The 47,011-nt window shown below is 64.5% G+C and carries 48 protein-coding genes and 4 pseudogenes (1 of these 52 cut by a window edge); 32 read left to right on the top strand and 20 right to left on the bottom strand.

What is annotated here, in order from left to right:
- A partial coding sequence (locus LC039_RS25080) for an IS5 family transposase (protein WP_226629292.1) occupies nt 1–428 on the top strand: 428 nt, incomplete at its 5' end.
- A gap of 564 nt (nt 429–992) precedes the next feature.
- Here the strand turns inward: LC039_RS25080 and LC039_RS25075 are convergent.
- Nucleotides 993–2,012: an IS110 family transposase gene (locus LC039_RS25075; protein ID WP_226629291.1), complete on the bottom strand. Its 1,020-nt coding sequence runs from the start codon at nt 2,010–2,012 to the stop codon at nt 993–995.
- Nucleotides 2,013–2,248: 236 nt separating this feature from the next.
- On the opposite strand from LC039_RS25075, the gene LC039_RS25070 reads away from it, so the two are divergent.
- A complete protein-coding gene (locus tag LC039_RS25070) occupies nt 2,249–3,199 on the top strand; it encodes an NAD(P)-dependent oxidoreductase (RefSeq protein ID WP_226629289.1) in 951 nt (316 codons plus the stop codon).
- A 46-nt stretch (nt 3,200–3,245) separates the two neighbouring features.
- Here the strand turns inward: LC039_RS25070 and LC039_RS25065 are convergent, their stop codons facing one another.
- Nucleotides 3,246–4,316: a nucleoside hydrolase gene (locus LC039_RS25065; RefSeq protein ID WP_226629288.1), complete on the bottom strand. Its 1,071-nt coding sequence runs from the start codon at nt 4,314–4,316 to the stop codon at nt 3,246–3,248.
- Between the two features lie 37 nt (nt 4,317–4,353).
- Here LC039_RS25065 and LC039_RS25060 point away from each other — a divergent pair, with 37 nt between their 5' ends.
- From LC039_RS25060 to LC039_RS25035, 6 genes are all read left to right on the top strand, one after another.
- The gene (locus tag LC039_RS25060; protein WP_226629286.1) at nt 4,354–5,328 is read left to right on the top strand and encodes an isopenicillin N synthase family dioxygenase; all 975 of its coding nucleotides are present in this window, start codon (nt 4,354–4,356) and stop codon (nt 5,326–5,328) included.
- Nucleotides 5,329–5,372: 44 nt separating this feature from the next.
- Nucleotides 5,373–6,419, top strand: a complete 1,047-nt coding sequence (locus tag LC039_RS25055) for an ABC transporter substrate-binding protein (protein ID WP_226629285.1) — start codon at nt 5,373–5,375, stop codon at nt 6,417–6,419.
- 70 nt (nt 6,420–6,489) lie between these two features.
- Nucleotides 6,490–7,572: an ABC transporter ATP-binding protein gene (locus LC039_RS25050; RefSeq protein ID WP_226629283.1), complete on the top strand. Its 1,083-nt coding sequence runs from the start codon at nt 6,490–6,492 to the stop codon at nt 7,570–7,572.
- Nucleotides 7,569–8,411: an ABC transporter permease gene (locus LC039_RS25045; RefSeq protein WP_226629282.1), complete on the top strand. Its 843-nt coding sequence runs from the start codon at nt 7,569–7,571 to the stop codon at nt 8,409–8,411. The genes LC039_RS25050 and LC039_RS25045 overlap by 4 nt, the downstream gene beginning before the upstream one ends.
- A gap of 1 nt (nt 8,412) precedes the next feature.
- A complete protein-coding gene (locus LC039_RS25040; RefSeq protein WP_226629280.1) occupies nt 8,413–9,189 on the top strand; it encodes an ABC transporter permease in 777 nt (258 codons plus the stop codon).
- Nucleotides 9,190–9,212: 23 nt separating this feature from the next.
- A complete protein-coding gene (locus LC039_RS25035) occupies nt 9,213–9,866 on the top strand; it encodes a GntR family transcriptional regulator (protein ID WP_226629278.1) in 654 nt (217 codons plus the stop codon).
- Between the two features lie 227 nt (nt 9,867–10,093).
- Here the strand turns inward: LC039_RS25035 and LC039_RS25030 are convergent, their stop codons facing one another.
- Entirely contained in the window at nt 10,094–11,086 is a 993-nt protein-coding gene (locus LC039_RS25030; protein ID WP_226629276.1) for an IS30 family transposase, read from the bottom strand.
- A gap of 115 nt (nt 11,087–11,201) precedes the next feature.
- On the opposite strand from LC039_RS25030, the pseudogene LC039_RS25025 reads away from it, so the two are divergent.
- A pseudogene (locus LC039_RS25025) lies at nt 11,202–11,351 on the top strand (integrase core domain-containing protein); the annotation flags it as partial.
- 127 nt (nt 11,352–11,478) lie between these two features.
- On the opposite strand, the gene LC039_RS25020 reads toward LC039_RS25025, so the two are convergent.
- From LC039_RS25020 to LC039_RS24980, 9 genes are all read right to left on the bottom strand, one after another.
- The gene (locus LC039_RS25020; protein WP_226629275.1) at nt 11,479–12,642 is read right to left on the bottom strand and encodes a fumarylacetoacetate hydrolase family protein; all 1,164 of its coding nucleotides are present in this window, start codon (nt 12,640–12,642) and stop codon (nt 11,479–11,481) included.
- Nucleotide 12,643: 1 nt separating this feature from the next.
- The gene (locus LC039_RS25015; RefSeq protein WP_226629269.1) at nt 12,644–14,191 is read right to left on the bottom strand and encodes a sugar ABC transporter ATP-binding protein; all 1,548 of its coding nucleotides are present in this window, start codon (nt 14,189–14,191) and stop codon (nt 12,644–12,646) included.
- Entirely contained in the window at nt 14,188–15,153 is a 966-nt protein-coding gene (locus tag LC039_RS25010; protein ID WP_226629268.1) for a sugar ABC transporter substrate-binding protein, read from the bottom strand. Before LC039_RS25010 ends, LC039_RS25015 begins: the two co-directional genes overlap by 4 nt.
- 90 nt (nt 15,154–15,243) lie before the next feature.
- Nucleotides 15,244–16,191 (bottom strand): ABC transporter permease, encoded by a 948-nt coding sequence (locus LC039_RS25005; RefSeq protein ID WP_226629266.1) that lies wholly within the window; start codon nt 16,189–16,191, stop codon nt 15,244–15,246.
- A gap of 8 nt (nt 16,192–16,199) precedes the next feature.
- Nucleotides 16,200–16,967 carry an enoyl-CoA hydratase/isomerase family protein gene (locus LC039_RS25000; RefSeq protein ID WP_226629264.1) on the bottom strand — a complete coding sequence of 256 codons (768 nt, stop codon included), beginning with the start codon at nt 16,965–16,967 and terminating at the stop codon, nt 16,200–16,202.
- Nucleotides 16,964–18,097, bottom strand: a complete 1,134-nt coding sequence (locus tag LC039_RS24995; protein WP_226629262.1) for an extracellular solute-binding protein — start codon at nt 18,095–18,097, stop codon at nt 16,964–16,966. Before LC039_RS24995 ends, LC039_RS25000 begins: the two co-directional genes overlap by 4 nt.
- Nucleotides 18,094–19,287 (bottom strand): CaiB/BaiF CoA transferase family protein, encoded by a 1,194-nt coding sequence (locus LC039_RS24990; protein WP_226629260.1) that lies wholly within the window; start codon nt 19,285–19,287, stop codon nt 18,094–18,096. The genes LC039_RS24995 and LC039_RS24990 overlap by 4 nt, the downstream gene beginning before the upstream one ends.
- Before the next feature lie 5 nt (nt 19,288–19,292).
- The gene (locus tag LC039_RS24985; protein WP_226629258.1) at nt 19,293–20,051 is read right to left on the bottom strand and encodes an SDR family NAD(P)-dependent oxidoreductase; all 759 of its coding nucleotides are present in this window, start codon (nt 20,049–20,051) and stop codon (nt 19,293–19,295) included.
- Nucleotides 20,048–21,202: an aldose 1-epimerase family protein gene (locus LC039_RS24980; RefSeq protein WP_226629256.1), complete on the bottom strand. Its 1,155-nt coding sequence runs from the start codon at nt 21,200–21,202 to the stop codon at nt 20,048–20,050. The genes LC039_RS24985 and LC039_RS24980 overlap by 4 nt, the downstream gene beginning before the upstream one ends.
- A gap of 260 nt (nt 21,203–21,462) precedes the next feature.
- Here LC039_RS24980 and LC039_RS24975 point away from each other — a divergent pair, with 260 nt between their 5' ends.
- Nucleotides 21,463–22,470 (top strand): LacI family DNA-binding transcriptional regulator, encoded by a 1,008-nt coding sequence (locus LC039_RS24975; RefSeq protein WP_226629254.1) that lies wholly within the window; start codon nt 21,463–21,465, stop codon nt 22,468–22,470.
- 464 nt (nt 22,471–22,934) lie between these two features.
- Nucleotides 22,935–23,063, top strand: a pseudogene (locus LC039_RS24970) (IS110 family transposase); the annotation flags it as partial.
- Nucleotides 23,064–23,163: 100 nt separating this feature from the next.
- Here LC039_RS24970 and LC039_RS24965 read toward each other — a convergent pair.
- A complete protein-coding gene (locus LC039_RS24965; RefSeq protein WP_226629252.1) occupies nt 23,164–23,751 on the bottom strand; it encodes a PfkB family carbohydrate kinase in 588 nt (195 codons plus the stop codon).
- Between LC039_RS24965 and LC039_RS24960 the strand changes: the two are divergent.
- Nucleotides 23,751–23,900, top strand: a pseudogene (locus LC039_RS24960) (5-aminolevulinate synthase); the annotation flags it as partial. The gene LC039_RS24965 and the pseudogene LC039_RS24960 sit on opposite strands and share 1 nt — an antisense overlap.
- Before the next feature lie 42 nt (nt 23,901–23,942).
- Nucleotides 23,943–24,086, top strand: a complete 144-nt coding sequence (locus tag LC039_RS24955; RefSeq protein WP_413463860.1) for a DUF983 domain-containing protein — start codon at nt 23,943–23,945, stop codon at nt 24,084–24,086.
- Nucleotides 24,087–24,096: 10 nt separating this feature from the next.
- Here the strand turns inward: LC039_RS24955 and LC039_RS24950 are convergent, their stop codons facing one another.
- A complete protein-coding gene (locus tag LC039_RS24950; RefSeq protein ID WP_226629251.1) occupies nt 24,097–25,464 on the bottom strand; it encodes a PLP-dependent aminotransferase family protein in 1,368 nt (455 codons plus the stop codon).
- 268 nt (nt 25,465–25,732) lie between these two features.
- Between LC039_RS24950 and LC039_RS24945 the strand changes: the two genes are divergently transcribed.
- The 10 genes and pseudogenes from LC039_RS24945 (at nt 25,733) to LC039_RS24905 (ending at nt 33,225) form a co-directional block, all read left to right on the top strand.
- On the top strand, nt 25,733–26,215 hold the full coding sequence (locus LC039_RS24945) for an MSMEG_0572/Sll0783 family nitrogen starvation response protein (RefSeq protein ID WP_066108978.1): 483 nt from the start codon (nt 25,733–25,735) through the stop codon (nt 26,213–26,215).
- Between the two features lie 94 nt (nt 26,216–26,309).
- On the top strand, nt 26,310–27,308 hold the full coding sequence (locus LC039_RS24940) for a Nit6803 family nitrilase (protein WP_226629249.1): 999 nt from the start codon (nt 26,310–26,312) through the stop codon (nt 27,306–27,308).
- Nucleotides 27,301–28,446 carry an MSMEG_0568 family radical SAM protein gene (locus LC039_RS24935; protein WP_226629247.1) on the top strand — a complete coding sequence of 382 codons (1,146 nt, stop codon included), beginning with the start codon at nt 27,301–27,303 and terminating at the stop codon, nt 28,444–28,446. Before LC039_RS24940 ends, LC039_RS24935 begins: the two co-directional genes overlap by 8 nt.
- Nucleotides 28,443–28,994 (top strand): MSMEG_0567/Sll0786 family nitrogen starvation N-acetyltransferase, encoded by a 552-nt coding sequence (locus LC039_RS24930; RefSeq protein ID WP_226629245.1) that lies wholly within the window; start codon nt 28,443–28,445, stop codon nt 28,992–28,994. The genes LC039_RS24935 and LC039_RS24930 overlap by 4 nt, the downstream gene beginning before the upstream one ends.
- Nucleotides 28,991–29,959 carry a sll0787 family AIR synthase-like protein gene (locus tag LC039_RS24925; protein ID WP_226629239.1) on the top strand — a complete coding sequence of 323 codons (969 nt, stop codon included), beginning with the start codon at nt 28,991–28,993 and terminating at the stop codon, nt 29,957–29,959. Before LC039_RS24930 ends, LC039_RS24925 begins: the two co-directional genes overlap by 4 nt.
- Nucleotides 29,952–30,239: an MSMEG_0570 family nitrogen starvation response protein gene (locus LC039_RS24920; protein WP_066108963.1), complete on the top strand. Its 288-nt coding sequence runs from the start codon at nt 29,952–29,954 to the stop codon at nt 30,237–30,239. Before LC039_RS24925 ends, LC039_RS24920 begins: the two co-directional genes overlap by 8 nt.
- A gap of 11 nt (nt 30,240–30,250) precedes the next feature.
- Nucleotides 30,251–31,531, top strand: a complete 1,281-nt coding sequence (locus LC039_RS24915) for an MSMEG_0569 family flavin-dependent oxidoreductase (protein WP_226629237.1) — start codon at nt 30,251–30,253, stop codon at nt 31,529–31,531.
- A complete protein-coding gene (locus LC039_RS24910; RefSeq protein WP_226629235.1) occupies nt 31,531–32,289 on the top strand; it encodes a Pnap_2097 family protein in 759 nt (252 codons plus the stop codon). The genes LC039_RS24915 and LC039_RS24910 overlap by 1 nt, the downstream gene beginning before the upstream one ends.
- A gap of 43 nt (nt 32,290–32,332) precedes the next feature.
- Nucleotides 32,333–32,524: pseudogene (locus tag LC039_RS27110) on the top strand (hypothetical protein); the annotation flags it as partial.
- 26 nt (nt 32,525–32,550) lie between these two features.
- Nucleotides 32,551–33,225 carry a nitrilase-related carbon-nitrogen hydrolase gene (locus LC039_RS24905; RefSeq protein WP_264179673.1) on the top strand — a complete coding sequence of 225 codons (675 nt, stop codon included), beginning with the start codon at nt 32,551–32,553 and terminating at the stop codon, nt 33,223–33,225.
- A gap of 1,212 nt (nt 33,226–34,437) precedes the next feature.
- On the opposite strand, the gene LC039_RS24900 is transcribed toward LC039_RS24905, so the two are convergent.
- Nucleotides 34,438–35,652, bottom strand: a complete 1,215-nt coding sequence (locus tag LC039_RS24900; protein ID WP_226629233.1) for a metallochaperone AztD — start codon at nt 35,650–35,652, stop codon at nt 34,438–34,440.
- Nucleotides 35,653–35,798: 146 nt separating this feature from the next.
- On the opposite strand from LC039_RS24900, the gene zigA reads away from it, so the two are divergent.
- Together zigA and LC039_RS24890 are read left to right on the top strand one after the other, a co-directional pair.
- Nucleotides 35,799–37,019 (top strand): zinc metallochaperone GTPase ZigA, encoded by a 1,221-nt coding sequence (gene zigA, locus LC039_RS24895; protein WP_066108948.1) that lies wholly within the window; start codon nt 35,799–35,801, stop codon nt 37,017–37,019.
- Complete coding sequence (locus tag LC039_RS24890; RefSeq protein WP_226629231.1) at nt 37,019–37,642, top strand: DUF1826 domain-containing protein; 624 nt, start codon at nt 37,019–37,021, stop codon at nt 37,640–37,642. Before zigA ends, LC039_RS24890 begins: the two co-directional genes overlap by 1 nt.
- A 66-nt stretch (nt 37,643–37,708) precedes the next feature.
- Here LC039_RS24890 and LC039_RS24885 read toward each other — a convergent pair whose 3' ends face one another.
- On the bottom strand, nt 37,709–38,182 hold the full coding sequence (locus LC039_RS24885; protein ID WP_226629229.1) for an RrF2 family transcriptional regulator: 474 nt from the start codon (nt 38,180–38,182) through the stop codon (nt 37,709–37,711).
- A 135-nt stretch (nt 38,183–38,317) separates the two neighbouring features.
- Here LC039_RS24885 and LC039_RS24880 point away from each other — a divergent pair, with 135 nt between their 5' ends.
- Nucleotides 38,318–39,235: an NAD(P)/FAD-dependent oxidoreductase gene (locus LC039_RS24880; RefSeq protein ID WP_226629228.1), complete on the top strand. Its 918-nt coding sequence runs from the start codon at nt 38,318–38,320 to the stop codon at nt 39,233–39,235.
- 50 nt (nt 39,236–39,285) lie between these two features.
- Here the strand turns inward: LC039_RS24880 and LC039_RS24875 are convergent, their stop codons facing one another.
- Genes LC039_RS24875 through LC039_RS24865 form a run of 3 tightly spaced genes read right to left on the bottom strand, consistent with a single transcriptional unit; the run spans nt 39,286 to nt 41,311 of the window.
- Nucleotides 39,286–40,098, bottom strand: coding sequence for a metal ABC transporter permease (locus LC039_RS24875; RefSeq protein WP_413463859.1), 813 nt, complete (start codon nt 40,096–40,098; stop codon nt 39,286–39,288).
- On the bottom strand, nt 40,095–40,829 hold the full coding sequence (locus tag LC039_RS24870; protein ID WP_226629226.1) for a metal ABC transporter ATP-binding protein: 735 nt from the start codon (nt 40,827–40,829) through the stop codon (nt 40,095–40,097). The genes LC039_RS24875 and LC039_RS24870 overlap by 4 nt, the downstream gene beginning before the upstream one ends.
- On the bottom strand, nt 40,826–41,311 hold the full coding sequence (locus tag LC039_RS24865) for a Fur family transcriptional regulator (protein WP_226629224.1): 486 nt from the start codon (nt 41,309–41,311) through the stop codon (nt 40,826–40,828). Before LC039_RS24865 ends, LC039_RS24870 begins: the two co-directional genes overlap by 4 nt.
- A gap of 86 nt (nt 41,312–41,397) precedes the next feature.
- Between LC039_RS24865 and LC039_RS24860 the strand changes: the two genes are divergently transcribed.
- The 6 genes from LC039_RS24860 to LC039_RS24835 all read left to right on the top strand — a co-directional run bounded on the left by LC039_RS24860 (nt 41,398) and on the right by LC039_RS24835 (nt 46,636).
- Nucleotides 41,398–42,441, top strand: coding sequence for a zinc ABC transporter substrate-binding protein (locus LC039_RS24860; protein ID WP_226629222.1), 1,044 nt, complete (start codon nt 41,398–41,400; stop codon nt 42,439–42,441).
- A 67-nt stretch (nt 42,442–42,508) separates the two neighbouring features.
- On the top strand, nt 42,509–42,973 hold the full coding sequence (gene hisI / locus LC039_RS24855; RefSeq protein WP_226629220.1) for a phosphoribosyl-AMP cyclohydrolase: 465 nt from the start codon (nt 42,509–42,511) through the stop codon (nt 42,971–42,973).
- A 16-nt stretch (nt 42,974–42,989) separates the two neighbouring features.
- Nucleotides 42,990–43,451 carry a bifunctional diaminohydroxyphosphoribosylaminopyrimidine deaminase/5-amino-6-(5-phosphoribosylamino)uracil reductase RibD gene (ribD, locus tag LC039_RS24850; RefSeq protein WP_264179672.1) on the top strand — a complete coding sequence of 154 codons (462 nt, stop codon included), beginning with the start codon at nt 42,990–42,992 and terminating at the stop codon, nt 43,449–43,451.
- Nucleotides 43,452–44,250: 799 nt separating this feature from the next.
- Complete coding sequence (locus LC039_RS24845; RefSeq protein WP_226629214.1) at nt 44,251–44,952, top strand: IclR family transcriptional regulator; 702 nt, start codon at nt 44,251–44,253, stop codon at nt 44,950–44,952.
- Nucleotides 44,949–45,755 carry an IclR family transcriptional regulator gene (locus LC039_RS24840; protein ID WP_066109125.1) on the top strand — a complete coding sequence of 269 codons (807 nt, stop codon included), beginning with the start codon at nt 44,949–44,951 and terminating at the stop codon, nt 45,753–45,755. The genes LC039_RS24845 and LC039_RS24840 overlap by 4 nt, the downstream gene beginning before the upstream one ends.
- A 170-nt stretch (nt 45,756–45,925) precedes the next feature.
- Nucleotides 45,926–46,636, top strand: a complete 711-nt coding sequence (locus tag LC039_RS24835) for a cysteine hydrolase family protein (RefSeq protein WP_066109123.1) — start codon at nt 45,926–45,928, stop codon at nt 46,634–46,636.
- 102 nt (nt 46,637–46,738) lie between these two features.
- On the opposite strand, the gene LC039_RS24830 is transcribed toward LC039_RS24835, so the two are convergent.
- Nucleotides 46,739–47,011: the 3' portion of an ABC transporter ATP-binding protein gene (locus LC039_RS24830; RefSeq protein ID WP_066109120.1), read on the bottom strand. The gene runs 435 nt beyond the window's last position; only the last 273 of its 708 coding nucleotides appear in the window; its start codon lies beyond the right edge, outside the window; its stop codon occupies nt 46,739–46,741.

Below are 47,011 nucleotides of genomic sequence, written 5' to 3'. Positions count from 1 at the left end.
GGGGGGGCGGTCGCCTGATCGGACGGACCAAGGGTGGTATGAACACCAAGCTGCACGCCATCGCCGATGCCGAGGGACGGCCGCTGCGGCTTTTCATGACCGCGGGCCAGGTCAGTGACTACACCGGCGCAAGGGCCCTGCTGAGCAGCCTGCCAAAAGCACAATGGCTCCTTGGCGACCGTGGCAATTATGCAGACTGGTTCAGAGAAGGGCTGAAAGACAAGGGATTGAGGGTTTGCATCCCGGGCCGGAAAGGTCGAAAGACCACGGTTCGATATGATCGCCGCCGCTACAAGCGGCGCAACCGCATCGAGATCATGTTCGGCAGGCTCAAGGACTGGCGCCGCGTCGCAACCCGCTACGACCGATGCCCGAAGGTTTTCCTCTCAGCCATTGCCCTAGCCGCAACCGTCATCTTCTGGCTCTGAAAATAAATGAGTCTGGAGCCTAACGCGGCAAGGCACTCGGTATCATGATTTGTGTGATGCAGGCGGCTTCCCGGCCAACTCAATGGCGCTTATGCGAATCTGAATTCGGAGCAGGATCAGGGGGCGTCTCATTGCCACGTACCAAGGGCCAATACCCAGCGCAGAAGTTGAGTGACTTCGATTTCGCCTTACGCCGCATGACGTTACTGCTCGTCGTGAAGCTTGCGCAGGGAGGCGCTGTGCAGGTCTCCGCAGCGATGCCGCTGAGTGCTTTCATGCGTGACGACGTGTAGGCTACCAACGTGTATGGACGCTCCTAGCTGAGCAAGAGTCTTCTGAAACTAGGTCTGGACGGAGCGGTCGAGTTCCTACATGTATCCGGCCTCAAGTTGCGGCTTTCTACGCCGCGGGCCCTCATGGCAATTTCGTGGGCAGGTCCAAATCGGCGGATCGCGCTCGATGGCGCTCCGTTGACAACTGGTTTTCCCGCCCCGTTACTGTTCCGCTTTCCCATGATCTCCTGTCAGAACTTCCGCTCGGCCAGAACCGGCGAGGTCTACGACCTCATGCCGGAACTCTGTAGGATCCGCCCCGCGAAATAAGCGCCCATGCGACCCGGGCCATCTTATTTGCCAATGCGACGGCCACGAGCATCCTCGGCTTGCGGCTCAGCATCTGAGCCAGCCAGGAACCGGGTTTCGGGCCCCCAGTTCGGCCGGCCGCCTGAATGACGGCCATCGCCCCAATGATCAGTAGGCGTCGAATGTCCTTCTGTCCCATCTTCGAGGTCTTGCCCAATCGCGTTTTCCCACCTGTCGAATGCTGTCGCGGGGTCAGCCCTACCCATGCCGCAAAATCCCTACCCTTGCGGAACATGTCAGTGGGTGGTGCCAGAGTGGCTAAGGTCATGGCGGTGATCGGACCAATTCCCGGGACCGCGCTCAGACGCTGCGCCGTCTCATTGGCCTGAACCTCTCGGCGGATTCGGAGTGTCAGGTCATCGATGTGGGCTGTCAGTTTCTGGAACTCATCAGTCAGGAGCTTGCAGAGCGACACGACGACAGCAGGCAAGTGCGCCTCCTGCTCGGCGACGGCATCTTGTAGCCGCCGCAGGTTCTGCGTCCCTTGCGGCACGACGAGGCCGTGTTCCGCCGGATGACCGCGCAAGGCGTTAATGGTTTGCGTCCGTTGCCCCGTGAGCAGTTCCCGGGTCTTCAGCAACATTGCCTGAGCCTGCTGGTCCGCGCTCTTCACGGCCACGAAACGCATTGAAGGGCGAGACGCTGCCTCGGCGATCGCTTCGGCATCGGCAGCATCGTTTTTCTGTCGTTTCACATACGGCTTGACGTATCTCGGAGCGATCAGCCGAACCTCGTGGCCGAGTGCGGAGATTGCCCGCTCCCAATAATGCGCGCCCGAGCAGGCCTCCATCGCGATAACACAAGACGGCAGACGTGACAGGAACTCGAGAACTCGAGCTCGGGGTAGGGCTTTCCTGAATATTGCGGCCCCGTCGAATCCGGCCTCATGCAACTGAAACGTATTCTTGGCAATGTCGATGCCGATGATGCTAACCTCTTCCACGGACGTCTCCTCCTTTTGGTTTGATGACACTCACCACTTTGGCACATCGTGATGCCGTGAGGGGGCGTCCAAGCCATCAGCGGAGCAAAAACCATCCACGCGGCGGCGCGCGTCGCGGTTTTCGACGGGTGCGGGGCTTGGCATTTGCCGGATGGCCGAGCATCAAGGCGCTCAAGGCGCTCAAGGCGCTCAAGGCGCTCAAGGCAAGAGAAGGCAAGAGAAGGCAAGGATAGGCCATGACGACGCCAATCAAGGGCGTGTTCCTGAGTGAGACACTGGACCTTAACGCCATGTATGGCCGGCACATTTTGGCGCAGGCGCAGGATGTGGTCTGCCAGGGGCCCGAGATGGTCACCGATCCGCTGGAGGTGCGCTATGCGCTCTGCTGGAAGCCAGCGCCTGGGGCATTCGATGCCTATCCGAACCTCGAGCTTGCCATGTCGATCGGTGCCGGGGTGGATGCACTGCTCGCGCATCCAGGCCTGCGCCCGGAGATCAGTGTCGCCCGAGTCCGTGACCCGGAACAGGCCGAGCTCATGGCCGGCTTCGCGGCGCATGAGGTGCTGCATCACGAACGGGCGTTTGGCGTCATGGAAGACGCGGCGGCCCGGTGCGACTGGATCCCGGTCGAGGTTCGGCGCCCAAGCTCTGCGAGCGTCGCGATCCTTGGTTACGGCACGATGGGGCAGGCGATCGCGCGGGTGCAGTCGACCCTGGGCTACCGGGTCCGGGTCGCCTCGCGCGCGCCGCAGCGAGCGCCGCTCGAGCGGGTGACCTACTACTCGGGACCGGAGGCGGTGAACGATGCGGCGGAAGGAGCGAAGTACCTGATCAACGTGCTGCCGCTGACCGAGGCGACGGAGAATGTCCTCTGTTCGGGGCTCTTCGAAAGGTTGAGCCTGGGGGGCTATCTCGTGCAGATCGGCCGCGGCGAGCACCTCGTGGACGCGGACCTGCTCGACGCACTCGACGGTGGGCATCTTGCCGGGGCTTCCCTGGACGTCTTCCGGCAGGAACCCCTGCCGCGGGACCATGCGTACTGGCGGCATCCTAAGATCAGGGTCAGCCCGCATGTGGCGAGCTACTCGTCGCCCGAGGTCGTCGCGGCCCAGCTGATCGAGGCCGCCCGCGCCCTGGCGCGCGGCCAGCGGTCGGAGTTCGTGGTCGACCGGGCCCGCGGCTACTGAGCAGCGGGGGGCAGGGAGGGCCACGAGGCCCTTCCGCAGGCAGCTGCTACGCGGCGAGGGTGGCGAGCGCCGCTTCCATCCGGCGATAGACCTCCGCGGGGTCCGTGCAGCTGTTCAGCCACAGGCAATTGTCCGGGCGGCCGGTCTGGCGCAGCCAGTCGACCACCGTCATACCGGTGGTCAGCTCTCCCGCGCACTCGACATTGACGGGGCAGAGCTTGCCCTCGAAGAGCTCCGGCCAAAGCAGCGCGGCCACGGCAACCGCGTCGTGCAGCGGCCGCGAAGCGGTGCCATACTTCTTGTTTCCATAAATCTCGAAGAACTCCATCATCCCCGCGCAGGCCTTCATGACTTGGCTGTCATGAGCGGCGAGCTGGTGCGACCATTGCACCGGCGAGGGCGTGGCATGGGTGCAGTCGAGTGGCACGGCGGTTACCGGGACGCCCGAATTGAGCACGATTCGCGCTGCCTCGGGGTCGACGAGGATATTGTATTCGGCAGCGGGGGTCATGTTCCCGCCTTCGAAGAAGCCACCGCCCATGAAGATGATGCGCGCGATGTTACGCTTGATGTCGGGCGCGACGGTGAGCGCGAGCGCGATGTTGGTCTGCGGGCCAAGCACGATCAGCGTCACGGGTGTGGGGTGGGCCCGCAGCGTCCGCACGAGGAAGTCGATTGCGCCTTCCGCCTCCGGACCGCGCCGGGCGTCCGCCCAATCCCAGCCGTCGATACCGGTGTCGCCGTGGATCTCGGGGACCGGGCGCGGCTGGCGCATCAGCGGGCGGTCGGCGCCGGCATGCACGGGCAGGTCAGCGTGCCCGGCAAGCTCGACGATGCGGCGGGCGTTGTCGGTGGTCTGCGCGAGCCCCATGTTCCCGGCGACCGTGGTCAGGCCGAGCACCTGAAGCGCGGGCGAGGCGAGGGCGAGGAGAATCGCGAAGGCGTCGTCCTGGCCTGGGTCGGTATCGATGATTACGGGCGTCGCCTTCACTTGGGTTACCTCTTCGTCTTCCGCCTCAGCACGGACGGGTGAAATTTGCCTAATTTTGTGGCCATCCGATAGTTGCGCGCGAAAGTCATCATTAAAAGCTCGCGCTGCCTCGACCGTCTCGAACACAGTATTCTGTATACAATAGACACGAAGGAATACGGCTATGAAAGGTGATTTCGACAACATTCCCGTTGTTGACCTCGGTGGTCTCGCAGAAGGGGCGTCGGAAGCGGCACGCGCCGAAACCGTCGCGGCGCTGAAGGACGCGCTCGAGACCTCGGGCTTCGCCTATCTGGCGGGCCACGGCGTCTCGGAGGATCTGGTGGAGCGCATGCGCGGGATGAATGCCGCCTTCCACGATCTTCCGCTCGAAGAGAAGATGGCGCTCAAGATCAACGGCTTCCATCGCGGTTACATGCCGATGTCGACCTCCACCATCGTGACCTCCTCGGTGGCGAAGGTGACGAAGCCGAACCGCTCGGAAAGCCTGATGATCATGCATGAGGTTCCCGCGGATGCCGCCTATGTGGGCGAGCCGCTGCAGGGGCCGAACCAGTTCCCGTCGCAGCTTTCGGGTGTCGAGGAGACCGCACTCGAGTACATGGCCGAGATGACCAAGCTCGGGGAGCGGATCGCCGGCGCCCTAGCCGAGGCGCTGGGTCTCGAGCGCGACTGGTTCGCGAAGCACTTCATCGACCCCACCCTGTTCCTGCGCCTGCTGCACTACCCCGAGCAGCCCGACGAGGAAGAGCTCTTCGGCTCTGCGCCGCACACCGACTACGGCTTCGTCACCCTGCTCAAGCAGGACGACGTCGGCGGCCTCGAGGTGCGCAACAAGCGCGGCGACTGGATCCCCGCGCCGCCGATCGAGGGCACCTTCGTGATGAACGTCGGCGACATCCTCGCCAAGTGGTCGAACGGCCGTTTCGTCTCGACGCCGCACCGCGTGCGCAATCTGACCGGTCGCGAGCGCTACTCTCAGCCGTTCTTCTACGATCCCTCGATGAGCGCGCTGGTCGAATGCCCGGCGGAGATGCTTGAAAAGGGCGAGACGGCGCAGATGGAGCCGGTGCTCTACGGAGATTATCTGCTCGAGCGGCTCAACAAGAACTACGACTACCGCAAGAAAGCCTCCTGACCCATCCAGGCATCGAAGAGACCCAGACAACAGGGAGTTCAAAAATGACAGACATCAACAGGCGCCGCATGCTGCAGGCGCTGGTCGCCATCGGTGGCGCGTCCGTTCTCAATGTCCCGGGCGTGTACGCCCAGGCCGAGAAGCTCGTCATCACCACCTACGGCGGCTCGTGGGAGAAGTTCTGGAAGGAAATTTTCCTGCCCGCCTTCACCGACGAGACCGGGATCGACCCGCAGCTCGATATCGGACTCGGCAGCGTCTACACGACGAACATGCGCGCCTCCGGGGTCGAGAACCCGCCCTACGGCTGTCTCATGACCAATGAGATCTATGCGACGGTGCTGCGCGAAGAGGGCTATTTCGAGAAGCTCGATCTCGAGCAGTTGCCGAACTACGCCGATCTCTACCCGGTCGCGACCGAGGCCTCCGAGGGCTATGCAGCCGTCGGTCTGATCTCGCCGATCGGCATCGGCTACCGCACCGACATGATCCAGACCCCGCCCAAGTCCTGGAAGGATCTCTGGGAGATGCCTGAGCTGCAGGGACGGCTGGGCCTTTACAACATCAAGAACAGCGCCGGGAAGATGTTCCTGATGCTGGCGTCGAAGCTCTACGGCTCGGGCATCACCGACCTCGAGACCGGCTTTGCCAAGCTCGCGGAACTGGGGCCGGTCTACCAAACCGACTTCAACATGAGCACCGGCCTCGCCACCGGCGAGATCGCCGTCGCGCCCTTCGACTTCGGCGAGATCGCGCGACTGCGCAACCAGGGCCTGCCGGTCGATTGCATCATTCCCGAAGAGGGGCTGATGATGTGGGACCAGACCTTCAATATCTGCACCAATACCCCGGCGCGCGAGCAGGCCTACCAGTACCTGAACTTCGTCTTGAGCCCGGCCGGGCAGGAACTGCTGATGCGGGAGTTCTTCGTCTCCCCGGTCAACAGGAATGTGGAGGTTCCCGCCGAGCTGCAGAAGGATGTTCCCGTCTCCGGCGAGGCCATGGAGCAGTTCATCAAATGGGACTGGGAACTGATGAATTCCAACGCCGAGGAGATCTCGCGTCGCTGGAACGAAATCTTCGGGGCCTGAGCCCCCAGTCACAGCCAAGGGTCGCCCCGGTTTTCCGGGGCGGCCTCTCAGTCAAGGAACGACCGATACGATGACCGAAGTCTCCATCCTCTCTCTGGTGAAGTCCTACGGTAAGGCGGAAGCCCTGAAGGGCATCTCTCTCAATATCGACCACGGCGAGTTCGTGTCGCTGCTCGGCCCGTCGGGCTGCGGCAAGTCGACGACGCTCAAGTGCATTGCCGGGTTCGAGGAGATCACCGACGGCAAGATCCTGTTCGACAACAAGGACATCTCGCGAAAATTGCCGGAGGATCGCGACATCGGCATGGTGTTCCAGTCCTACGCCCTTTTCCCACACATGACGGTGGCGCAGAATCTGGCCTTCGGCCTCGAGATGCGCCGCGTGCCGCGCGCGGAGATCAAGCAGAGGGTCGCGCGGGCGATGGACATGGTGCAGCTCACGAAATACGCCGACCGCTACCCCAAAATGCTTTCGGGCGGCCAGCAGCAGCGCGTCGCGCTTGGCCGCGCGCTGGTGATCGAGCCCGCGATCCTGCTGCTCGACGAACCGCTCGCCAACCTAGATGCCAAACTGCGAGATGAGATGCGCGGCTTCATCCGCGACCTGCAGAAGCGGGTTGGCATCACCACCATCTACGTCACCCATGATCAGGACGAGGCGATGACCATGTCCGACCGCGTCGTGGTGATGTTCAACGGCGCCATCGCGCAGGCGGCGCGGCCCGAGGACGTCTACAACCACCCGGCCACCGAGGAGGTGGCGAAATTCGTCGGCAATGCGAACATCCTCGAGCTGCCGGTCGCCGCGCAGGGGGCAGAGGGCACCTTGCTGACCCTTCCTGGTGGCGGCACGCTCAACCTGCCGGGCACTGCCTCGGGGCAGGCGGGAAGCTTGATGCGGCTGATGGCCCGCCCCGAGCAGATCGCGCTCGTGGATCCCTCCGGGGCACAGCTCGGAGGGCGCATCGCCAAGCGCTACTTCAGCGGTGGCCATATCGAGTATCACGTCGACACCGACTGCGGTCCGCTGCTGGTGCTGGGCCCGACGAGCCAGACCGTGGCCGAAGGGCAGGCGGTCGGGCTGAGTTTCGACGCGCAGCGACTCTGGCCGATGCAGGGTGGGGTGGGTACCGCCTCTGGGGTGGCGGCATGAGGAAGCTGCGCAGCGCGGTTCTGATCCTGCCGGCGGCGGCGATCATCTTTCTCTTCGTGGTCCTGCCCTATGTCATCGTTCTGGTGATGAGCTTCCGTACGCCCGGTGCCGGGGGCGCGCCCTACGGTGAAGGCTTCGGCCTGAAGGGTTACACTCAGTTCTTCTCGGAGGGCTACTATGCTATGTCGCTGCCGCAAACGATGCTGCTCGGTATGGTGACGACGCTGGCTTGCCTTGCGTTGGCCTATCCCGTCGCGTTGCACATCGCCACCGCGTCACGGCGCTGGCGCGCCATCCTCTACGGCATCGTGCTGTCGCCGCTGCTCGTCGGGATCGTCGTGCGCAGCTACGGCTGGACGATCCTTCTGGGCAATTCGGGCGTCATTAACGCGACGCTGATCCAGATGGGGCTCATCCAACGGCCGCTGCCACTGATGTACAACAATTTCGGCGTGGTGCTGGCGCTGGCGCACGTGTTCCTCCCCTTCATGGTGCTGCCACTCTTGTCGGCGCTGCAAGCCATGGACCCGGCGGTGGCGCAGGCCGCCCGTTCGCTTGGGGCACGCCGCTTCACCATCTTCCGGCGGGTGACCTTCCCGGTCTCGATGCCCGGTGTGCAGGCGGGCTGCATTTTGGTCTTCGTGCTGGCGATCTCGTCCTACGTTACGCCGGCGCTGGTCGGCGGCATGCGGGTGAAGACCACGACCCTGCTGGTGGTGGATGCGCTGATCGACCAGTTCCAATGGCCCTTCGGTTCGGCCATGGCGCTGACCCTGGCCGCGGCGGCGGGGCTGGTGGTTTTCGTCTTCGCGCGGCTCACCCGGATGGAGTGGAAGTAACATGCAGATTGTCACCCCTTTGCTTACCCTGGTACGGGTCAGCGTCTATATCTTCCTGATCGCGCCGATCGCTGTGGTGGTACTGGCTTCGTTCAACGCCGGCAACTTCCTGACATTCCCGCCGCAGGGCCTAAGCCTGCGCTGGTTCTGGACCTTCCTGCAGAACGACGTCTTCATCGACGCCATCCTCTACTCGGCGGTTCTCGCTGCCTGTGCCACGGCGGTCTCGCTGGTGGTGGGCACGATGGCGGCGCTCTACTTCGTGCGCCACGCGCGGCGCGAGGCGGAACTGGTGCGCATCGGCGTGCTGCTGCCACTGATCCTGCCCGAGATCCTGACCGCCATCGCGCTGCTCTTCTTTTTCTACGAGATCGGCATCGGCACCGAGCACAAGATCGCGCTGTTCACCGGACACGTGCTGATGACGCTGCCCTTCGTGTTCCTCAATGCGGTGACCTCGCTGCAGTCGCGTGACGATGCTGCGGAGCTTGCGGCGCGCACGCTGGGGGCCAGCCGATACACCGCCTTCCGCCGCATCACCCTGCCGCTGATCGCGCCCGGCGTGGCCACGGGCTCAGTTTTTGCCTTCATCATCAGCTTCGACACCTTCGGTATCTCCTTCATTCTGAAAGGCTCGGGCTCCGCGCCCTTGCCGATCCAGCTCTATGACTACCTGCGGTTCAACTTCACGCCGGAAGCTGCTGCCGTCTCGACTGTTTCGATCATCATGACCGTGTTACTGCTCGGGCTGGCAGATCTCGTGTTTGGTAAGAAATGACGGCGATGCAGAGGGGGGAGCAGATGCTGGTTATGCGGCCGATCGGGCTCGAATTGGCGGATCGCCTTGAGGATGCGATCATCCGCGAGGCTTATGCCCCCGGCGAGAAGCTTCGCGAGCTCGAGCTTTGCGCGGTGTTCGGCGTGTCCCGCTCGCCGCTCAGGGAGGCGCTCCAGATCCTCGAGAACCGTGGCCTCGTCGAGCGTCGCCCGCGTTTCGGCGCGCGGGTGACGGACATGTCGGTCGAAGTGCTGGACGAGATCTCGGCCTGCCGCATCCCGCTCGAAGGCACCTGCAGCCGGCTGCTTGCCAGCAGGCCGGACCACGTCGGGATCGCCGATGCGCTCGATGCCGAGTTGAGCGCGATGCAGCAGGCACATGTCAGCGGCGATCGCGAGGCTGCTTTCGACGCCAACGTTCGGATGACCGCGCTGCTGCACGAGAACTGCGGCAACAGCGTGCTCGCGAAATTGCTGGCTCAGCTCGACAAGCCGGCGCTGCGCTACCGCCACCGGGCCTACCGCATCGCGACGGGCCTCGTCGGTGACATGATCGAGAGCAACCGGGCGATGATTAGCGAGATCCGCAAAGGGCAGGCAGAAGGCGCCGAGAGGGTTACCAAGGCTCTGGTCGAAAGCGCTTGGCAGACGACCAGGGAATTGTTTCTCGCTGGCTAGCTGGTGGGGTGTCCGTCATCAAATAGTTTGGGAATCGGAACGCGATAATGGCCTGCAAACCGCGCCCTTGGCGGCTTTATTCGTTAGATAAAAGTTTGTTTTATAACGATATTTGCGGATTATGGCAGCGCGCACCAGGTCGTGATCCTGATGCAGGCGCGGAAACACTAAGGACCTCCGAGGGCACGTCGGGTATGAGAGCTCAAGGGTCGTTGCGACAGGCTCCGCTATCTCAGTTTCGCCATTTCCTCTCTGAAGGCTTCTGCCGGGGTTCTCCAGCCGAGGCATTTTCGCGGTGTCGCATTCAATCTCTCACTGATCTGCTTCATCTGGGGTCTCGAAAGCGAAGCGATTGGGGTGTCGCGGGGTAGCACCCGGCGGGCGCGTCCGTTTAGGTTCTCCACCGAGCCTTTTTGCCAAGGCGCCTGCGGATCGCAAAACCAAGCGGTTGTCCCAATGCCGGCATCGAGCTTTCTCCAGTCGCGAAACTCGAAGCCGCGGTCGAAGGTGATCGACTTGCGCGCAGCCTGGGGCAGCGGGGTCATCACACTAATCAAGCTGTTCATGAAGTGCTTGGAACTGCGATTGTTGTTGCGGAACAAGACCGCGAAGCGGGTCTTTCTCTCGACCAGCGTTGCGACGTTCATCGAGCCTTGTGCGCGCTCGAAGATCATCAGATCACCTTCCCATTCACCAAATGTTTCCCGTGCTTTAACGTATTCTGGTCGCTGATGGATCGAGCGTTCGGGAGGAAAGACCTGGTTGCGGGATCGCCGTGCATACCGGGGCCTGCGTTTCTGGCGCCGCCTCGGCAAATGTCGCGCCAACTCTTCGGAACGACCCTCGGGGCCGTAGACCCAGGCATAGATGGTTTCATGGCTGACGTGGGTCTCGTGACCCTCAAAGGCAAGACGCCCCGCAACTTGCTCCGGAGACCAACCTTCCTTCAACCGGTCGATCACGGCCTCGCGCAAGGCAGGAAGCCTGATGAGCTTGCGTCGCCTTGCGCGACGCGCGGTCGCTGATTTTTGCGCCACGACATCATAGTAGCCGTTCAGCTCCGGAAGCTCGTTAGCGACAAAACCATTGCGCTTGATCTCTCGGTAGACGCTGGATCTGTGACGGCCGAGTTCATCGGCAATCCTACTGACTGGCAGCTTTGCGTTCAGCATGTCTTCGATACTGCGCCGTTCACGAAGGTCGAACTCTGTGTGCGCCATCATCCGTTCTCCTTACTTTCCGGCAAGATAGGGGAATTGTCGCAAGGAGTTTAGAATGTGCCTCACCATTTGCTCTATCGCGTGTAAGGATAATTATGTAAATTGGCGTTGTGTCGAGGTCTTCTACTCGTTGAGGGAGGCGCAAATCCTCATCGAAAGATGGCGAAAACACTACAACATGGACCGGCCGCATAGTGCCCTAGGATATCGGGCGCCGGCGCCCGAGGTCTTCATTCCAGTAGATCGAAGGCCGCCGATGCATTAGCATTTAACCCGGACCACCCGATGGGGTCAGCTCACATGTGCCGTACCATGCGCGGGATCCGAGTGGAACCACTCGGCGGTAGCGACCCATTCACCGGCGATCAGATGCTGGCCATGTGGCGTGAAAGTCATTGGTTCCCCTCCTTTTGGAAAAGCCCGCGAGCCGCGAGATTCCGCATCAGCGCCCCGGCGCCGAATGTCCACTCCGGACAGCGGCTGGCATAGTTCACTCGGTTCACCAGCGCCCCGAGCCGGCCGTTGGTGATCGTCACCCTGTCCCCGATCTTGTGGGTGAACCCCTCGCCCGGCGAGTCGCGATCCTCCGTCGGCGCAAAGAGCGTGCCCAGGAACAGCACGAAACCGTCGGGATACTGGTGATGTGCCCCGCAGGCCTGACGCACCAGATCCTCCGGATCCCGGCTGATCTCGGACATGGAGGAATGCCCCTCGAGCACGAAACCGTCCTGCCCGGCCACATGCAGGTCGACCTTCATCTCACGCACGTCATCGAGGCCAAAGCCCGCATCGAACAGCCGGAACATCGGCCCGATCGCGCAGGAGGCATTGTTGTCCTTCGCCTTGCCGAGCAGAAGTGCCGAGCGCCCTTCCACGTCGCGCAGGTTCACATCATTGCCCAGCGTCGCGCCCAGGATCCGCCCGGCGCTGCTCACCAGCAGCACGACCTCGGGCTCGGGGTTGTTCCACTGCGATATCTCGAGAATCCCGACCTCCGCCCCGGTGCCCACGGCCGACATCGGCTGCCCCTTGGTAAAGACCTCGGCATCCGGCCCGATCCCCACCTCGAGGTACTGGCTCCACAGCCCCTCCGCCAGAAGGGCCTCCTTGACCCGCGCCGCCGCTTCCGAACCGGCCTCAATATTGCGCAGGCTGTCCCCGATGATGGTTCCGATCCGCGCGCGGATCGCCTGGGCCCGCGACGGATCGCCCGCGGCCTGCTCCTCGATGACGCGTTCCACCATGGAGCTGGCGAAAGTCACGCCACAGGCCTTCAGCGCCTGCAGGTCGGTCGGGGCCAGCAGGTGCAGGGCCCCCGGGTCGGCCGGATCAGCTGCCAGCACATCCTCCATGGCCCCCAGGTCACGACCTTCGGCAGAGGCCACATACCCGCAGGGATCCGCCATTTCGCAGATGTCGCGCACCGTCGCGGCGCCCGGCGCCGTGATGTCGATCAGGCGCCCCGCGCGGCAGGTCACCACCGCCGGCCCCGCCACCTCGGGCCGCCAGGCCCGTCCCAGCCAGATCCCCTGCGGGTCCAATTCCACCTGCGTCATGTCATGCCTCCTTCTCGTGTTCACTGAAGGCGAGCCGCAGGATATGCGCCTCGTCCATCTCCTCGCGCGACAGCACCCCGGCAAGGCACCCTTTCGACAGGATCCCGACGCGGTCGCAGAGCGCCAGGATCTCGGGCAGCTCCGAAGAGGCAACAACCACCGTCAGCCCCTCGTCGGCGGCTGCGCGCACGATGTCGTAGAGCTCCGCCTTGGCCCCGACGTCCACGCCGTGCGTCGGCTCGTCCAGCAGCAGCAGCGTCGGCTCCGTCAGCAGCGTCCGCGCAAAGATCACCTTCTGCTGGTTGCCGCCGGACAGCGTGGTGATCGCGCGCTGGTCGTTCTCCATGCGCACGCGCAGCGCCTGCAGCTTGGCCCCCACGGCGCTCGCCTCCCGGCTGGCCGAAACCACGCCCTGACTGGCAACGCTGCGCAGCGACGAGACGGAGGCGTTCCGCCGCACGGAATGCTGCGGCAGGATACCCGCCGTCTTGCGCCCCTCGGGCACCAGCGCGATACCGCGCCCCAGGGCCTGCGCCGGGGATTTCGGCGCCAGCGGCTCACCGTTCAGCCGCATCTCGCCGGCCCCGATCCGGCGCGCGCCGCAGATGGCTTCGAGCAGCTCGGTACGCCCCGCCCCGACCAGGCCGAACAGCCCGTAGATCTCGCCCCGGCGCACCGTCAGGCTGATGTTGTCGAGCAGATGCGGTACGCTCAGCCCGGTCAGTTCCAGCGCGACATCGGCAGAGCTGACGGTGCGGGCCGGGTGGTCGAAAATCGCGGCCTTGCCCGTCATGTCCGAGATGATCTGTTCCTTGGAGGTCTCCGCCGGCAGCCTGTCGGAAACGACGGCGCCATTGCGCAGAACCAGCAGGCGGTCGCAGATCGACATCGCCTCTTCCAGCCGGTGGGTGATGAAGATGATGGCCGTGCCCTCGGCCCGGGCGCGCCGGACGAAGGTCAGGAAACCCTCCACCTCGTGCGGCGTCAGCGAGGAGGTCGGTTCATCGAGGATCAGCAGCTTCGGCTTGCGTGCCGCCGCCCGCGCGATCTCCACCAGCTGCTGCTCGCCCGCGCGCAGCGATCCCGCAGGCGCATCGGGGTCGATCCCGGTGGCCCCCACGGCCTCCAGCATCCCCCGCGCCCCGTCGCGCATCGCGCGGCGGTCCAGCAGGCCTGTGCCCCTGCGCTTCATCCGTCCGAGGAACAGGTTCTCGGCCACGCTCAGCGCCCCTACGACCGAGAGTTCCTGGTGAACGAAGGCGATGCCCTTCTGGATGCCCTCCGCGATCGAGGCGAACTGAACCGCACGGCCGTTGAAGATCAGCTCGCCCGCATCGGGCTGCAGGGCGCCGGCCACGATGTTCATCATCGTCGACTTGCCCGCGCCGTTCTCGCCCAGAAGGCCGATCACCTCGCCCGGCGCCACCGAGAGAGAGACGCCTTCCAGCACCCGCACTGGCCCGAAACTCTTGCCGATGCCATCTAGGTGCAGCATCGGGGCAGCGGCGCTGCTGCCCCGGGCTTCCGAATATGCGGCACCGCCGGTCATTCGCTGACCTCCTCCGGCGTGATCAGGTTGCCCTTGGCCTCGATCACCGAGGGCACCTCGGTCCCGGCCACCAGGTGGTTGAACAGCATCACCGTGCTGTCGAAGGCCTGCTGGAAGGGCGCCTGGTCGAGCAGGCCGACCATCTCGCCCGAGGCCAGGTAGGCCATGTTGTCCGGCGTGTGGTCGAAACCGACGACACCGACCTTGCCCGTCAGGCCGAGGTCCTTCACGGCCTTGGCCGCGCCAAAGGGGCCGCCTGCCGTGACATAGACCATCTTCAGGTCGGGATTGGCCGTGTACATGTCCTGCACCAGGGAATAGGCGCTCTCGGCCTTGTCGCGGTTTTCGAACCGGCCGATGACCTCGATGTCGGGGGCATTCGCCTTCAGGTAATCTAGCGCGCCGTTCATGCGCATCTGATGTTGCGTGGCCCCGAAGTATCCGGTGATCACGCCCAGCTTCCCTTCACCGCCCATCTTGTCGGCAATGAACTCGCCGATCTGGGCCCCGGCCGCCGTCGCGTCCTGCCCCATGAACGACAGCCGCTTGGAGGGCACGGAGCCTTCCGCGATGATCGAGAAGACCGGCACGCCATCGTCGGTGGCCTCGTTGATGATCCGCGCCGTGCCGTCGAAGATCGGCACCACGACGATCCCGTCGTATTGCTGCGCCAGCGCGGCCTCGATGCCCGAGACAACCGCCTCCGCCGAAAGCTCGTCGCCCAGGTCGACGTAATCCACCGTGCCGCCAAAGCCCGAGAGATACTCCTTGGCGGCCATCGCGCCTTCGGTCACCGGGATCCAGAACGGGTTGTTCTGGAAGGACAGGAAGGCGATGCGCACATCGTCCTCTGCCTTCTGCTCGGCGGCCACGTCGCCGCCCTTGGGCAGGTCCTGCGCCATGGCGGCGCCGGTCCAGAGTGTGGCAGCGGTCAGCGCCGCTGCGAGTGTTGTGAGTTTCATGTCGGTTCCTCCCTTTGAAACATCCGCGATGTGTCGTTCTCCGCCGCGGGTCGCGGGCCTCCGCCCGGATCCGCAACACCGGTCTTGTCTTCAGTCCTCGGCCTCGTCCCCCCGTCTCAGGCCGTCGATCCCCACCGCAAGGATGATGATCAGGCCCTTGGTGACGACCTGCCAGTAGGCCGAGATGCCCAGCAGGACGAAGGCGTTGTTCAGCAGTGCCATCAGCATCGCGCCGATGAAGACCCCGATGATCGACCCGCGCCCGCCGCTCAGGGCGGTGCCGCCCAGGATCACCGCCGCGATCACGTCGAGCTCGTAGCCCATCCCGAGGTTCGGGTCCGCGCTCGCCAGGTTCCCCGCCAGGATGATCCCGCCCAGCCCGGCCAGCAGGCCGCAGAAGCCGAAGACGAACATCCGGATGCGCACCGTGTCGATGCCGGCCAGTCGCGCCGCCTTGGGGTTGTCGCCCACGGCAAAGATCTCCCGCCCGGTCACCGACCGCGTGGCAAAGACGTGCACCAGCGCGGACAGCACCACCATCAGGATGACCGAGACCGGGATGTCGAAAATCCGCCCGGCGCCCAGCACCTCGGCCCAGCCGGCGAAGGTCACGGGAATCCCGCCGGTCATCAGCAGGGCGATCCCGCGGGCAATCGACAGCATGCCCAGGGTTGCGATGAAGGGGTTGATGCGGAACCGCGTGACCATCAGGCCGTTCAGCACCCCGGCGGCGAGGCCAGTCGCAAGGCCCGCCGACAGCGCCAGGATGTCGGAGCCGGTGAACTGCAGCGTAAGCGCCGCGCAGACCGCCGAAAGGCCGATCACCGAGCCGACCGACAGGTCGATGCCCCGCGCGATGATCACCAGCGCCTGCCCCAAGGCCACGATGGCCACGACGGCACCCTGCCGCCCGACGTTCATCAGGTTGCGCTGCGACAGGAAATACTCGTTGGCGAAACTCAGGTAGACCGCCACGGCAATCAGCATCAGGAAGATCGAGAACTCGCGGTGACGCGCCAGCGTCTTGAGATGTGTCATCATGGCAGTCACCGCTTCACGAAGTCGGGCATGCGCCGTTCGGCAAAGGCCGCGCGTCCCTCGTTCGCGTCCTGCGTCGCAAAGCAGATGGTCTGCAGATCGCGTTCGTAGGCCACCGCCTGTTCCAGCGGCATGTTGAAGGCCGCGTGCAGGTTGGCCTTGGCCGTCTCGGCCGCGATCGGTGCGCGGGCGGCGATCTGCCCGGCGATCTCGCGGGCCCGGGCGTCCAGGCCCTCCGGCTCGGTCACGTCGCTCACCAGCCCCCAGGCCTGCGCCTGCTGCGCCGTGACCGGCTCGCCCGTCATCACCATCATCGCGGCATTCGACGGCCCGATGGAGCGTGCCAGATGCGCGGTCATCCCGCCGCCGCCGATCCAGCCGAGCTTGATCTCCGGTGCGCCCAGACGGGCATTGGCTGAGGCGATCCGGATATCGCAGGACATCGCCATTTCCAGCCCGCCACCGAAGGCATAGCCGTTGATGGCCGCGATGGATGGCTTTTGCAGCGCCCGCAGGATGTCGCAGTACTCGGTCCGGTTCCGGAACGCCCATGGCGTCGCATAGCTGTCGAGCAGCGCAATGTCCGATCCCGCGCAAAAGGCCTTGCCGGTCCCCGTCAGGATGACCACACGGATCGCATCCTCGCGGTTGCAGCGCGCCACCGCCTCTTCGAGCATGAGCGCCATTTCGGGCGTCATCGCGTTCAGTTTTTCCGGCCTGTTGTACGTGATCACGGCCAGCGGCCCGCTCACGTCCAGCGTCAGGTGCTGGCTCATGTCTTTTCCTCCGTTTTCTCCCCGGGCGCCCCCGCCTCCTGCGACCTGGCGAACAGCTCCGCCAGCTTTCGCGCCAGACGCGCCTCGGACATCCCTGCCGCAAATCCCTCCCTCAGGACGGCAGAGGCCTCTGTCTGAAAGGCGATGTAGCCGTCATGGCGCGGGCGTATCGAGGCCGCTTCCAGGGTATCCTTCGTATTGTGATAGAAGCCACCGACCGGCGCATTCACCCGGTCGCTGTTCCACGCCCCCCGCGCAGAGGGCTGCCCCTCGTGCGCAGGAATGAAGCCCGATTGCGTCTCCGGGTCCATCAGCCAGAGCAGGTGATCACGCAGCGCGTCGGTGACGGTGCAATGTTTCGACACCGCGATGCCGGTCCCGCCCAGGATCGACCCCGGCGCCCCCGCGCCGAACCGGGGGGCATCGTGGAAATCTATGGGATGCGCCCGCGCCCGCTCGGCATAGTTCACGTAGCCGTAGACCAGCGGGCAGAGCGCCAGCCCGTCATGCCCGCTCATGTAGTCCAACAGGCCGATCGGGTTCAGCGCCAGGGTTTCCGGGGGCGTCAGCCGGGTCAGCTCTGCCAGCAGCGTCAGGGCCTCCTCCGCCGTGGCGTCGGGCACCCAGCGGTCACCTTCGCGCAGGTCCATTTCAGGTTGCAGCGCCTGCGCCACCGACAGGAACGACAGGAAGGCATGCGGCCCCGCAAGCGACAGGCCCACCCGCCCGTCCTGGCGCGCCAGCTCCCTGACCTCCTGCCAGCTCGCGGGCACCGTCCCGATCAGATCCGGTCGCAGCGCCATGACCTGCGTCGCGGCATCCAGCGGCAGTGCCCAGAGGCGTCCCGCCATCTCGTAGCTCTCCAGGCTGCGCCCGATGGCATTGCCCGTGATCGCAGCCAGCGTCCCGGCGTCGAAAACCTCGTCCAGCGGCTTCAGGCAGCCTGCGTTTAGCGCCTCGCCCAGATGCGGGTGATCCAGCACCACCAGATCATAGGCTGCGCAGTTCTCGGCAATCGGCGCGCTCTCGAACCCTTCCAGCGGCTGAACGTCCCAGGTCACCGGCCCATTGGCCGCCTGGAGCGCCGCCCGGCCGCGCGGATGATCCCATGTCAGTCCGCGAAAGCTCATGCTGGCATCACCTTGATGGCGCCGGTCTCCTCCATGGCGGCAATCTCCGCCTCGGAGAAGCCCGCGGCCTGCAGGACCTCCAGCGAATGTTCGCCCACCCGCGGCGCGCCAAAGCGCAGCTCGCTCGGGGTGCGCGAGAACTTGATCGGGAAGCCCGGCGTCTTCACCCGGCCCTCGGTGGGATGGTCGTATTCGATGAAGGTGCCGTTGTGGGCAATCTGCGGATCCGCCACCAGATCGGCATAGCCATAGACCGGCGAGACCCAGATGCCCTCCGCCTCCAGCCGCGCGATGGCCTCTTCCGTGGTGAATTTCGCCACCGCCTCGCGGGTCAGGGCGAAGACCGCATCGCGATCCTCCCAGCCTGCGGTCTCCTCGTTCAACCCCTCGAAGCGCGGCTCCTCCAGCGCCCGCGCCATCCCCGCGAAATGCGGCATGGCCAGCGCGAGGTAGCCGTCGCGGGTGGCAAAGGTGCCATAGGGCGAGCGGATGTAGACATGGGCATGCGGCTCCGCACTGCGTTCCTGCGGCTTGCCGCCCACCGTATAGACCGACAGTTCCTGCATCTGGAGGGTGGTGATCGCGTCCAGCATGTTCACCTCCACCTTCTGCCCCTCGCCGCTGCGTTCGCGGTGCAGCAGGGCGGCCAGCGCGCCTTCGAAGGCAGTATAGGCGGTGACCGCATCCACCAGGTACTGCCCGGCGGCCTGCGGCGGTTCTCCGGCGCGGCCCGTCGACATCATCGCCCCCGACATCGCCTGCAACAGCAGGTCCTGCCCCGGACGGCGAGCATAGGGGCCGTCCTCTCCGAACCCGCTCATCGAGACGTAGACCAGCTTCGGATTGATCGCGCTCAGGCTTTCGTAGTCGACGCCCAGCCGACCGGCGACGCCGGCGCGATAGTTCTGAATGAAGACATCCGCCTTCTCCACCAGCCGACGCACGATGCGCCGCCCTTCCTCGGATTTCAGATCGACCGCAAGCGAGCGCTTGTTGCGGTTCAGCGACAGGAAACTCACGTTGATCTCGTTGCCCGTGATCCCGCCCGCCGGGGCGTGGCGCTGCCACTCTCCGGCCACCGGCTCGATCTTGATGACATCCGCGCCCAGGTCCCCCAGCCGCTGCGCCGCAAAGGGCCCCGCCATCGCGATGGAGCAATCGAGCACCGTATATCCGCTCAGAATACCCATTCTTCCTACTCCATGATCCAGCCGCCATTGACGGCGAGCGATTGTCCCGTGATGAAGCCCGCCGCATCCGAGGCGAGAAATCTGATTGTCGCGGCGATATCCGCCGGCGTGCCCCGCCGTTTCACCGCCTGCCGGTCCAGGACCATGGCGTTGTAGCCCTCCGGGTCCGGGTGGATCTTCTCGGCATCCGTCGGAAATGCCCCCGGCGCGATGGCATTGACGGTCACGCCCCACTTGCCGAACTCCCGCGCCCAGGCCCGGGTCAGGCCCAGCAGGGCGCCCTTGGACTGCACGTAGGGGGTCAGGTTCTCCCACTGGCCCGACAGGGTGATCGAGGTCACGTTCAGGATCCGGCCCCAGCCCTGCGCCCGCATGCCCGGCAGGGCCGCGCGAGTGCAGGCAATGGCAGCCTCCACGTTGACGCCGTGCACGGCCGTCAGTTCGGCATCGGTGAAGTCCTCGAAGGGCTTCGACGGATAGAGGGCCGCGTTGTTGATCACCACGTCGGCGGCTCGCTCCGCCACGATCCCCTCCAGGCAGGCCCAAAGCGCGGCCCGGTCCAGCAGATCGACCTCATGCAGGCAAAGCTGGTCCCGCAGCCCCCCGGGCACCTGCGCCTGCAGCGCCGAAAGCTTGGCCCGGTCGCGGTCCAGCACATGCACCTCGATCCCTTCGGCCAGCAGCTCCAGCGTCGCGCCGGTGCCCAGGCCCCCTGCCCCGCCGGTATAGATCGCGCGGCGCCCGTTCAGTCCGGTCGCGCTCATCCCGCCGCTCCCAGGGCCACGAAATCTCCGCTCGGCGCCGGGTAGTCCTGCTCCGGCTGCGCCGCGATGGCCCGGATCCGCGCCTCGGCACCGGCCACCGCCGCCGCGTCGGGCAGGATGGTGAATGTGGTGTCGTACCGGCGCTCGTCTCCGTGGTGCAGCCAGATCATCTCGTCCCGGTCGCGCGCCGCCTGATTGCCCAGCACGTGGTGGGTCGAGGGTTCGATCCCCATGGCGTACTGACCCTTCTGCAGGTTCTGCCACTCGTACTGGCAGGGGAACTGGTCCTTGCGCGTGGTCACCATGATCCCCAGCCCCAGCCGGTCGTTGACCAGCGCCACCGGCACCAGGCCCGCGTCATCCGCCGCCATCTCGTGCTGCCAGACCTGCTCGTGGAAATCGTCCTGCGGCGCGGGAAAAACGCGATAGCCCACGCCCTGCGCCTCGTAGCTCTCCGCATGGGCCGCCCAGACCACGTCGCGCACCGGCGCGAGATAGCGCGCGCCCTCCTCCAGCAGCGGATGCCCGACGTTGATGTGATAGCAATACATGTGCGGGGTCCGGTAAAAGCCCCGGCTGACCACCCGGTCGCTCAGGCGGATCTCGTCCGTCCCGGCCCGGACCTCGATCCGCCGGTGCAGCTCCAGATGCTCGCCAAAGACCGCCGCCTGGGTCACGACACCCTCGGCCCAGAGGGTCAGCTCGTCGCCCTCCCAGTGCTCGCCATAGCCCGTCAGCCGCGCCGGGATCGTGCCGATCCGCCCATGCAGCGAATGCGACGCCGTGGCGCGCGGCCCGTAGACATAGGAAGAGGTCTCGGTCTCGGCCATGAACAGGATATGATCCAGGCCACAGGTCACCATCATGCCCGAGAAGCTGCGCATCCAGCCCAGGCCGCCCTCGCCCTCGTAGTCGTGCAGCGCCGGGCTGCGAAAGCCCGCCGGGCTGTGCCATCCGATCGCCTGCCCCCGATACTCGCAATCGGCGATGTCCATGGCGCGATCGACGAGCACGGTAAACCGCAGCCCCGTGCCCGAGCGAAACTCGAGCATCCGCATGCCGCGTTCAATCCCGTCGCCAAGTTCCATCAGCCGCACGCCAGCCGCATGGCCGGACCGTCCGCTGTGCGACTCGACCTCGGCACGCGTCATGCTTTTTCCGTAAAGCTGGACCATTTTTCCTCCCTCTGCCCGCCACCATTCGAGGTGGCCGGTCGCTGCGTGACTGTCACGAAGAGGTGCCATGCCTTTCACCCCCGCCCAATCCTCATATCACATCAAAGTACATCAAAATGCCTCATGGCGCCGAAAATCGGCCTGCGCGGCGCGAATTTATTTGTAATGAGGTCCAAAATGATTTGTTTTGATTTCACCCGCAGAGCCACGATCATCAATTTCATTCACGAGTCGCCATGAAGAGCACCATCAAGGAAATCGCGGATCGGGCCGGTGTCTCTTCGGCCACGGTGGACAGGGTGCTCAACGACCGCCCCGGCGTGCGCAATCGGACCCGTGACAGGGTGCTTCAGGCGGCCCAGGCCGTGGGCTACTTCGGCGATCACCTGCAGGACCGGGGCAGCGCGAACCGCCTGCTGTTCATCCTGCCCGAGGGCGACAACAGCTTCATGCAGTCGCTTCGGCGCTTCCTGCTGATCGAGGCGCAGGAGCGCGACGACGTCACCATCGAGATCCGCACCGTGCCGTCACACCCGCCTGCGGGCTATATAGCCGCCCTACGGCAAGCCGCCGGCGCCTATGACGGCCTCGGCATCGTCGGGCCGGATCACCCGGAAATCCGCGAAGAATTGAACCAGCTGGCCGCCACCGGCATAAAGGTCTCGACCCTGGTCTCCGACATCCCCGCCGTCACCAAGATCGGCTATGTCGGAGTCGACAACCGTGCCGCCGGGCGCTTGGCAGGCCTGTTGATGGGGCGTTTCCTGCCCGAGGGCCTGCCCGGCAAGGTTTTGATGTTCATCGGCTCGCAGTCCTATCGGGGCCACGAAGAACGCGAGATGGGCTTTCGGTCGATCCTCGCCGGTGATTTCCCCCACCTGCAGGTCTCCGATTTCGTGGTCATCCAAGATGATCGCGAAACGGCCTATCGCTCCGCCTTCGAGCTGCTCAAGCGCGGCGATATTGTCGGGATCTACAATATCGGTGCCGGCAACCAGGGCATTGCCCAGGCGATCAAGGAGCACAGCGCCGCCCGCGACGTGGTCTTCATCGCCCACGACCTGACGGATGCCACCCGCACGCTGCTGCTCGACCGCACGATCGATGCCATCGTCGATCAGAACCCGCGCGTCGAGGCACGCGAAGTCATCCGCAACCTCGTCGCAGCGGTCAAGGGCCGGATGGAGCCGGAATATCCGCCGCGCCTGCAAGTGATCTTCCGGGAGAACATCCCCGTCGCCTGATCCCTGCCGCCCACTCTCGCGAAGTCTGGCATCCGGCAGCCTCGGCGATGCGGCGAACCCCGACACGCGCACCCTCATAGGCCGGGTTGGCGCCATTCTTGGTGATGCAGACGATATGCCTCGCCACGTTCTTCTTTCCTATCGTAAGCTTGGCGCGCAGGTCTCGCGGCCTTCACGAAAGGGTGGCGCCAGTCGGTCTCATTTAGGAAAACAATATAACAATAGGACCATAAGCAGCGACGATAGCCCTGAGGTGCTGCACAGAGCACCCGTCACGCAGCGGACAATGTCGACACAAAATGAATTTGAATACACGATTGAAGCAGTAGACATGCCCTCAGGAGCCCCCTAGGGACGTCGGGCTGAGGCAGAACGCGCAAGGCCGGTGTGGCGAAAGCACATTGGGCGGCGCGAGGCGCCTTTTGGGAAGAAGCGGTCAAGGGGCGGCCAGAATCATGTGTGCAGCGCGTATGCTGGCCCGAAAGCCACGCATGCTGGTGGCTATCGCGCTGGCCAACAAGATGGCATACATGCTCTGGGCCATGCTCGTGCGAGAAGAGGACTACCGAGACCCGACCGGCGCGGTCTGCTGACCGCGCCGGTGCGGAACGTCGGCGATGTGAGGAGAGCCAAGACCCGTATGGGCAAATAATCGAACAGATCTGGGTCGGAAAAAACCAGCGGCGTGTTGCTTCAGCGCGAAGACTTAGGCCGCGACACATGCTGAGCGGCAGCAAGATTTGCATTGGCTGCCGCGGCTTCGATGCCCTTGGCATGGGCAAGGCTGGCGATTATCGTTCCAATGAAGCAATCGCCTGCGCCATGTGTGCTGACAAGAACTACGTTGTGACCGGGCTCCGCGTAGTCAGTACCCCCGCCTGCTACCGCGACACCGTCGCCCCTTGCAGTCACCACGACGCGAGAGAAACGCTCGGCTAGTGCCCGAGCTGCGTCGCGGCCGTTTTCCAGAGAGGTCACCGGTATGCCGCAGAGAGCTTCAGCCTCTCCTGCGTTGACAAGAAGAATGTCGATGGCAGAGACAAGCTCGTCTGAGAGCCCCCGAGTTGGCGCTGCGTTAAGAACAACCTCAATTCCTCTTTCGCGCGCCGACTTTGCCGCAGCGAAGTTCAAAGCCTCCGGAACTTCGTTCTGCAAGACCAGATGCGTCGCACCCTGCCAAAGCGCTTCTTCCGCAAAAACCCGTTGGTCGATCTTCAAATTCGCGCCCGACACGATGACTGCGCCATAGTCGCCGCCAGCATCCATGATCGCGACACTCATTTCCGACAGCGCGTTGGCACGGCCCTGAGGGACAGTCCAAGCCGGTGACTGTGTGGTGCAGCAATGACTATCTCGGCATGGGCCAGCATCCCGACGTTTTGTCCGCGATGCACGAAGCGCTGGACCTGTCGGAAGCGGGGTCAGGGGGCATCCTGGTCGTGGGGCATCTTGTCGGCTTCGCTCTGCCTGTCATGTCTGAATGGATGAGAGATGACCCGGCCCTGCTTGCCCTGAGCGTAGGCTCACTCGCGATCGCTTTGTCCTTGCTCCTGCTTCCGCGGGCCAAAGGTGGCTTCGTCGCCTTTCAATGGGCCAAATCCCTCCACGGCTTCTAAGCGTACGGCATCATCCCATGAAGGCGTTGGGGGCGAGCGTGTTGCCAAGGAAGTAGAGGTTCTCACGCAGCGCCTCGCGGGTCACTGACCCGCCGAGGCTGACCCGCAGTTTCTCTCCCGGCTCGCCGGCGACGGTGAAAGCGTCCGAGGGCATGACTCCAAGCTGCCGCCCGGCCATGCGCGCGACGATATCGGCGCGGCCCGCGCCCTTGGGCAGGGTCAGCCAGATATTGAAGGCATTCTCGGCGGCGGTGAACTCCGTCCCTTCCAGCGCCTCGCGCGCGATGGCCTGCCGCGCGGCGCTTTCGGCGCGGATAAAGCGGCGGATGCCGTCGGCGGTGCCATCCTCGATCCACTGCGTGGTCAGCGCCATCGACAGCGGCGAGGGCATCACCGACAGCGCCCGGATCGCCTGCGCCAGCCGGAAGGCGCAGCGCGGCGACGGCGCGATGGTAAAGGCCAGCCGTAGCCCCGCCCCGATGCATTTCGCCAGCCCGCCAATGTGCCACGTCAGGTCGGGCGCCGAGAGCGCGATGGGCGCTGGGGACTTGGCGGGGATGAAGCCATAGGCGTCATCCTCGATCAGCGTCAGCCCCTCGGACCGCAGCACCTCGGCCAGCGCCAGCCGCCGCTCGACCGGGGTGGTCAGCGTAGTGGGGTTCTGCAGCGTCGGATTGAGGTAAAGCGCCTTGGGCCGATGCTCGGCGATGGCGGCGCTCAATGCCTCGGGCGTCACGCCCTGCGCGTCCATATCCAGCCCGACCAGCGTCACGCCGAAGCGCGCCGCGATATTGCGGATGCCGGGATAGGTGACACGCTCGCAAAGCACCGTGTCGCCGGGCTTGGTGATGATCGACAGGATCGCCGCCATGGTGGCATGAGCGCCCGGCGTCACCGCGATGCGCTCCAACGAGGGCACCATGCCCCGCATGCTCAGCCAGCTCGAGGCGGCGGTACGGTCACGCTCAGATCCAATGGGCGATTGGTAGCGCAGAAGGTCGATGAGATTGGCCGAGACATAGTCGAGCCCGCCCTTCATACGCCCCACGAGGTCCGGGTCCGTGGGTTCAGGCGGCATGTTCATCGACAGATCCTCGGCGCGCTTGCGCTCGGGGTCAGCGGCGGGCGCGGCGGCGCGCTCGGCCACGAAGGTGCCGCGGCCCACATGGCTGTCGACCAGACCGCGCGCCTGCGCCTCGGCATAGGCGCGCGAGACGGTGGTGAAGTCGATGCCGAGACTGGCGGCGAGCCGCCGCTGCGGCGGCAGCCGGTCGCCACTGCCCAAGAGCCCCTGCTCGATATCGCGGGCGATCGCATCGGCGATGGCAAGGTAGCGCGGCTTGCCGCTGTCGGTCAGCTGGGGAGACCAGTCAATCATCTTCATCAACTCCTGTTCGACCCAGCCTTAGCGGATCGATTCTCGGAATTGAAGGGCAATTGTATGCATCACCGCAAAGCCTGAGCTTTGCTCGCCACGGTTTCAGACAGACATTGCCTGCCGAACCAGCGAAAGCTCAAAACTTCGTCTAAAGATTACGCGGAATGCATGTTTATTGTCGTTATTATTGTATGCACATTGAACTGCTCATTGATTGAATCATTTTCCACCCAGCATCCTGTCTCCACGCAGCGACAAGGAGGGCAAGATGCCTCAGGTTACCAAAGAAGCACACAAGGACGGAGACTTTTTCGTCAACTATGAAGAAAAGGTCTTCGAAGATGTGAAGGCCGACGAAGGCGAGAAGGCGCTTGTGACCTTCCATACCGTCGCCTTCGAAGGCTCGATCGGCCTCGTCAACATTCTCAATGCAATCCGCCTCAATCGCAAAGGCTATGAGACGTCGATCCTGCTCTACGGCCCCGGCGTGACCCTTGGCATCCAGCGCGGTTTCCCGACGCTCGGCGACGAGGCCTTCCCCGGCCACCAGAACTTCGCGGTGAACCTCAACAAGTTCATGGGCGAAGGCGGCAAGGTCTACGCCTGCCGCTTCGCGCTGCAGGCGCTCTACGGCCACGGCGAGCCCTCGCTGCTGCCCGGCATCACCCCCATCGCACCGCAGGACGTGCTCGACTGCATCCTGCTGCACAAGAAAGCCAACGCGGTGATCCTCGACACCTGGACCGTGTGATCCCTCTTGTCCGGGGGCATGCATCCGCCCCCGGACGCCGGGCCGCCTGCTCCCCGGCCCGGCCCCTTTTTCCGACGTCTGCAAAGGCAAGCCCATGCGAACCGACACCATCCGCGCCGCCGCCGTCCAGATCGCCCCGGACCTTTCCGGGCGCGCGGGCACGATCGAGCGCGTGCTCAACGCGATTGCCGAGGCTGCGGGCAAAGGCGCGCAGTTCATCGTCTTCCCCGAGACCTTCGTGCCCTATTACCCCTATTTCAGCTTCGTGCTGCCGCCCGTTCAGCAGGGCGCGCCGCATCTGGAACTGATGCAGGAGGCTGTGGTTGTCCCCTCGCCCGAGACGCAGGCCGTCGCCGATGCCGCCCGCAAGCGCGGCGTCGTGGTGGTGCTGGGGGTGAACGAGCGCGACCATGGCTCGCTCTACAACACCCAGCTCATCTTTGACGCCGATGGCACGCTGGCGCTGAAACGACGCAAGATCACCCCCACCTACCATGAGCGCATGGTCTGGGGTCAGGGCGATGGCGCCGGGCTCAAGGTGGTCGACACAAAGGTGGGCCGCGTCGGCGCGCTGGCCTGCTGGGAGCATTACAATCCGCTCGCCCGCTACGCGCTGATGACCCAGCACGAAGAGATTCACGCGGGCCACTACCCCGGCAGCCTCGTGGGCGACATCTTCCGCGACCAGATCGAGGTCACCATGCGCCACCACGCGCTGGAGTCGGGCTGCTTCGTGGTGAACTCCACCGGCTGGCTCACCGAAGAGCAGATCGCCCAGATCCACCCCGACCCGAAGCTGCAGAAAGCGATGCGCAGCGGCTGCATGACCTGCATCATCTCGCCCGAGGGTCGTCACCTCGCCGAGCCGCTGACCGAAGGCGAAGGCATCCTGATCGCCGATCTCGACATGAAGCTCGTCGCCAAGCGCAAGCGCATGATGGACAGCGTCGGCCATTACGCACGGCCCGAGCTTTTGTCGCTGGTGCATGACACCCGCCCCGCTGTCACCCGCCACACCTGTGAGGCCGCGCCTATGAGCACTCCCATGGCCGCGCCGGAACCCCTGCCCGAGGAGGGCCGCCCCGATGCTTGATCACGCCCAGCTCATCAACGAACTTCAGACCCACGGCATGCGCCTCGTCGATCCGCGCGCCGGGCAGGAAAGCCGCCGCGGCGGCGCGGGCCCCTCGGACCACAAGGCGATCACCATCGGCGCCCGCACGGTGATGATCCCGGTCCATACCGCGCCCAGCTTCGACAGCCCCTATCTGGTGTCGGCCCCCGACGACACCGGCGAGGCCCATGTCACCCGCGACGGCGCCGAGGTGGCAACCGTCCGCTTCCCGACCCGCGCAAAGTTCTACCAACTCAAAACCGCGGACGGCATTCCCTACAGCCACATCGCCGCGCTGCATTCCAAGGATGTGCTGGCGACCACGGTGCTGCAGACCTGCATCCGCTACGAGAGCCGCAAGAAGACCTGCCAGTTCTGCTCGATCGGCCAAAGCCTCGCGGCGGGCCGCACCATCGCCCATAAGACGCCCGCACAGCTTGCCGAGGTCGCCAAGGCGGCGGTGGAACTCGACGGCGTCACCCATATGGTGCTCACCACCGGCACCCCGGCAGGCAAGGACCGCGGCGCCAAGGTGCTCTGCGAGAGCGCCGAGGCGATCAAGGCCGCCGTCGATCTGCCGCTACAAGGCCAGTGCGAGCCACCCGAGGACGATGCCTGGCACCAGCGCATGTTTGACGCCGGGATCGACACGCTCGGGATGCATCTCGAAGCGGTCACGCCCGAGGTTCGCGCGCGCATCATGCCCGGCAAAGCCTCGGTGCCGCTGGAGAAATACTTCTCCAGCTTCGAAGCGGCGGTGAGGGTCTTCGGGCGCGGGCAGGTCTCGACCTACATCCTTGCCGGTCTTGGTGACACGCGTGAGGCGATCCTTGAAATGGGCGAAAAGCTCTGCGCCATGGGGGTCTATCCCTTCGTCGTGCCCTTCGTGCCGATCTCGGGCACGCCGCTGGAAAGCCACCCGGCGCCGTCGTCCGAGTTCATGGCCTCGATCCTGCAGCCGCTCGGCCAGATGATCGCCCACGCCGGGATCCGCTCGGCGGACATGAAGGCGGGCTGTGGCAAATGCGGCGCCTGCTCGGCCCTGTCGAGCTATGAGAAACTGAAGGTGCCAGAAAAGGGAACGGCGCAGGAGACAGCCCTGGGAGCTTCGGCATGATCGAGCTTGAACCGCGCCTGTTCAGCAGCCCGGGCTATTACATCCGCGCCGCCTCGAAACGCTTCGAGGCAGAGGGCGCGGCGGGCCTGCGCCACCGGGTGTTTGTCGAGGAGCAGGGCATTTTCCCCACCCACGACCGCGACGACGTCGACCTTATCGCCACGCATCTGGTGGCGCTGTCGACCTACGCCCATGAGGCCGATCAGGTGGTCGGAACGGTGCGCATCCACGAAGAGGCCCCGCGCCTCTGGTGGGGCTCGCGGCTGGCGGTGGACAGCGATTTCCGCGCCGTGGGGCGGCTCGGGGCCGAACTGATCCGCCTTGCCGTCTGCACCGCCAACGCGCGCGGCTGCGACCGCTTTCTTGCGCATGTGCAGATGCAGAACGTCACGCTCTTCCGCCGCCTGCGCTGGCGCCCGCTGGAAGAGGTGACGATCCACGGCACGCCGCACATGAAGATGGAGGCAGACCTGAGCCACTACCCGCCCTGCGACGATCCGGTCACCGGCTGGTACCACCGTCCCCGCACCCGCGAGCCGCGCAAATGAGCGAGAGCGAGCTAGACGCGCTCGCCGGGCGGCTGCGCGACCACCCCTCGATCCGCTCGAAACTGGGCATCGCGCGGGCGACGCGAGCGCTTGGCCTCAGTGCCGCCAGCGCCGGACGCCCCGGCGACGATGCCGCCGCCCTGCCCCGCGACGGCGGCTTTGACCTGCTGGCGGGCGAGGGCTTCATCCCCGCCTTCATCGAAGACGATCCGTGGTTCGCGGGCTGGTGCGCGGTGATGGTGAACCTCTCGGACATCGCGGCCATGGGCGGACGCAGCGCCGCCGTGGTCGATCAGGTCTGGGCGCCAAGCGCCGAGGCCGCCGCCCCGCTGCTGCAGGGCCTGCGCGACGCCTCCGCCGCCTATGGGGTGGCGCTGGTGGGCGGGCACACCAACCTTTCCGCTCCGGCGCTCGGCCTCGCGGCCTCGGTCTTTGGCAAGGCGCAGCGGCTGATCACCAGCTTTCACGCAGCGCCCGGCGATCTGCTCATCGCCGCCGTGGACCATCGCGGCAGCTACCGCAACTTCGACAATTTCTGCGCCGCGCTCGATGCCCCGCCCGACCGGCTGCGCCGCGATCTGGATCTGCTGCCGACGCTGGCCGAGGACGAGTTGACCCGTGCCGGAAAGGACATCAGCCAGGGCGGCATCATCGGCACCGCGCTGATGCTGGCGGAATGCTCGAGCGTCGGGATCGACATCGACGTCACCGCCCTGACCCCACCGCCCGGCATCGCCGCCGAACGCTGGTTGCGCAGCTTCCCCAGCTTCGGCTTCCTGTTGTCGGTCGCGCCAGAAAACGCCAACGCCGTCTGCGCCCGCTTCTGCGCGCGCGGCATCGACGCCTGCGCCATCGGGCGCGTCACGGACGGGTCCGCCGTGACCCTCGGCGATGGAACCGAAAGCGCGCTCTTCTGGGACCACGCCCAAACCCCCTATCTCGATCTTGGAGCCTGCCATGCCTGAAACATTCTGGACCGTCCGTTGGCCCGACGGCGCCGAGGAAAAGCTCTACTCCCCCTCCAGCGTCGTCGCCGAGGTCTTCGAGCCCGGCCAGAGCTACCCGGCGGACGACTTCCTGCAGCGCGCCCGCATCGCCATGGAGCGCGCCTCGAACCGGGTGCAGCGCAAATATGGGTTTGCCTGCAGTTCGGCCATGGATCAGCTTGACCGGATCGAGGCCAAGCTCGCGACATTCAAGGATCAGGAGGGCGCTGAAATCGCCTGCCTGCACATCTCTCAATGAGGATGGAGACGATGAAAGACACCCAGACCCCGCATATCCCCGTGGTGATCGTCGGCGGCGGGCAGGCAGGCCTGTCGACCGCCTACTGCCTCAAGAAGAAGGGGATCGAGAGCATCGTCTTCGAGCGGCACGAGAAGTTCCATTCGTGGCGCAACAGCCGCTGGGACAGCTTCTGCCTCGTCACCCCGAACTGGCAGTGCCGCCTGCCCGATTTCCACTATGAGCGCGAGTATGGCGGCACCGATCCCGACGGCTTTATGCTCAAGGACGAGATCACCGACTACGTCGACGCCTTTGCCGCGATGGCGCAGCCCGACCTGCGCGAGAACGTCGAAGTGACCCGCGTGGTGCCGCACGAGGCTGGCGGCTTCACCGTCGAGACCTCGATCGGCACATGGACCTGCGATCAGGTGGTGATCGCCACCGGCGGCTACGACACGCCGATCGAGCCGCCCTACGCCAGGAACCTCTCGCCTGAGGTCTTCCAGATGCACTCGGTCGACTACCGCAATGTCGACCAGTTCCCCGAGGGCGGCGTGCTCATCGTCGGCACCGGCCAGTCGGGCGTGCAGCTGATGGAGGATTTCTGCCGCGCCGGGCACGACGTGCATCTCGCTGTCGGCCCCGCGCCGCGCAGCCCGCGCAAGTATCGCGGCCGTGATGCCACCGACTGGCTTTATGACGCCGGGCACTATGCGATCACCATCGCCGAGCACCCCGACCCGGTGAAGGCGCTGACCCAGACCAACCACTACATGTCGGGCCGCGATGGCGGCAAAGAGATCGACCTGCGCCGCTTTCATGTCGAGCAAGGGGTCGAGCTTTATGGCTCTCTGGCGGATATGGACGAGACCACGGTCAAGTTCCTGCCCGACCTGACGAAGAACCTCGACGACGCCGATCGCTCCTACGTCGGCATCCGCACCCAGATCGACGCTTATATCGCGCGCGAAGGCATCGACGCGCCAGAAGAGCCGCCCTTCGAGAAGCTTTGGCAGCCGGAGGCGGAGCGCACCGAGATCGACCTCGCCGAGGCAGGCATCACCTCGGTGCTCTGGGCCATCGGCTTTCGCCCCGATTATGCGTGGATCGAGGCGGATGTCTTCGACGCCCGCGGCAAGCCCGTCTTTGACCGCGGCGTGACCGATCACCCGGGTCTGCATTTCATCGGCCTCGGCTGGCTGAACACTTGGGGCTCGGGGCGTTTCCTTGGCATCGAAGAAGACAGCCACCACCTCGCCGAGCAGATCGCCGCACAGTTGGCTGGCTTGGCGCAGCGGGTGGCGGGCTGATGCTGGACTCAGAAACCACAGGAGTGGGTGTGCTGACTCGTCAGCGGCTCGGGATGCAGCAGCTTTCACCGCACGGGCTATCCGAAACATGGGCGCTCGGCTTCTGCGGCGACATCCATTGGCAGATGCTTTCGGGGGCGTCGGGACAGGAGAGTTTCGGGTTTCGCGCGGCCGATGGCCTTCCGATCTACGCCGCCTTCTGCGCGACGCGGATCGATCTGACCCCCTCGCAGGGTCTACTGGGTGCCGATCTGACCATCCGATCGCGCCTTGCCAGCTTGGGTGGCACGCGCATTGGCTCGCGCCACGAGTTCCGGCAGGGCCGACAGGTGATAGGCTCGCTGCTGATGCTGTCGACTTTCGTCGCACATGACGAGACCGCCTCCAATCGCCGGATCGTGCGCGCGATGCCGGAGCGCGATTGCGTGCTGCCCGAGGCCGGGACCGCGTTGAAGGAGTTGGATGCGCGAGCCAGGAGCGTCTCGCGCACGCTGCGGGGGCAGCGGGTCGAGGAGGGAGTCGGGATCACGCCGAATCCGAGCTTGGATTTCAACGCTGTCGGGCTGCTCTACTTCGTCAGCTTCACCCGCCTTGTCGAAAGCACTGCGCAGACCGTTGACGGCGTCCGGGCCCGGGAAATCGTCTACCTGGGCAATCTCGATCAAGGCGAGACCGTCAAAGTTCTGCGCAGCGGTACCGAAGCTCTCGTGGCGCGCGAAGACGGCCACATAATCGCCCAGATCGCGGAGGTCAGATAGGAACGATGCCACCGCCGGGTCCGACAAGAACGGACCAAAGCAAATGGCCCTTACTTTCAGATTGGAAGTCCAGGTGACATTGTTCGCTGCATCTAACCCAGCCTCGAAAGATGGCCCTTTTGCCATGCCCGAGACGCTTCGCGTTGCTGCCATACAGTCCGAACCCGCCTGGTTCGACCTCTATGGAACGGTCGACAAGACCGTTGCCGTAGGCGCCGAAGCCGGCGCAAATGGTGCCCATGTAATCGGTTTCCCGAAGACTTGGATGCCCGGTTATCCTTCCCTCTGTGGTTTGGCGATGCGGCCTATCGGAAAGCGTTCATCGTATGCTGTCGGGCCACGTCAAGCACGCTTGGCAGCCCGCAACATCGCCGCGTCGAAGAAGCGGCCCGCAAAGTCGGTATCAGAGTGTCGCTGGGTGTCAGCGAGCGGGACGGCGACGATCTCTTCATGGGCATAGGGGTAATCAACCCGAATGGCGAAACTCTTGTGGTGCGCCGCAAGTCCAAGCCGTCCGGCCGCGAGTGGGATGTCTTTGCTTCTGGGCCGGGCTATGATGTGACAGTTGCCCAGACCCCGGCCGGAAACGTGGGCACCCTACGCAGCAACGAGAACCTGCGCCCGCTGATGAGGGCCGAGCTCTACCAACAAGACATCCAGATCCAATTCTCTTCTTGGCCGCACTTCGGGCTATTCCCAGGCCGGCGCGCCGTGAGTTACGTGCTGGCGGCCGGCGCGTCGGTGGCCATCGAGCGGGTAGCCAAATGCGTTATCATCGCCGCGACGCAGATTGCTTCGCAAGCTTACATCGACGAACTTCAGTTGCCGCCTGGCGCGGATGGCGCGGTTGCCGCAGGTTCTGGACCCAGCCGCATCTTTGAACCCGTGACGGGGGAGGTTATTGGCGGCCTTGCAGACCCGACTTTCGCGGGCTGATCTATGCCGACATCGGCAGAGGTGCGGTCTAGCGGCAACACGCCTACGACCCTGCTCCTGTGACAGTGACCAATACAAAAGCACCCTAGGTTGAGAAAGGCGAGGCTCTCCCCCTGCCATCCACGAAGCTCCTGATGAATCGGGGATAAAATCCCAGGGTGGCGCCGAGCGAGCGCCGCTTTGATCTCCATAGAAATCGACGGAAAGGCCTCGCTGCCGATCAGGTGTTACGTACGCATCGAGACTGAGCACCCATCACCACTGCGAACATTAGATTTATTGTATGGATATCCAAGCCTGAAGCGCGCTCAAGAAATGTTGAGCGCCCGACTCATTGCCCGAAAAAGTGCCGAAAATATATAGTATAATCATATACTTTGGGCACCCCGATAGCGAGCCGAAACAATTGCACGGATTATTATGCATACATTTTGACATCAATACTTCCTTGCGGAGAGGTCAATGTACGCATATCACGGCCCTATCTTGAAGGTGGCCTACTCACAACCACGCGTATGCTTGGCCGCCCTCGCCCGGCAAATGAGGAACGCGGGTTTCTCAGTGGATGCCGTACCAAACAGGAAGTGAAGGCAAACGATGATCTGGGTCCCCATCATGCTCGGTCTGTTCAAGTTCACCGTGCTAGGTGCAACCTTTGTCCTCTGCATCAGGTCGCAACGCGAGGGAGAGCGAGAGGACAGAGAACGAGAAGAAGCCAGACGGCAGAAGCAGCTCCTTGCCGAACCTGTCGCTCCCGCCTCAGACGAGGAATTGAAAGTCGCCGAATGAAGTCATGGGCTTGTCTTCCCTTTGACAAGACCACCGGCAATGGCAGCTGGAGAGGCTCTGCTCGGCCATCTTCATAGACTGACTCGTTATGCCGCGGCTGGACCTTCGACGTGCCTTTCGCCGACCTGAAGTAGGCCGCCCGACGGAAAATGCGGCTCCAAGCGCTGAGCATGGAGACCGACCCCTCGGCACCTTCACCCGACGAGGGGCCCAGCTCTATACGGAAGGCGTCGTGCGATTCTGGATCGCCAGCATCACTCGGACCCATCGCGACTTCTCATCAGACCGCGCACGGCCGGTTTGTCATAACTCTTTGACCCGATGGCGCTGGTTATTCCGGGATCGCAGCGAAAGACCACCGACACCTCTCATCACCAGCATAGCATGAATAAGGGGCCCGCCAGAGACGGGCCCAGTCCAGGATCAGTGGGTCAGGCCGCTGCCGCCCACGGCGAGAATGTTGTAGGGCACCCCCTCGACCGGGATCGTCGCTGTTTCTTCAAGGCTTGCGGGGTCGACCAGCCGCACCATTCCCTCAAACGGATCGGTGAGCGCGATGCGGTCCCCCGCCACGGCCAGGCGCGGACGTGGATCGCGCCAGTGCCCATCCATCGAGTAAGGCTGCGTGATGCGGGCCGACGCCTCGATTTGCGCCGAGAGCATGTTCAGCCGGCTCAGCGTGCCATCCTCGGTGAGGAGGTAGGCGTATTGCGGCTTGGCCGGATCAAGCACAAAATCGACACGGCGGAACGGCAGCTCGACGCGGGTAAAATAGGGCGCCGTGGTCGGGTCGATGATCACCACCGAGTCCCGGCCATAGTCGCCGAGGAAGATCTGCATCGCCGCCGAGCCGAGCAACGTGCCGGTCTTTTCCTCGGGGAAGCTCTCGGGATAGGGCAGCATGGTGAACTCCGCAGCTTCCCCGGCTTCGGTGACAGCGATCACCCCCTCCTTGCAGCCGGCCAGAAGGTAGCTTCCCGAGAACGCCTCGCCGTGCAGGTCGGTGCAGGTCTGGACCTCGCCGATCTGCGCGCCGTCGTCGTCATAGGCGGCAATGCCGACACGCGGTGGCGCGCTGTCTTCTTCCACTGGCGCGTCAGAGGCGACGGAACTGATGATCACCTCCCCCAGCGGCGCGGCAAAACCATGGTGCGCGCGGTTCTGCGTGAATTCCGTAGCCTCGAGCATACCACCCTGCAGCGCGCCTTCGCCGAGGAAAGAGACATAGCCGCCGCGGTCGAAGTTGATCGCGGACTCGTGGCCATGGGTCACCACGTGGAACGGCCGCGGCCCGGTCAGATGCGCGTCGAACGCCTTGGGGTCGCTGATCTCGATGTCAGCATGGTCGCCATGCCCCTCGAGCGCGATGCCGCTACGCAGGAAATCCACCCGATCGTTGTCGGATTGCACGGCGATGACAGCCTGCCCCGAGGGCGAGGCATAAAGCTTTGACGGCCCGGCAAACTCGAAGCTCCAGCGGCTTTCCGGCGCGTCGCGGTCGAGCGCCGTCACCTTGCCATCCGCCTGATCGGCAACGAAAAGCCGCCATGCGGTGCGGTCCTCGTCGGCGCTGGCCCCCTGCCCTGCGGCAAGCGCCAGCAGCGCCACGGCACCTTGTGCCATGCGTGTCCTCAGCATGATAGAAATCCTTCCTTGTGTCCTCAGGTTGCTGGGCGCTCCCGTGCCGTCTCCGGCGTCTGCCCATGAAATCCGGGTTGCGGGCGCCCTGCGGTCTCCTTATTGTGTAATGATATAACATTGCAATATAACAAACGGAGACTTTGATGCCTGCCAAGGATACGCGCCTGCCCGTCACCGTCCTGTCGGGATTTCTGGGAGCCGGGAAGACCACGCTGCTGAACGACGTGCTCAACAACCGCGAAGGCCGCCGCGTCGCGGTCATCGTCAACGACATGTCCGAGGTCAACATCGACGCCGATCTGGTGCGCGAGGGAGGCGCCGATCTGAGCCATACCGAAGAGAAGCTGGTCGAAATGAGCAACGGCTGCATCTGCTGCACCCTGCGCGACGATCTGCTGCTGGAGGTGCGCCGCCTCGCCGATGAGGGCCGCTTTGACTACCTGCTGATCGAGGGCACCGGCATCGCCGAGCCGCTGCCCGTGGCCGCGACCTTCGATTTCCGCGACGAGTTCGGCGAAAGCCTGTCGGACATCGCCCGGCTCGACACGATGGTCACCGTGGTCGACACGGTGAACCTGCTGAAGGACTATTCCAGCCACGACTTCATCCGCGACCGCGGCGAGAGCCTTGGCGACGAGGATGACCGCACATTGGTCGATCTTTTGGTCGACCAGATCGAGTTCGCCGATGTGGTGGTGCTCAACAAAGTCAGTGACGCGGGCCCCGAGCGGATGGATGCCGCGCGCAAGATCGTCGTCTCGCTCAACCCCGATGCGCAGATCGTCGAGACCGATTACGGCAAAGTCGCCTCTGATCGCATCATGGGCACCGGGCTTTTCGATTTCGACAAGGCGCATCTGCACCCGATGTGGGCCAAGGAGCTTTACGGCTTTGCCGACCACGTGCCCGAGACCGAGGAATACGGCGTCTCGTCCTTTGTCTACCGGGCGCGGCGGCCGTTCCACCCGCAGAAGATCCACGATGTTCTGAACGGAGACCTACCGGGCGTGATCCGCGCCAAGGGGCATTTCTGGATCGCCACCCGCCCCGATTGGTTGGCCGAATACTCGCTGGCCGGAGCGCTGAGCAGCGTCAAGCCGATGGGCATGTGGTGGGCCACGGTGCCGCAGGAGCGCTGGCCCGATCATCCGCAGGCGGTGGCCTATCTCAAGCAGCACTGGCGCGAGCCCTTTGGCGACCGGCGGCAGGAGCTGGTGTTCATCGGCTCCGGCATGGACAAGGCGGCGATCTGCACGGCGCTCGATGCCGCGCTGGTGGGGGACGAGGCCAGCTTCGCGCCACAGCAATGGCAGGACCTGTCCGACCCCTTCCCCGGCTGGCGGCGCGCGCCGCAGGCGGCGTGATGCTGGACCTCGCCAGAGGCGCAGCGGCCTGCGATGTGATCGAGGGCGGCTCGGTGGAGGTCCTGCGCGACCTGCACCGGCCCGGCTGCGCCGCCGCGATCTGGCAGCGCCGGCTGCCGCCGCTGTTCAGCCAGTGGCTCGACGCTTTACCCGACGGCTGCCTTCCCAGGCTGCGCTCCGGCGTTCCGCTGCACGGCGTAGCGAACCTAGTGCAAGATACCTGCCGCGCGGCCTTCAGCGGAGCGGACGCTGGGCAAGCGCTTCTGGCTGAGGACGTCGCCCGGCTCGCCGCCGAATTCTCGCGCATCGCCGGGAAGGATGCGCTGCAGATCCGACTCGACGTGGTGCGCGGCAATGCCTGTAGCAAGTTCCATGTGGACTACGTGCCCGCCCGGCTGCTCTGCACCTACCGCGGCGCGGGCACGCAATACGGGCTTGCCAGCGAGACGGGAGAGCCGGAGCAGGTGCAGCAGATGCAGGCGGGCTGGGTCGGCCTGTTCCGCGGGCGGCTCTGGCCCGGCGACCTGCCCTGCGGGCTGCTGCACCGCTCGCCGCCCATCGCCGGCAGCGGCGAGACCCGGCTACTGTTGGTGATCGACGCGGCGCAGGACTCCGACGACTGATCGCCACGGCCCCGCCGCCGTTCCAGGGCGGCGGGGCCCAACGTTGCAGCGACGGCAAGCCCGGCCTCAGTCGGTGCCGCAGCCGGTCTCCGAAAGGTTTGACGCAATTCCGCGCATCTGGGCATAGCGCTGCTCGAAATCCTGCGCGATGTCCTCGACGCAGATCGCGGCGAACTCGGCGAGCAGACGCTTTTCTGCCTCGAGCAGCGTGGCATCGAGCCGCGCATCCACCGCCTTTTCCACCAGGCATTCCGCTGGATCCGCCTCCGATCCGATGTTGAACAGCGGCGGCTGGCCCACGGCCTCATAGACATCGCGCAGGGTGATCTCGGCCAGCGGGCGGGCCAGTTGCCAGCCGCCGCCATGACCCTTTTCCGAGGTGACCAGCCCGCGTTCCCGCAGCCCCGCCATCATCCGGCGCACCACAACTGCATTGGTCGACAGCATGCGCGCGATCTGTTCAGAGGTCGCGCGGCCCACATGCCGGTCCATGTGAATGAGCACGTGAAGCATGCGGGACATGCGCAGATCGCGGGGCATCGGCGGGGTTCCTGTTGGTGGTGCCCCCTCCTATCAGGCATCACGCAACAATGAAAGTTTCATGTGTTGCTCGCCTCGTGAAAATCACGTAACACAACAAAGTACATTACAGGGTGCAACAAGGAACGGATCCCAATGGACTTCGACGTGATCATCGTCGGCGGCAGTTTCGCTGGCCTCTCCGCCGCCATGCAGCTGGCCCGCGCCCGCAAGGACGTTCTGGTGCTCGACACCGGCCAGCCGCGCAATCGCTTCGCCGCAACCTCGCACGGCTTTCCCGGGCAGGACGGGCAGACGCCCGCCGAGATCAAGGAGCAGCTGCAGGCAGAGCTTTGCGCCTACCCGACGGTCAGCGTGCGGCAGGCAGGGGCCCGCCGCGCCGAACGTACCGGCGCGGGATTCGCGCTTGCCCTCGACGACGGAAGCCGGGTGACGGGCCGGCGACTCGTGCTGGCTTACGGCATGCGCGACAGCCTGCCCGACCTGCCTGGCTTGCGGGATCGCTGGGGCGCCACCGTGCTGCATTGCCCCTATTGCCATGGCTACGAGCTTGATCAGCAGCCGGTCGGCGTTTTGGCGCTGAGTGAGCTGGCGGTGCATCAGGCGATGCTGTTGCCCGACTGGGGGCCGACCACGCTGTTCACGCAGGGCACGCTGACGCTCACGCCCGAGCAGCGCGCGGCGCTGCAGGCCCGTGATGCCAGCGTCGAGGACACCCCGGTCACCGAGCTTCTGGGGGATGCCCCCGCGCTGCGCGGCGTGCGCCTTGCCGATGGCCGTGAGGTTCCGCTGGCGGGGCTCTTCCTCGCCCCCCGCACGACCCCGGCTTGCGATCTGGCCGAACAGCTCGGCTGCGCTTTTGAGGACGGGCCGACCGGTCCCTATATCGCGGTCGACGCGATGAAGGCGACCTCGGTCCCCGGGGTCTTCGCCGCCGGAGACCTCGCAAGCTCGATGCCCAATGCGACGCTTGCCGCCGCCGCGGGGGTGCTTGCCGGCGGCTCGGCGCATCGCTCTCTGATCTTCGATCACGACCTCAGCAGCCAGAGCTGAGCGGCGCTGGCACCGGTCGAGGACAACGTGATCGTCCGGCTGAGCCCGGCTCAGCGCCGGCCCTTCAGCCCGGCGCTCGTGACCGACAGCATGAAGAGGATCGCCACCACGCAGACGATGGTCGGCCCGGTCGGTGTGTCGAGATGGTAGGATGCCTCGATCCCGCCGATCACCGAGCCGCCGGCGATCACCACCGCAAGGCCGGCCATCGCCTCGGGGGTACGGCTGAACGGGCGCGCGGTGGCGGCGGGGATGATCAGCATGGCGGTGATCAGCAGCGCTCCCACCACCTTGATCGCCACTGCCACGGTGATCGCCAGCGCCAGCGTCAGCACCAGTTGCTCGCGCCGCGGATCGACACCTTCGGCGCGGGCGAGATCGGGGTTGAGCGTGGCGGTCAGCAGCCCCGACCAGCGCCAGCCCACCAGCCCCAGCACCAGCGCCGCGCCGCCCCAGATCACCGCAAGGTCGGCGGGCATCACCGCGAGGATATCGCCGAAGAGATAGGCCATCAGATCAATCCTGATGCCGCTGAGGAAAGAGGCCGCCACCAGCCCGAAGGCCAGCGCCGAATGCGCCAGCACGCCCAGCATGGTGTCCATCGCAAAGCCGCGCCCGCTCAGCGACGAGACGGTGAAGGCCATGGCCAGCGCCACCGCCAGCACCCCCGCGAAGATCGACACCGAAAAGGTCAGCGACAGCGCCACGCCGAGGATCGCCGCATGCGCGGTGGCGTCGCCGAAATAGGCCATGCGGCGCCAGACCACGAAGCAGCCCAGCGGCGCCGCCGCCAGTGCAAGCCCAAGGCCCGCCAGCACGGCGCGCAGGATGAAATCGTCAAGCATGGTGTTCACTAGGGTCATTCCGCCGCCTCTTGTGGCACCCGGTCATGCCGGTGGTCGTGGTGATGGGTGTAAAGCGCCAAGGCACCGCCTGTGCCCTCGCCGAAGAGCGCGCGATATTCGGGGGCCGAGGCGACATGCTGCGGCGCGCCCTGGCAGCAGACATGACCGTTCAGACAGATGACACGGTCACTGGCGCTCATCACCACGTGCAGGTCGTGGCTGACCATCAGCACGCCGCAACCGCGGCTCTGCCGGACCTCTTCGATCTGGCGGTAGAAAGCCGCGACGCCCGGCTGGTCGAGCCCTTGTGTGGCCTCGTCCAGCACCAGCAGATTGGGCTCGGCCAGCAGCGCGCGGGCCAGCATCACCCGCTGCAACTGTCCGCCCGATAGAGCGCTGATCTGCCGCCGCGACAGCCCCGCGACCCCGGCCTCGGCCAGCGCCTGTTCGATCTGCCCGGCGCTTACCTTGCGGCGAAGCCCCAGCAGCCGGGCGACGGTCATCGGCAGCGTCGGGTCGAGCGCCAGCCGCTGCGGCACATAGCCAATGCGCAGCCCCGGCGCGGTGGTGATCCGGCCATCGCTCGGCGCAAGCGAGCCGATCAGCAGGCGTAGCAGGGTCGATTTGCCCGAGCCGTTCGGCCCGACGATGGTGACGATCTCGCCCGCCGCCATCTGCATCGAAACATTGGAAAGGATCCGGCTTTCCCCCAGCCGCAGGCTGACGCCGGTAAATTCGAAAAGAGTCATTGCCTAGCCTCTGCCTCGATGCAGGCCGGGCAGACCCCGATGGCTTCGACAACCGTCTGCTCGATCCGGAACCCGGCATCGCGCGCGGCTGCGCCGAGCAGCCCCTTGGAGGGGGCCGAGGTCGCCTCGGCCACAGAGTCGCAAACCCGGCAGATCATGAAGGCGGGAAAATGGCTCTCGCAGGGATGCGTGCAGGCGACATAGGCATTCAGCCGCTCGACCCGATGCGCAAAGCCATGGGTCACCAGAAAATCGAGCGCCCGGTAGGCCACCGGCGGCTGCGATCCCCGGCCCTCGCGCTTCAGCCGGTCCAGGATCTCATAGGCACCGAGCGCCTTGTGCTCATCCAAAAGGATTTCGAGCACCCGACGCCGGGCCGCCGTGAACTGAAGACGCTTGTCCGCGCAGTAAATCTCTGCGGCGGCCACCCTCTCTGCGACGCAGGCGTCATGATCATGATCGGTGAATCCGACGGCTCTCATCTCGCTCTCCAAATTATGTGGGTTGCTATGTAATAACATTACATCTACGAGTCCAGCGCATGTTACAACATAACGTGGAGTTCCCCATGTCCAGAAAACTGATCCTCGGCACCGTGTCCGCCTTCGGTCTCGCCAGCGCCGTTGCCGCCGAGGTGCCCTCGGTTGCCGCGGATATCCCGCCTGTTCACTCTCTCGTGTCGATTGTGATGGATGGGGTCGGCACGCCCGACCTTCTGGTACAGCCCGGCGCGTCTCCGCATGGCTATTCGCTGCGCCCCTCCGAGGCCGAAGCCCTCGAGCGGGCCGACGCGGTGTTCTGGATCGGCGAGGGGCTGGAACCTTGGCTGGAAGGCTCAATCGACGCTCTGGCCGAGGATGCCCATGTGGTCGAACTGGCGGAAACCGATGGCACCACCGAGCTGGAATTCCGCGAAGGCGCGACCTTCGAGGCGCACAGCCATGATCACGGCGCGCACGAGGAACACGAGCACGAAGAGCACGCGGGCGATCATGATCACGACGAGCATGACCATGAGGGCCACGACGACGATCATGATCACGACGAGGCGCATGATCACGACGAGCACGATCATGACGCGCATGGCCATGACCACCACGGCCACGACCCGCACGCTTGGCTCGACCCGGAGAACGCGCGCGTCTGGCTCGACGTGATCGCAGCGGAACTGTCAGAGCTGGATCCGGAAAACGCCGCCACCTATCGCGCGAATGCCGACGCCGGAAAGGCCGACATCGAAACGCTGATCGGCGAGATCTCGGCGCAGCTCGAGCCGGTGCGCGGCAAGAACTTCATCGTGTTCCACGACGCCTACCACTATTTCGAGAACCGTTTCGAATTCCCGGCAAGCGGTTCGATCTCGATCGGTGATGCATCGGACCCCAGCCCGGCCCGGATCGAGGAGATCCAGGATAAGGTGGCAGAGCTGGGCGTCACATGTGCCTTCACCGAACCGCAGTTCAATGGCGATCTTGTCGCCACCGTCTTCCGCGGCAGCGACGCAAAGACCGGCGTGATGGACCCGCTGGGCGCGGATCTGGAGCCGGGCAAGGACCTCTACCCGCAGCTTCTGCGCAACCTTGCAAACAGCCTGACCGGCTGCCTCGGCTGACATCGCCAAAGGGCGCCGTGCCACGCGGCGCCCTTTCAAGCCTCAGCACCATGCCAAAGGAAGACCGATGCTTGAATTCTCCCCCCGCCTCACTGTCGAACAGGTCGAGGAAGGTTCCGATCTAGCGCCAAAATTCGATGCAAACGGGCTGATCCCCGTCGTCACCACCGATGCCGACACCGGCGAGGTGCTGATGATGGGCGTGATGACCCCAGAGGCGCTCAGCCGCAGCGTCGAAACCGCCGAGGCGCATTATTGGAGCCGCTCGCGCCAGTGCCTGTGGCACAAGGGGGCGACCAGTGGTTTGGTGCAGCGGATCGTGGAATTGCGCATCGACGACGATCAGGATGCCGTCTGGTTGCGCGTGCGGACCGAGGGCGGCGCAAACTGCCACGTCGGATATCGCTCGTGCTTTTACCGCAGCGTGCCGCTCGGGACCGCGGATGCAGGCACCCTGGACTTTACCGAAAGCGAAAAGGTCTTCGACCCGCTCGAGGTCTATGGCGATGTGCCCAACCCTACCCAACTCTGAGGGCGACGCACATTGGATGCGCCGCGCGCTCGCGCTGGCGCGGGGCGCGCGCGGGCGGGTCTGGCCGAACCCGCCGGTGGGCTGCGTTCTGGTGCGCGGCGACAAGATCGCTGCCGAGGCCGAAACCCAGCCCGGCGGCCGATCCCACGCCGAACGCCTTGCGCTCACCCGCGCCGGGCTCCGCGCGCAGGGAACAACCCTTTATGTGACACTTGAACCCTGCAGCCATTGGGGCCGAACACCGCCCTGCGCCGACGCGATCATCGCGGCGGGTGTGACGCGGGTTGTGGCCGCACTCCGGGATCCGGATCCGCGCGTCGACGGAAAGGGATTTGCCCGGCTGCGCGCGGCAGGGATCGCTGTCGACATCGGGCTTGGCGCTCAGGACGCGCGCGAGATCATGGCGGGGTTTCTGCATCAAGTCCGGACCGGCGCGCCGATGCTGCGCGCTGCCGCGGTCGTGCGTCAACTGGTCTGAACATATCCTGCGCGACGCCGGTGGCGCATTGCATCACGAAGGAAATGGCGGCTCCGGTGCTTTAGCATCACTTTGATATGACGCGAAAAACCACCCCAATTGTGCAAACACCCACCAGAAATACGCCAGCTATCACCTTCTTGTGGCGGATCGTCGGATTTGCAAACGACTCGAGTTCCGGGAGGTTGAGCGAACAAAATCTCTTCTACGCCATTATTGGTTGACAGCCCCTAAACCGCCCTGCGACCTATCCCACCAGTCCTGCCATTTCAAGAGTGCGCTGCACCGACAAGCGTTGAAGCGGAACTCTCCCAACTGCCCGGCAACATCAGTCCGACATACGGCAGCTTCAGCAGAATGGGCACGGCAATGAGCCAGCATGTCAGCATGCCCCACTTGTCGACTCAGGGCAGCTTTACATGATCGCCGGCAGCAGAATAGCGTACTCGTCGTTTTGTCGTTGATCTTCCTCGGTAGCCGAGGAAGCCGTCAAGCAATTCGGCGTGCCAGATTTTTTTATAATGGCGGCACCTTTTTCAGAATTGGCGTGACCTCGATAAACCACTTCACGAGACCGGAATTGGCGAATGCGACATCCTGATTATGGGTACGTTCATTGGAACCTGCACAACGGCAAAACAATGGTACAGCGCGCCGCTTCGTCAGGCCTATGTGGCGTGCGAGGTGAAATGGCGTAGAAAAGACTTGCTTGCAAAGGCTTGCACCCGGCACGCAAAGCTTCGAAAACTGGCGCACCAGCGGCGCAGAAGGCCGAGCCACAGCGAAAAGCGGAGTATGAATGGTCAAGAGCCCGGAACGGCAGCGTGGCGTCCAATCGGTGGACATGGCGATCCGCCTTCTCGAGATCGTTCGGAAGGAAAGCCAGCCGATGATGCTGCGCGACATTGCCGTCAGCGCGGGTATCACCTCTGCGCAGGCACATACCTATATGAGTTCTCTAAAGAAGTTCGGGATGATCGAGCAACTCGGCGACGCAGGGCGCTACGCGCTTTCGGACGCGACACTGACGTTTGCGCGGCACGTGATCCGGAACGATGCAACGCTCAACGCCAACATCAATGTCGCGCGCAGCCTGTCTGCCGAGATCCAGGAAATGGTCACCGTGGATTGCCTTGTCCAAGAGCAGCCGACAGTGATCTTCGCAGTACAGGGCCCGCGCACCCCCAGTCTCAGCCTGAGACCCGGCACCCGAAGCCGGATTGGCAACAGCGCAGCAGCACGCATTTTCGATGCTTGGAGCGATACCCCAGAGATGAACCCGAACCTTAGCCGGATCATCCGAGCGAGCGGATACGCGCATGCCGAAGGCACCCCGGTCCCCCATCTTGCATCCCTTGCCGCCCCGGTGTTCCGCGAAGGCGCGCTAGTCGCATCGATCTCGGTCATCGGGTTTCCCGACGCCATGGCGCCGGAGCCGGAACGGCCGGTTCTGCGGGCCTTGCTGGCTGCGGTATCCTCTCTTGGAGGTTCGTCGGCATGAGCGACGCGACTGAAAAGGAAGGGCGTGGCGTTCGCGCCGTCGAGACCGGGCTCTCGCTTCTGGGGCTCTTTTTGGATAGCGATGGCCCGCTCAGCGCCGCAGATTTGGCCTTGCGCTCTGGCCTCAGCAAGGCGCAGGTCCATGCCTACCTGGTTAGCCTGCAACGTGGGAACATGGTGGTCCGTGATCCGCAGACGGGACGCTACGCGATCGGCCCTTTCAGTCTTGAACTTGGCATGTCACGTCTGCTTACTCTCGACCCGCAGATCACTGCTTCGGAAGAAGCTCTTAAGGTTGCCCGCAAGCTTGGACAGTCGATTTCCATCGCGGTCTGGGGGCGCTATGGCCCCGTGGTGACAGCCGTTGTTCAGGCCAATGACCAGCTCCTCAACTCGGCTCAACCAGGTACGGTCTATTCAGTGACCGGCACGGCAACTGGCCGGCTCTTTGCCGCGCTGACGAACGAAGCAGAAGCCCGTGAGATCGCTAAACTGCAGATGGCCGAGGTCACACCGCCGAGATACGTTGGAGCCTGCCCGCCTTTCGACGAAATCCACGAGCCACTGGAGACCGTCCGGCGCACTGGTGTCTCGATCACCTACTCCTTCCCGCAGCCAGGTGTCACTGCCATCTCCGCACCGGTATACAACTTCTCGGACGAGCTTGAACTTGCCGTAACAATGATCGGCCCTGCCGAGGAGATCGACATCTCGCTGGAGGGCAACCATGTGGCTCCGCTGCGCGCGCTCGCCGCGACCATCTCCAGAAAGCTCGGATTCATCGGAAAAGCATCCGGCGCCTGATCGTCTCCTCCCCTTCCCTGCACATCTCGTGGGCATCCAGAGCAAGGGCTGCGGCGGAACACGCACGAATTCCAAGTTATCTCTAATAAGCAAAGCATTTCGCTATATACATACATCACTTCGGCCTAGCCGGGGCGATTTCGTACCCCATTCGACTTCAAGGAGCTCGCATGCATACCATCAAGATGTCCGCCGCCGCACTTGAGCGCGGCAAGAAGAACCGAGGCGGTCGCGACCATGCCTTCGAGACGTTCGACCCCGCCCGTACGGCCCATGTGATTGTCGATCTGCAAAATGGCTTCATGGAAGAGGGTGCTGTTTCCGAGATCCCCGTAGCGCGCGACATCGTCCCGAATGTGAACGCCCTTTCCCAAGCAATCCGGGCGGCCGGAGGTACGAACATTTTCCTTCGCTACACCTACGATCCGAATGAGAAGATCGCCTGGACCAGCTGGTACGGCGATATGCTTGGCACACCTTTCTCGGAAGGTCTCAGGAAAGGCTTCGCCGCCGGTGAGCACGACCATGCGCTCTGGCCAGAGCTTGACGTTGCCGAAGGCGAGCCCGTGCTCGACAAAACCCGTTTCAGCGGTTTCACTCAGGGCACCTGTGATCTGCACAAAGTGCTGCAGGAACTTGACGTGGATACCGTGCTGATCACCGGAACGGTGACCAACTGCTGCTCGGAGGCGACCGCGCGCGACGCGCAGCAGCTGAGCTATAAGGTGATCTTCCTGTCCGACGGAAATGCTGCGCTCAACGACGACGAGCACAATGGCACGCTCGACAGCCTCTATCCGGTCTTCGCCGATGTCCGCACCACCAAGGAGGTGATCGGACTGTTGAATGCCGGAGCAGCGACTCGCACGGCCGCCGAGTGACAACTCGAGCCGAAGGGCCCATGCCCGAGGACCCCAGACGTCACTAGAAAGACCCCGGCATGGTGATCACGCCGGGGTCTCAATGCTCTTGGGCTCTACGAGTCAGGCCGCGAAGCCCATAAACTCACTCACCGCCCGGCTGTCGGTCAGCTGGTCTTTGGGAATCTGTCGATCCAGCACACCGTTCGAGATGGTATAGACACGATCCGAAAGGCCTGTGATGAAATCGAGGTTTTGCTCGACCAGAACGATGGTGATGTCCGTGTTGCGGGTCAGGGCCTGCAGAGTCTCCGAGATCTCGTCGATGATCGACGGCTGTATCCCTTCGGTCGGCTCGTCCAGCAGCATCAGCCGCGGCTTTCGGCACAGGCACCG

It is taken from the genome of Alloyangia pacifica (assembly GCF_020524285.1).
Lineage (GTDB): Bacteria > Pseudomonadota > Alphaproteobacteria > Rhodobacterales > Rhodobacteraceae > Salipiger > Salipiger pacificus_B.
The sequence above is the reverse complement of the archived record's forward strand: the minus strand, read 5'-3'. Positions and strand labels throughout refer to the sequence as shown.

Excerpts from the sequence above, each read along its gene's own strand:
- LC039_RS24925 (WP_226629239.1), top strand. The coding sequence starts at position 28,991 with ATGAGCGAGAGCGAGCTAGACGCGCTCGCCGGGCGGCTGCGCGACCAC.
- LC039_RS24935 (WP_226629247.1), top strand. The coding sequence starts at position 27,301 with ATGCTTGATCACGCCCAGCTCATCAACGAACTTCAGACCCACGGCATG.
- zigA (WP_066108948.1), top strand. The coding sequence starts at position 35,799 with ATGCCTGCCAAGGATACGCGCCTGCCCGTCACCGTCCTGTCGGGATTT.
- LC039_RS24860 (WP_226629222.1), top strand. The coding sequence starts at position 41,398 with ATGTCCAGAAAACTGATCCTCGGCACCGTGTCCGCCTTCGGTCTCGCC.
- LC039_RS25020 (WP_226629275.1), bottom strand. The coding sequence starts at position 12,642 with ATGACGCAGGTGGAATTGGACCCGCAGGGGATCTGGCTGGGACGGGCC.
- LC039_RS24975 (WP_226629254.1), top strand. The coding sequence starts at position 21,463 with ATGAAGAGCACCATCAAGGAAATCGCGGATCGGGCCGGTGTCTCTTCG.
- LC039_RS24875 (WP_413463859.1), bottom strand. The coding sequence starts at position 40,098 with ATGACCCTAGTGAACACCATGCTTGACGATTTCATCCTGCGCGCCGTG.
- LC039_RS24870 (WP_226629226.1), bottom strand. The coding sequence starts at position 40,829 with ATGACTCTTTTCGAATTTACCGGCGTCAGCCTGCGGCTGGGGGAAAGC.
- LC039_RS24920 (WP_066108963.1), top strand. The coding sequence starts at position 29,952 with ATGCCTGAAACATTCTGGACCGTCCGTTGGCCCGACGGCGCCGAGGAA.
- LC039_RS24945 (WP_066108978.1), top strand. The coding sequence starts at position 25,733 with ATGCCTCAGGTTACCAAAGAAGCACACAAGGACGGAGACTTTTTCGTC.
- LC039_RS25015 (WP_226629269.1), bottom strand. The coding sequence starts at position 14,191 with ATGACCGGCGGTGCCGCATATTCGGAAGCCCGGGGCAGCAGCGCCGCT.
- LC039_RS24910 (WP_226629235.1), top strand. The coding sequence starts at position 31,531 with ATGCTGGACTCAGAAACCACAGGAGTGGGTGTGCTGACTCGTCAGCGG.
- LC039_RS25000 (WP_226629264.1), bottom strand. The coding sequence starts at position 16,967 with ATGAGCCAGCACCTGACGCTGGACGTGAGCGGGCCGCTGGCCGTGATC.
- LC039_RS24995 (WP_226629262.1), bottom strand. The coding sequence starts at position 18,097 with ATGAGCTTTCGCGGACTGACATGGGATCATCCGCGCGGCCGGGCGGCG.
- LC039_RS24950 (WP_226629251.1), bottom strand. The coding sequence starts at position 25,464 with ATGATTGACTGGTCTCCCCAGCTGACCGACAGCGGCAAGCCGCGCTAC.
- LC039_RS24840 (WP_066109125.1), top strand. The coding sequence starts at position 44,949 with ATGAGCGACGCGACTGAAAAGGAAGGGCGTGGCGTTCGCGCCGTCGAG.
- LC039_RS24865 (WP_226629224.1), bottom strand. The coding sequence starts at position 41,311 with ATGAGAGCCGTCGGATTCACCGATCATGATCATGACGCCTGCGTCGCA.
- LC039_RS24985 (WP_226629258.1), bottom strand. The coding sequence starts at position 20,051 with ATGAGCGCGACCGGACTGAACGGGCGCCGCGCGATCTATACCGGCGGG.
- LC039_RS24990 (WP_226629260.1), bottom strand. The coding sequence starts at position 19,287 with ATGGGTATTCTGAGCGGATATACGGTGCTCGATTGCTCCATCGCGATG.
- LC039_RS24980 (WP_226629256.1), bottom strand. The coding sequence starts at position 21,202 with ATGACGCGTGCCGAGGTCGAGTCGCACAGCGGACGGTCCGGCCATGCG.
- hisI (WP_226629220.1), top strand. The coding sequence starts at position 42,509 with ATGCTTGAATTCTCCCCCCGCCTCACTGTCGAACAGGTCGAGGAAGGT.
- LC039_RS24835 (WP_066109123.1), top strand. The coding sequence starts at position 45,926 with ATGCATACCATCAAGATGTCCGCCGCCGCACTTGAGCGCGGCAAGAAG.
- LC039_RS24890 (WP_226629231.1), top strand. The coding sequence starts at position 37,019 with ATGCTGGACCTCGCCAGAGGCGCAGCGGCCTGCGATGTGATCGAGGGC.
- LC039_RS24930 (WP_226629245.1), top strand. The coding sequence starts at position 28,443 with ATGATCGAGCTTGAACCGCGCCTGTTCAGCAGCCCGGGCTATTACATC.
- LC039_RS24940 (WP_226629249.1), top strand. The coding sequence starts at position 26,310 with ATGCGAACCGACACCATCCGCGCCGCCGCCGTCCAGATCGCCCCGGAC.
- LC039_RS24845 (WP_226629214.1), top strand. The coding sequence starts at position 44,251 with ATGGTCAAGAGCCCGGAACGGCAGCGTGGCGTCCAATCGGTGGACATG.
- LC039_RS24955 (WP_413463860.1), top strand. The coding sequence starts at position 23,943 with ATGTCTGAATGGATGAGAGATGACCCGGCCCTGCTTGCCCTGAGCGTA.
- LC039_RS25045 (WP_226629282.1), top strand. The coding sequence starts at position 7,569 with ATGAGGAAGCTGCGCAGCGCGGTTCTGATCCTGCCGGCGGCGGCGATC.
- LC039_RS24915 (WP_226629237.1), top strand. The coding sequence starts at position 30,251 with ATGAAAGACACCCAGACCCCGCATATCCCCGTGGTGATCGTCGGCGGC.
- LC039_RS24965 (WP_226629252.1), bottom strand. The coding sequence starts at position 23,751 with ATGAGTGTCGCGATCATGGATGCTGGCGGCGACTATGGCGCAGTCATC.
- ribD (WP_264179672.1), top strand. The coding sequence starts at position 42,990 with ATGCGCCGCGCGCTCGCGCTGGCGCGGGGCGCGCGCGGGCGGGTCTGG.
- LC039_RS25040 (WP_226629280.1), top strand. The coding sequence starts at position 8,413 with ATGCAGATTGTCACCCCTTTGCTTACCCTGGTACGGGTCAGCGTCTAT.
- LC039_RS25005 (WP_226629266.1), bottom strand. The coding sequence starts at position 16,191 with ATGACACATCTCAAGACGCTGGCGCGTCACCGCGAGTTCTCGATCTTC.
- LC039_RS24880 (WP_226629228.1), top strand. The coding sequence starts at position 38,318 with ATGGACTTCGACGTGATCATCGTCGGCGGCAGTTTCGCTGGCCTCTCC.
- LC039_RS25070 (WP_226629289.1), top strand. The coding sequence starts at position 2,249 with ATGACGACGCCAATCAAGGGCGTGTTCCTGAGTGAGACACTGGACCTT.
- LC039_RS25055 (WP_226629285.1), top strand. The coding sequence starts at position 5,373 with ATGACAGACATCAACAGGCGCCGCATGCTGCAGGCGCTGGTCGCCATC.
- LC039_RS25050 (WP_226629283.1), top strand. The coding sequence starts at position 6,490 with ATGACCGAAGTCTCCATCCTCTCTCTGGTGAAGTCCTACGGTAAGGCG.
- LC039_RS24900 (WP_226629233.1), bottom strand. The coding sequence starts at position 35,652 with ATGCTGAGGACACGCATGGCACAAGGTGCCGTGGCGCTGCTGGCGCTT.
- LC039_RS25010 (WP_226629268.1), bottom strand. The coding sequence starts at position 15,153 with ATGAAACTCACAACACTCGCAGCGGCGCTGACCGCTGCCACACTCTGG.
- LC039_RS25035 (WP_226629278.1), top strand. The coding sequence starts at position 9,213 with ATGCTGGTTATGCGGCCGATCGGGCTCGAATTGGCGGATCGCCTTGAG.
- LC039_RS24885 (WP_226629229.1), bottom strand. The coding sequence starts at position 38,182 with ATGCCCCGCGATCTGCGCATGTCCCGCATGCTTCACGTGCTCATTCAC.
- LC039_RS25060 (WP_226629286.1), top strand. The coding sequence starts at position 4,354 with ATGAAAGGTGATTTCGACAACATTCCCGTTGTTGACCTCGGTGGTCTC.
- LC039_RS25030 (WP_226629276.1), bottom strand. The coding sequence starts at position 11,086 with ATGGCGCACACAGAGTTCGACCTTCGTGAACGGCGCAGTATCGAAGAC.